Origin of the sequence: Aquabacterium sp. (assembly GCF_044226965.1) — a bacterium.
Classification (GTDB): Bacteria; Pseudomonadota; Gammaproteobacteria; order Burkholderiales; family Burkholderiaceae_C; genus Pseudaquabacterium.
Genome location: NZ_JBGAGA010000049.1, coordinates 1 through 44,509, shown reverse-complemented (window position 1 = coordinate 44,509; position 44,509 = coordinate 1). Strand labels below are relative to the sequence as shown.

Genomic DNA, 44,509 nt, shown 5'->3' with positions numbered 1-44,509 from the left:
GTCTGGCCGGCCAGTTCGGCGAGGTCGCCATCCACGTTCTCGTGGTAGTTCACCGGCACGGCCTGGGCCAGGCCGGCTGCGGCACACAGGGTCGCGGCCGCCAGCGTGCTGCGGGCCCAACGCGTCGTCGTCATCGAAGTGTTCATGTCTCGTTCTTTCAAGAGGGATCGGGGTTGAGGCGGGTTCGGCCTCACAGCCGCGACAGCAGCAGCTGGCGGATCTCGTTGTCGCCGTGCATGCCCTCGGTGCGCAGCGCGTAGGCGCAGGCCATCTCGAGCACGCCGCCTTCGAAGCGCATCGCCATGTCGGCCTTGGACTTGACGTTGCGCAGCTTCACCAGGGTGAGGCCTTCGCGCACGGCCTCCTTGCCCATGTCGTCGAGGCAGATCACCCGCAGCGCCATGTTCAGGCGATGGCACGACAGGTTGTCGACGAAGTTCAGCGCCTCCAGGTCGTCGGCGAAGCTGTCCCAGTCCACCTCGTAGCGGATGGCCTGGCCGCAGATCTCGGCGATCTCCTGCTCGCGCTGCGGAAAGCTCTGCTCCTGCAGTTCCTTGATCTTGCGTCGTTCCAGCAGTCCCATGCTCGGCTCCTTGGCGTGCTTGCGTTGTGCGGATGTCGGCATCGTCGGCGGGTGGCGTTTCAGGCCCGTATCAGGGGCGTTGACGCGTCGGCTTCAATTGCTCGGCCGGCAGCCCCCGACAGCGCCCGTCAAGAAATCCCGACGCGCAGCCCTCGAGCAGGCTTGACCGCGCGCCGAGATGCCGCGCAATGGCCGCTGAGTTCAGGTGTTTGGTCCGCACAGGGGCTTGGAACAATCGCGCCACCGACCCGCCGCGCATCTGTCGGACACGGCCGGGTTGACACAGGAAGATCACGATGAGACTCAAGGACCTGCGCGTGAAGACCAAGCTGCTGCTCGGCTTCGCATGCCTGGCGCTGGTGGTGGTGCTGGTGTCGGCCGCATCGCTGCGGTCGCTGGGCCGATCGAACGACCGCTTCACGCGCTACCTCGACGGCACGGCCGCCCGTGCGGACATGGCCACCGACCTTCGCGGCGCCGCCACGCGGCGCGCCATTGCGGCACGCAACCTCGTGCTGGTGACCGAGTCGCGCGACCGCGAGCTCGAGAAGACGGCCGTCACGCAGGCACACGAGGAGGTGGCTGCTGCGCTGGCCCGGCTGAAGGCGGCGCTGCAGGCAGGCAGCGACGTGACCGCCCAGCACCGTGCGCTGCTGGCCGAGATCGAAGCCGTGGAATCCCGCTACGGGCCGGTGGCGGAGGCCATCGCCCGCCTGGCACTGGACGGACAGCGCGACGAGGCGATCGCGAAGATGAACCGCGAGTGCCGCCCGCTGCTGGCCGCGTTGCTGCAGGCCACGCGCCGCTACATCGACTTCGAACAGGCGCAGGGCGCCGCCGCTGCCCGGCAGGCGGCCGCCGACTTCGGTGCCGACCGCAGCCTGCAGATCGGCATCAGCACGGTGGCCGTCGTCGCCGCGCTGGCGATGGGCTGGCTGCTCAGCCGCGCGGTGACGCAGCCGCTGACGCGCGCGGTGCAGCTCACCGAGCGGGTGGCCGCCGGCGACCTCAGTTCAAGCATTGAAGTGGACCGGCGCGACGAGACCGGCCAGCTGCTGGCTGCGCTGAAGACCATGAACCGGAACCTCGGCGCGATGGTGACCCGCGTGCGCCAGGCCGCCGATGGCATTGCCACCGCCACGGCCGAGATTGCCACCGGCAACCAGGACCTGAGCAACCGCACCGAGCACCAGGCCAGCGCCTTGCAGGAGACCGCCACCTCGATGCAGCAGATGACCGGCACCGTGCAGCAGAACGCCGACGCCTCGCGCCAGGCCCGCCAGCTGGCGCTGGCCACCGCCGATGTCGCCAGCCGCGGCGGCGAGGTGGTGTCGCGCGTGGTGTCGACGATGGGCGCGATCTCCGACAGCTCGAGGAGGATCGCCGACATCATCGGCGTGATCGACGGCATCGCCTTCCAGACCAACATCCTGGCGCTCAATGCGGCGGTGGAAGCCGCGCGGGCCGGCGAGCAGGGACGCGGCTTCGCGGTGGTGGCCGGCGAGGTGCGCAGCCTGGCCCAGCGCAGCGCGCAGGCGGCCCGGGAGATCAAGCAGCTGATCGACGACAGCGTCGGCAAGGTGCAGGCGGGCAGCCAGCTGGTCGGCGAAGCGGGCACGACGATGGACGAGATCGTCGCGCAGGTGCGCCGCATGACCGCCCTGATGGGCGAGATCAACGCCAGCACCGACGAGCAGAGCACCGGCATCGTGCAGGTGAATCAGGCCATCGCGTCGATCGACCAGGGCACGCAGCAGAACGCCGCGCTGGTGGAGCAGAGTGCGGCCGCCGCCGAGAGCCTGAAGCAGCAGGCCGCCGGCCTGCAGGGGCTGGTGGCGGCCTTCCGGACGGCCGCTCCGGCGTGACGCTAGGCGCGCGCGCCCTGCACGGGCCGCAGCACGCGGAAGCCGTGGGTGCCGTCGCGCGCCAGCTGCGCCACCAGGCCGAATTCCCAGTCGAGGTAGGCCTGCATCGCGGCCTGCGGGTTGTCGGTGCCCTCGTAGGGCCGGCGGTAGCGGCCGGCCTTGGACGGCGGCTGCAGTGAAGGCGGCCAGGGCCCGGTTTCGCTGAAGGCGGCGGCCGGCCACTCGGTGAGCCAGCCCACCTCCCAGCCCATCTGGGCCAGCCAGTGGGCCGTCATCGGCGCGCGCACGCCGTCGTCGTCCGCCAGCACGACGCGGGCGCCGCGCACCGCGCAGAACACGTCGGTCTCCTGCACCAGCTGGCCGCCGGGCGCGCTGCCGAAGCCGGGGCGGTGGCCGGCGGCGTACTCCTCCGGCGTGCGCACGTCCCAGCAATACAGCGTGCGTCCGGTGTCCGATTGCCAATGCGCGAAAGACGCGGCATCCAGTCGCAGCGCGCCGGCGCGGTCGGCCAGCGCCTGGGCCGCCTGGCGCGCGGATTCGCGCTGCGCCTCGGTGGCGGGGCCGAAGCGGCGCGTCTGGCCATGCTCGAGCGCGAAGCCGGCCAGGGTCCAGCCGATGGTGCCGTTGCGCAACGCCGCCACCGGGTTCGGGATGCCGGCATTGATCAGCGACTGCGCGCCGATCAGGCTGCGCGTGCGGCCGGCGCAGTTGACGATCACCCGCGTCTTCGGGTCCGGCGCCAGCGCACGCACCCGCAGCGCCAGCTCGGCGCCGGGCACGCTGGTGCCGCCCGGGATGCTCATCGTGTGGTACTCGTCGTAGCGCCGGGCATCGAGCACCACCATGTCGGTGCCGGCATCGAGCAGCGCCTTCACCTCCCCGGCCGGCAGCGAGGGCGTGCCGACTTCGTGCTCGACCAGTTCGCCGAAGGCCTTGCTCGGCACGTTGACGTCGCGGAACAGCTCGCCGCCACTGGCGCGCCAGCCGGCCAGGCCCCCTGCGAGCAGCTGCACGTGCCGGTAGCCCATCGCGACCAGCGCCTGTGCGGCGGGCTCGGCCAGCCCCTCGCCGTCGTCGTAGACCACGATGGGCACGTCGCGGCGCGGCAGGCGCCATGGCGCTTCCAGCGCGATGCGCGCGGCGGCCATCTGCACCGCGAACAGCGGATGGGCCTGCGCATAGGGGTCTTCGTCGCGCACGTCGACGAGCGCGATCTCGCGGCGCTCGCGCAGCATCGTGCGCACCTGGTCGGCCGGCATCACCGGCAGCGGGGTTTGGGCATTCATGGGGTGGGACGATGCCAGAGATTGGGCACCCAGTCGTTCGAGTAGCCCGAGACAAAGGGCTTGCGGCTGCCGTCTTCCGCATACACCCAGCGCTGCACCGCACCGATGTTGGCGCCGTAGACGTGGATGCTGATCGAGGTGCGGTCGCTGAAGGCATTGCGCACGCGGTGGATGTCACCCAGGCGGGGCGACACAGCCTCCACATCGCCCGGCCGCAGGTGCGCCGCCTGCCCTTGCGGCCGCAGCCGGCCCGTGGCATCGGGCGCATAGGGCTGGCTCAGCTCCTCGCCGCGCAGCATGCCGATCAGGCCCCACACGGTGTGGTCATGGATCGGCGTGGCCTGCCCGGGCCCCCAGACGAAGCTGACGACCGAGAAGCGCTGCAAGGCATCGGCATGCAGCAGGTACTGGCGGTAGTGCTGCGGGTCGGGCTGGGCCAGCGACTCGGGCAGCCAGTCGTCGTGGCTGACCAGGCGGGCCAGCGCGGGCTTCAGCGCCGCCAGCAGCGGGGCTTCTTCCTGCGGCCGGCCGACCAGCTCGGTGGTGAGCGCGACGAACTCGCGCAGGGCTTGCAGCGTGGAACTCATGCCGGCAGTGTGCCGCTGCCGGCCGGCCGGCTCAAGCCATGGCCTGCTGCACGGTGGCGCTGCACGCGCCGAAGCCGATGCGGCGCGCGCCCGGCCGCTCGCAGACGGCGCGCAGCGTGACCGTGTCGCCGTCTTCCAGGAAGGTGCGGGTCTCGCCGCTGGCCAGCGTGATCGGCTGCTTGCCACCGGCGGTCAGCTCCAGCAGCGAACCGGCCTGGTCCGGCTGCGGGCCGGACAAGGTGCCGGTGCCCAGCAGGTCGCCGCTTTGCAGGTTGCAGCCGTTCATCGTGTGGTGCGCCACCAGCTGCGCCAGCGTCCAGTACGCATCGCGGAAGTTCGAGCGGCTCAGGCGCTGCGGCGCCAGCCCTTGTGCGCGCATCGCGGCCGATTGCAGCCAGACCTCGAGCTGGATGTCGATCGCGCCCTGCGCGCGATTGGCCACGCTGTCCAGGTAGGGCAAGGGCTGCGGATCGCCCGCCGGCCGCTCGAAAGCCGCGCGGAACGGCGCCAGCGCTTCCAGCGTGACGATCCACGGCGAGACGGTGCTGGCAAAGCTCTTCGACAGGAAGGGCCCGAGCGGCTGGTACTCCCAGGCCTGCACGTCGCGCGCGCTCCAGTCGTTGAACAGGCCCAGGCCGAACACATGCGCCTCGGCCTCGGCCATGGTCACCGGTTCGCCCAGGGCATTGGCCTGCGCGACGAAGATGGCCAGCTCGAGCTCGTAGTCCAGCCGGCGCACCGGGCCGACCGTCGGCTCGCTCGCGCCGGGCGCCAGCGTCTGCCCGATCGGCCGCCGGAAGCCTTGCCCGCTCGGAATGATCGACGAAGCCCGGCCGTGGTAGCCGATGGGCACCCACTTGTAGTTCGGCAGCAGCGGGTTGTCCGGCCGGAACAGCTTGCCCACCGTGGTGGCGTGGTGGATGCCGGTGTAGAAATCGGTGTAGTCGCCGATGCGGCATGGCAGCGTCAATTCGGCGTTAGCCTGCGGCACCAGGCAGCCGGCCAGCTCGGGCGCTCGGTCATCGCCGGCGCTCAGCGCCTGCGACAGTGCCGCTCGCAGGCCATGGCGCTCGGCCGGCGGCCGGGCCATCAACGCGTTCAGGTCGCCCTGGGCCAGCGGCTGCAGCAGGGCCATCAGCTCCGCCGGCCAGGCCAGCGCATCCAGCGCCAGCCTCAGGTCCAGCACCTGGTCGCCGATGGCCACGCCAATGCGCCAGGGCTCGCCGCTGCCGCGCACGCGAAAGCGCCCGTAGGGCAGGTTCTGGATCGGGAAATCGGTGTCGGCCGTGTTGGCCGAGGCAACCCAGCTCTGCAGCGCGGGGTCGTGGGTGGCGTCGGTCAGGCTCATGGTTGGAAACGGTCCTTCAGGCCGGCCCAGCAGTCGGCATAGTCGGTGTCGAGGGCGCCACCGGTCATTGCGTAGGCCGTGGGCAGGAAGCGGTAGCGGCTTTCGAACATGAAGGCCAGCGTGTTGTCCAGCTTGTGCGGCTTCAGGTCCACGCTGCTGGCCTTGTCGAAGGCCTCCTCGTCCGGCCCGTGCGGCACCATGCAGTTGTGCAGCGACGCGCCACCGGGGCGGAAGCCCTGCGGCTTGGCGTCGTACTCGCCATACACCAGGCCCATGAACTCGCTCATCAGGTTGCGGTGGTACCAGGGCGGGCGGAAGGTGTCCTCGGCCACCATCCAGCGCGGAGGGAAGATCACGAAATCGCAGTTCGCGGTGCCCGGGGTGTCCGATGGCGAGGTCAGCACCGTGAAGATCGACGGGTCCGGATGGTCGAAGCTGATCGAGCCGATGGTCATGAAGTTCGCGGTGTCGTACTTCAGCGGCGCGAGGTTGCCGTGCCACGCGACGACATTGAACGGCGTGTGCGGCATCGTCGAACGCCAGAGCCGGCCACCGAACTTCTTGATCAGCTCGTACGCGACTGCCGCTTCCTCGAAGGCCGCCACGGGCGCCAGGAAGTCGCGCGCATTGGCCAGCCCGTTCGAGCCGATCGGGCCGAGTTCGGGCAGGCGGAACATCGCGCCGTAGTTCTCGCAGACGTAGCCGCGCGAGGGGCCGCCGAGCAGTTCGACGCTGAACGCGATGCCGCGCGGCAGCAGTGCGATCTCGCCGGGCTTGACCTCCAGCACCCCCAGCTCGGTGCGGATCGACAGGCTGCCCTGCTGCGGCACGACCAGCATCTCGCCATCGGCATTGACCAGCGCGCGCCGGTGCATCGAGCGATTGCACAGGTAGACATGCGCGGCGATGCCGGTCTGCGCATCGGCATCGCCATTGGCCGCCACGGTGCGCAGGCCATCGACGAAATCGAGGTCCTCGGCAGGCCATTCGAACGGATGCCAGCGCAGCGGCTCGGGCGGCAGCGCGGCGCCGCTGGCGCGCGCGCCTTCCGCACCGGTCAGCCATAGCGGTTGGGCATAGGCCTCGTAGCGCCCGGCCACCACCGAGGGCTGGCGCCGGTACAGCCAGCTGCGCCGGTTCTCGGCGCGCGGCGCGGTGAAGGCAGTGCCCGAGACCAGCTCGGCATACAGCGCCATCGGCGCGCGCTGCGGACTGTTGCGACCCTGCGGCAGCGCGCCGGGCAGCGCCTCGGTGGCGAATTCGTTGCCGAATCCGCTCAGATAACGCCTTCCATGTGCGTCCGTCATACCGTTCTCCCTGCCCCGCACTTCAATCGAGACGGATATTGTTGGCGGTGATCAGCTTGCCCCAGCGCTCACGCTCGGTCTTCGCGTACTCGGCCATGTGCTGCGGCGTGCCGCCCAGGGCCTCCAGCGCCAGCGACTGGAACTTCTCCTTCACCGGGGCCGAGTCCAGCGCCGCCAACAGCGCCTTGTTCCACTTGGCCACCACGTCCGGCGGCGTGCCGGCCGGGGCTACCAGGCCCTGCCAGGCATAGGCCTCGAAGCCGGAGAGGCCCTGCTCGGCGAGCGTCGGGATGTCCGGCATGGTCTTGAGCCGGGCCGGGCTGGCCACGCCGATCGCTCGCAGCTTGCCGCCGGCGATGTGGGCCTGGACGCTGGCGCTGTCCATCAGCGCGAACGGCACCTGGCCACCCAGCAGGTCCTGCACGGCCGGCGCGGCGCCCCGGTACGGCACGTGGGTGAACTTCAGTCCCGTGCGCTCGCGCAGCATCTCGGTGGCCAGGTGGTGCGGGCTGCCGGGACCGGCCGAGGCGTAGTTGACGCCGTTGGGCTGTGCCTTGGCCCAGGCCTGGAATTCCTTGAAGTCCTTCACCGGCACGTTGGTGGCCACCACCAGGATCAGCGGAAAGCGCGCCAGCAGGCCCACCGGCGCGAAGTCCTTCTCGGCGTTGTACGGCAGCTTCGCGAACAGGAAGGGGTTGGCCGCCAGCGTCGCGAAGTCGGCCGTCAGCATCACATGGCCGTAGTCCTTGGACTTGGCCACGTAGTCGGCCGCGATGTTGGTGGCCGCGCCGGGCTTGTTGTTGATGATGATCGTCGTGCCCAGCGTCTTGCTCATCTGCTCGGCCACCGTGCGGGCCACGACGTCGGAGCCGCCGCCGGCGGCGTAGCCGACGACCCATTCGATCGGCCTGTTGTCCTGCGCCAGCGCAAGGGTCGGGGCGATCGTCGTGAACGCGGCCAGTGCCAGCGCGCCGCGGCGGGAAAGTGCTTGTCTCTTCATGGGTGCCTTTCTGTGGGACATCAAACGCCAGGGGAAGTCGGGGCCGACTCGCGCGCCGCGGCCAGCGCCTGGCGCAGCACGTCGAGCGAGCCGATGTGGTTGGCCAGCAGCAGCACCAGGCGCGCGTTCAACGCATGGCTCTCGTCGGTGCTCAGGCCCTGGTGGGTGTTGATCAGCGCCTCGTAGAAATCGTCGGGCGCCTCGAGGTGCGGGGTGGTGATCAGCGTGCTCATCGGCAGGCGTCCTTTCAGGCCAGGGCCAGCGCGCGGCGCAACGCCTGGCGCAGTGCATCCGCATCCGGCGCGCGCCAGCGGGCGCAGACATGCTGGTCGGGCCGCAGCAGCACCGCATTGCCGGGCTGCAGGTCGTAGCGCTGCGCCAGCAGGCCTTGCACATCCACCAGCGCACCGGGCTGGTCGGCGTCGGGCGCGGCAAGGGTCAGCAGCTTCAGCGGCGCGACATCGGCCGCGGCGGCCTGAAGGCGCGCCGCCTGTTCGGCGTTGCCAGGCCCGGCCATCAGCAATAGCGTGAAATCGTCGCCCAGTTCCGACAGCAGCCAGGTGGCGCGGCCATCGGGTGCCTGCAGAGGCGCGTCCGCCGCCGGCGCGCCGGGCACCATGCGGCCGATGAAGACATCAACATCGGCGGTGCTCAGGGCCGAGCCGTGCAAGGTGGCCGGCATCGAGAGCCGGCAGCACGGCGTCGCGGAACAGCCGGCTGATCTCGCTCTTGGGCGTGATGAAGTCGGTGGCGCGGGTGGAGTTCAGGATGTTCTCGTCGGCCGCGTACTCGCGTTCCTGGCCGTAGCTGTCGAGCAGCCGCTCGGGTGCCCTGCCCTGCAGCACCGCGGCCAGTTTCCAGGCCAGGTTCTCGGCGTCCTGCACGCCGGAATTCGCGCCGCGCGCGCCGAAGGGCGACACGCCATGCGCCGAATCGCCGGCGAAGATCACCCGGCCGTGGCGGAAGTTCGCCATGCGCAGGCAGGCGAAGGTGTAGACGCTGGCCCATTCCAGCGTGAACGGCGCATCCTTCATCGCGGTGTGCGCCAGCAGCGCCTTGACGCGCGGGATGATGTGCTCGGGCTGCTTCTCGCGCTCGGGGTCGGCGTCCCAGCCGAGCTGGAAGTCGATGCGCCAGACGTCGTCCGGCTGGCGGTGCAGCAAGACGCTCTGGTTCGGGTGGAACGGCGGATCGAACCAGAACCAGCGCTCGCTGGGTTGCTGGTCCAGCTGCATCTTCACGTCGGCGATCAGGAAGCGGTCGCGGAAGATGCGGCCCTTGCTTTCCTGGCCGATCAGCTGGCGCACGGCCGAGCGCGAGCCGTCGCAGGCCGCCAGGTAGCCGGCTTCCAGCGTGTACGGGCCGTCCGGCGTCTCGATCGTCAGGCGCACATGGTCGGCCAGCGGCTCGACCGCCGTCACCTTGTTCTTCCAGCGTATTTGCAGGTTAGGCAGTTCGGCCGCGCGATCGGCCAGGTAGCCTTCGACGTAGTACTGCTGCAGGTTGATGAAGGCCGGGCGGTGGTGGCCGGACTCCGGCAGGAGGTTGAAGTCGTAGACCGGCTGGTCGCGGAAGAACACGCGGCCCAGGTTCCAGGACACGCCCTTGTCAACCATGCGCTGGCCGCAGCCGAGGCGGTCGAAGATTTCCAGCGTGCGCTTGGCAAAGCAGATGGCGCGCGAGCCGGTGGACAGCGTGTTGTCGTTGTCCAGCAGCAGCACCGGCACGCCGCGCTGCGCGAGGTCGATGGCCAGGCTCAGGCCCACCGGGCCGGCGCCGACCACCACCACCGGGTGGCGGGCGGGCATTGCGGCGTCCTGGTCGGGGCTGCGCCGGTAGTCGAAGCGCAGCTGCTGGTAGTCGGTGTCAGCGACCATCGCGGCGCTCACCCTTCCAACGTCTTCCACATCTCGATGTCACGCTCGGCGGTCCAGATGCGCGGGTCGGCGTACTGCGTGGCCTCGTCGTAGCAGCGGGTCACGTCGAAGGGCATGCAGTGGTCGAAGATGACCCAGTGGCCGTATTTCGGCTTGAGCTTCGCGTAGGTGGCCTTGTAGACCGCGTTCAGATCCTGGCCCGCGGCCACGCCGGTGCGCACGCTGTCGTACACGTCGCTGATGAAGGCGCGCGTGCCGGCCAGGCCTTGGGCCACCTGCTCGGGCGTGGTCAGCGCGGCGCCGCGGCCGGGCACCAGCGCGGCGGGCTTCAGCGCGGCGATGTTGTCCAGCGTCTGCGGCCAGTCCTTGAAGTAGGCATCGCCGGCATAGGGCGTGGCGTCGAACTCCACCAGGTCGCCGGAGAACAGGATCTTCTGCTCTGGCAGCCAGGCCACCGTGTCGCCCTTGGTGTGGCCGCGGCCGAGCTGGATCAGCTGCACCTCCAGCTGGCCCAGCCAGATCGACATGCGGCCTTCGAAGGTGATGGTCGGCCAGGTCAGGCCCGGCGGCACCGATTCGACGGCCTGGAACAGGCGCGGGAAGCGGCCGATCTCGCTGGCCTTGTCCTGTTCGCCGCGTTCGACGATCAGGTCGTAGGTGTCGCGGCTGGCAATGATGTGCTGCGGCTGGTAGCCCGAGGCGCCGAGCACGCGCACCGCGTGGTAGTGGCTGAGCACCACGTACTTGATCGGCTTGTCGGTCACTTCGCGGATGCGGCGGATCACGTCCTGCGCCATCACCGGCGTGGCCTGGGTGTCGATCACCATCACCGCGTCGTCGCCGATGATCACGCCGGTGTTGGGGTCGCCTTCGGCCGTGTAGGCATAGGCGTTGTCCGACAGCTTGGTGAAGGTGACCCGCTTGACGTCGAGGTCGGCTTGCGAGGCGAAGGCTTTGCTCATGACGAACGCGTTTGGCAATGTGAAAGTGGCTTGATCTTAGTCAACGTGTTTGATAATGTCTAATCAATTTTGTTAAGTGAAACTACGCATGGCCCGCTCCCCTGCCCCGCCCGCACCGCCGGAAGCCGACGCCGAGACCGAGGCGCGCAGCGCATCGCGGGGCATCCAGAGCATCGAGGTCGGCGCCCGGCTGCTGCTGGCGCTGGTGCACCTGGGCCAGCGCGCCCCGCTGAAGGACCTGGCGCGCGAGGCCGACATGTCGCCGGCCAAGGCCCACCCCTACCTGGTGAGCTTCGGCAAGGTGGGGCTCATTGCGCAGGACGAGGCCAGCGGGCACTACGGCCTGGGGCCGCTGGCGCTGCAGATGGGCTTGATCAGCTTGCAGCAGGTGGACCCGATCCGCCTGGCCAGCGCCGAGCTGCCCGCGCTGGCGCGCGAGATCGGCCAGACCGTGGGCATCGCGATCTGGGGCAACCGCGGGCCCACCTTCGTGCGGCTGGAGGAAGGGCCCACCGCGGTGCACGTGAACATGCGCCACGGCACCGTGGTGTCGGTGAAGGGCACAGCCTCGGGCCGGCTGTTCGCGGCCCACATGCCGCGCGAGCAGGTGCTGGCCGCGCTGAGCGCCGAGGCCGGCCACGCGGTGAAGCGGCTCGACCCCGCGCTGGAAGCCGCGCTGCCCGGCATCCGCGCACAGCACTTCGCCAGCATCGTCGACGGCACGGTGCGCGGCGTCACCGCCATCGCGGCGCCGGTGTTCGACGGCTTCGGCACGATGGTGGCCGCGCTCACGGCGATCGGGCCCAGCGCCACGCTGTCGCCGGACATCGCGGGCCCGGCAGCCCGCTGCCTGCGGGCCAGTGCCGAGGCGCTATCGGCCCGGCTGGGCGCCCGGCCCGACGGCCGGGCGCAGCCCGGCGCTTGAGGTGCGCGGTCCGCCGGCATCGCGCGCCAGCCGGAGCGCCTGGTCCAGCACCTGGCGGTCGCCCACCTGGTTGGCCAGGATCAGCAGCAGCCGGGCCTGGAACTCGCGCGCCTGGGTGTCGTCCAGGTCGCGCTGGTGCTCGATCAGCGATTCGTAGAAGCCGTCCGGGTCGGCAATGTTCGGTTCGTGCAGCAGCGGCATCTTGCTAACTCCTGAAAGGCGTGTCTAGCTGCCCGGTGGCGCGCAGCACCGCGCCACGCACGCGGTGGGCGTCGAAGCGGCGCCAGCGCGCAGCCACATGGTGGTCGGGCCGCAGCAGCACCACGGTGCCGGGCTGGCCGTCGAAGCGCTGCGTCGCCAGGCCCTCGGCATCGACCCAGCGGTCGCCCAGTTCGATGACGCGCTCGACCACGCCGCCGTCGCGCAAGGCGCGTGCGCCCGGGCACGGGCCGAAGCTCAGCAGCGTGAAGCCGGGGCCCAGCGCGTTCAACAGCCAGGCGGGAGATCCTTCGTGGCGCATCGGCGCGTCCGGGCACACGGTGCCGGGCGGCACGCCGCCGTCGAAGCGGTCTTCGTCGGGCGTGTTCAGCGCGCTCTGCGCGTACGGCGTCGGCGTTGACAGCCGGCCGCTGTTGACCAGCCGCCGCGCGAAGGGCTCGCTGCGCGCCAGCTGCAGCGTCGCATCGCGCAACGCGCGGCTGGCGGCGGACTTCGGCGTGATGAAGTCGGTCGAGCGCGTGGACTGGCGCAGGTTGTCGTCGGCCGCGAAGGCGCGCTCGTCGTGGTAGCTGTCGACCAGCGCCTCGGGCGCCTGGCCGCGCATCACGCGGGCCAGCTTCCACACCAGGTTGTCGACGTCCTGGATGCCGGTGTTCGCGCCGCGCGCGCCGAAGGGCGAGACCTGGTGCGCCGCGTCACCGGCGAACAGCACGCGGCCGTGGCGGAAGCGGTCGATGCGGCGGCAGGCGAACTGGTAGATCGAGACCCATTCGAGCTCGAACTCCGCCTCGGGCCCGAGCATCGCGCGGATGCGCGGCAGCACGTTCTCGGGCTTCTTCTCTTCCACCGGGTCGGCATCCCAGCCAAGCTGGAAGTCGATGCGCCAGACGTCGTCGCACTGCTTGTGCAGCAGCACGCTCTGGCCCCGGTGGAACGGCGGGTCGAACCAGAACCACCGCTCTGCAGGAAACTTCGCTTCCATCACGATGTCCGCGATCAGGAAGCGGTCGTGGAAGAACTGGCCGCTGAACTCGGCCCCGACCATGCGCCGGGTGTCGCTGTTCGCGCCGTCGCAGGCGATCACCCAGCTGGCCTCGGTCTGGAACAGGCCGTCGGGGGTCTCGATGGTCAGCGTCGCATGGTCGTCGGCCTGCGCCAGGCTGATCAGCTTGTGCTTCCAGCGCAGGTCCACCAGCGGCGCGGCCTCGCAGGCGGCCACCAGCCGCTCTTCCAGGTGGTACTGCTGCAGGTTGACCATCGCCGGCATCTTGTGGCCCGGCTCGGGCAGCAGGTCGAAGTCGTAGACCTCTTCGTCGCCGAAGAACACGCGACCCCGCTGCCACTGCACCCCCTGCGCAGCAAAGGCCTCGCCCACGCCGAGACGGTCCCAGATCTCCAGCGGACGCTTGGCGTAGCAGACGGCGCGCGAGCCCACGCTGACGGTGTTGTTGTCGTCGATCACCACCGCAGTCAGGCCATGGCGCGCGCATTCCAGCGCGGCGGTCAGGCCCACAGGGCCGGCGCCGACGATGAGCACCGGATGGCGCAGTCGCTCCCCGCTGCGCTGCTCTTCCGAGCAGCGGTAGGCGAACTCGGGGTACGTGTAGGTCTTCAGCATCGTCGCCCTCCCGGTCAGGCGGGCGTGCCGGCGCCGAGCTCGCGCTCGTGCAGCCAGGCGGCCTGGCGCGGGGCGCGCCTGGTGCGCGACCATTCCTCCAGCATCTCCCACTTCACCGCGTCGAGCTGGGCCATCTGCTCGGGCGTCGCGGTGTCGACCGCCAGCTCCAGCCGGTGGCCATTGGGGTCGAAGCAGTAGATGGACTTGAAGATCGCGTGGTCGGTCGGCCCCACCACCTCGATGCCGGCGGCCTGCAGCCGGTGCTTGGCGGCCAGCAGCTCGGCTTCGGACTCCACCTTGAAGGCGATGTGCTGCACCCACTCCGGCGTGTTCGGGTCGCGCCCCATCGGTGGCGAGTTCGGGATCTCGAAGAATGCCAGGATGTTGCCGCCGCCGGCATCCAGGAACAGGTGCATGTAGGGGTCGGGCGCCTTGGTCGAGGGCACGCGGTCTTCGGCGATCGCCAGCACGAAGTCCATGCCGAAATGCTTCTGGTACCACTCGACGGTCTCGCGGGCGTCGCGGCAACGGTAGGCGACGTGGTGGATGCGCTGCAGGCTCATGGCGGTGTCTCCGGGCCGGCCCGTTCGGCGCGGCTGTGTTAGTAACGTTGGTTACTATATGGCCCACCACTTGATCCAGGTCAGCTCACTGCACGGTGTTTGACCTGGATCAAACCGCCGGTCGGCGCCGACCACGATACCCTCTCAGCACCTACGATGACGCCATGGATCTGCAGACCTTCTTCCCCTACCGCCTGGCCCGCCTGGCCGAGGCGGTGAGCCAGGCCACGGCCCAGGTCTATGGCGAACGATTTCATCTCAGCCGTGACGAATGGCGGGTGCTGGCGGCACTGGCCGACCAGGGCGAGGTGAAGACCACGCAGCTGATCGCGACCACCACGCTGGACAAGATGCGCGCCAGCCGCGCGATCACCCGGCTCGAGGACGAAGGCCTGGTGGCGCGCAGCACCGACCCCGAAGACGGCCGCGGCCACCTGGTGAAGCTGAAGCCGGCCGGCCAGGCGCTGGTGCGCAAGATCGTGCCGATGGTGCGCGCCCGCGAAGCCTTCCTGCTGGAAGCGCTGAGCGCGCAGGAGCGCGACGTGCTGGACCGCGCGCTGGACCGCGTGCACGAGCGTGCGGCGCAACTCGTGCAGCAGGGGTGAAGGCTCAGGCCGGCAGCGGCACCGGCGTGTAGCCGGCCTCGCTGATGGCGGCCTGCAGCGCCGCGGCATCGGCCTGCCGGGGCTGCACCTCGACACGGTGGCTGGCCAGGTCGATCTTCACCTCGGCCTCGGCATCGACTTCCTTCACCGCGCGGGTGATGGCGCTGACGCAGTGGCCGCAGCTCATGTCTTGCACTTCGAATCGGATCGTCATGGTGAACTCCAGGAGGGGTTGTGGAAACGTGACGGCAGCACTGTCAGCCTTGCCATGATGGTAAGGTCAAGCCGGCACAGCGAATGCCCCTTTCGCCCTCGGGCTTGATCCAGCGCAGCCGCTTGACCTTGCCATGATGGGAAGCTTCAGCATCCATCCATGAACGCAACCCTCAACTCCTCTGCGGTGCAGCTGCAAGTCACCGGCATGACCTGTGCCTCCTGCGTGCTGCGTGTCGAGAAGGCCCTGCGCAAGGTGCCCGGCGTCACTGACGCCAGCGTGAACCTGGCCACCGAGCGTGCCAGCGTGCAGGCCCCCGGCGTGGCGCTCGAAGCCCTGACGGCGGCCATCGCCAAGGCCGGGTACGAGGCCAGCCCGGTCATCGAGGCGCCGGCCGCCGCCGCGGCGGCGCCGGTCCGGGCCCTGCCTGGCTGGTGGCCGGTGGCGCTGGCCATCGCGCTGAGCCTGCCGCTGGCCGCGCCGATGCTGCTGCAGCCCTTCGGCCTGCACGCCATGCTGCCGGCCTGGGCGCAATGGCTGCTGGCCACGCCGGTGCAGTTCGTGCTGGGCGGGCGCTTCTACAAGGCCGGCTGGAAGGCGGTGCGCGCCGGCGCGGGCAACATGGACCTGCTGGTGGCGCTGGGCACCTCGGCCGCCTACGGGCTGTCGCTGTGGACCTGGTGGCGCCACGCCGGGCATGAGGGCATGCCGCACCTGTACTTCGAAAGCTCGGCGGTCGTGATCACGCTGGTGCTGCTGGGCAAATGGCTCGAAGAGCGTGCCAAGCGCCAGACCACCGAGGCCCTGCGTGCGCTGAACGCGCTGCGCCCGGTGCGCGCCCGCGTGCTGCGCGAGGGCCGCGAGCAGGAGATCGCCATCGAGCAGGTGCGCGTGGAAGACCTGGTCATCGTGCGCCCCGGCGACCGCGTACCGGTCGATGGCGAGATCACGCAGGGCCGCAGCCACCTCGATGAATCGCTGCTCACCGGCGAGAGCCTGCCGGTGGCCAAGGGCGTGGGCGAGCGCGTCACTGGCGGCTCGGTGAATGGCGAGGGCCTGCTGCAGGTGCGCACGCGGGCGATCGGCGCCGAGACCACGCTGGCGCGCATCATCCGCATGGTCGAGTCGGCCCAGGCCGCGAAGGCGCCGATCCAGCGCATCGTCGACCGCGTCAGCGCGGTGTTCGTGCCGGTGGTGCTGGGCCTGGCGCTGCTCACGCTGCTGGGCTGGCTGGCCAGCGGCGCCGCGCTGGAGCAGGCGCTGGTCAACGCGGTGGCGGTGCTGGTGATCGCCTGCCCCTGCGCGCTGGGGCTGGCCACGCCCACGGCCATCATGGCCGGCACCGGTGTCGCGGCGCGACACGGCATCCTGATCAAGGACGCCGAGGCACTGGAGACAGCCCATGCGGTGACGCTGGTGGCCTTCGACAAGACCGGCACGCTGACCGAAGGCAAGCCGGTGCTGGTCGCTGCGCTGCCGGCCGACGGCTTCTCGCGCCAGGCGCTGCTACGCTGGAGCGCCGCCCTGCAGCAGGGGAGCGCGCACCCGCTGGCCCGCGCGGTAGCCGCCGCCTGGGCCCGGGAACACCAGGTCACGGCCGACGCGCCGCAGGCGCCGCCACCGCCGCCCTCGGCCCAGCAGGCCGAGGCCCTGCCGGGCCGCGGCGTGGCCGCGCAGATTGAAGGTTATCAGCTGGCGCTGGGCAGCCAACGCCTCGCGCAGGAGCTCGGTGCGCTGCCGGCCCCCGGCACCCCGCTGGCGGACGCCGCGCAGCGCTTCGAAGCCGAGGGCCGCAGCGTCTCCTGGCTGGTCGATCGCACCGATGCTGCCCGGCCGCGGTTGATCGGCCTGCTGGCCTTCGGCGACACGCCCAAGCCCGGCGCAGCCGAGGCCATCGCCCGGCTGCATGGCCAGGGCATCGCCACCACCATGCTCAGCGGCGACAACGCCGGCGCCGCCCAGGCCGTGGCCGACGCGCTGGGCATCCGCAGCGTGCAGGCCGGCGTGCTGCCCGGCGACAAGGCGGCGCGCGTGCAGCAGCTGCGCGCGCAGGGCCAGGTGGTAGCGATGGTGGGCGACGGCATCAACGACGCGCCCGCGCTGGCCGCCGCGCAGGTGGGCATCGCGATGTCCAGCGGCACCGACGTGGCGATGGAGACCGCCGGCGTCACGCTGATGCGCAGCGACCCGCGCCTGGTGGCCGACGCCATCGACATCTCGCGCCGCACCTACCGCAAGATCCAGCAGGGACTTTTCTGGGCCTTCGCGTACAACGTGCTGGGCATCCCGCTGGCCGCCTTCGGCCTGCTGAGCCCGGTGATCGCCGGCGCGGCCATGGCCTTCAGCAGCGTCAGCGTGGTCAGCAACGCGCTGCTGCTGCGGCGCTGGCACGCCGCGGAAGCACCGCCCGCAGCGCAGGAGGCCGCGCGATGAACATCGGCCAGGCCGCCAAGGCCACCGGCGTCTCGCCGAAGATGATCCGCCACTACGAAAGCGTGGGCCTGTTCCCGGAAGCCGCGCGCACCGAGGCGGGCTACCGCGTCTACGGCGAGAAGGAGCTGCACACGCTGCGCTTCATCCGCCATTCGCGCGACCTGGGCTTCTCGATCGAGCAGATCCGCGAGCTGCTGGGCCTGTGGCAGAACCGCCGCCGGCCCAGCCGCCAGGTGAAGGCGCTGGCGCAGGCGCACATCGACGAACTGCAGCGCAAGGTGCAGGAGCTGCAGGCGATGACCGCGACGCTGCAGCACCTGGTGCATTGCTGCCACGGTGACGAGCGGCCCGACTGCCCGATCATCGAGCGGCTGGCCGACGGCACTGCCTGATCGTCAATCGCCCCTGAAGCCCGAGGCCTTGACCACCGGCGCCCAGCGCTCCGCGTCGCGCTGGGCGATGGCCTGCAGGTCGGCCACGCTGCCGCCGGTGGGCTCGAGGCCGAGCTTGGCGAAGCGCTCGCGCAGTTCCGGCGCGGCGAGCGCCTTGTTCACCGCGGCATTGAGCTGCTGCACCGTGGCGGCCGGCGTGCGCGCCGGCGCGTAGATCGCGAACCAGCTGGTGCCGACGACGTTCGGCAGCCCGCTCTCGGCAAAGGTCGGCACCTCGGCCAGCAGCGGGCTGCGCTGCGCGCCCGAGGTGGCCAGGATGCGGGTCTTGCCGGCGCGGTGCATCTCGATCTGGTCGACCAATGTGTCGATGCCCGCGCTGACCTGGTTGCCCACCAGCGCGTTCATCAGCGGCCCGCCGCCGTTGAAGGGCACGTGCACCAGGTCCAGGCCGGCGCCGGTGGCGATCATCACGCCGAAGAAGTGCGGCAGGCTGCCGGGCGCCGGGCTGCCGAAGTTGGCTTCCTTCGGGTTGGCCTTGTACCAGGCGACCAGGTCCTTCACGTTCTTTGCCGGGTGACCGGCCGCCACCGACAGGCCGAACTGGAAATTGGCCACGTGGGCCACCGGCGCGAAATCGGTCGCCGGGTTGTAGTTCAGCTTGCCGAAGACCATGGGCGCCAGCACCGGCACGACGATGGGCGCCAACATCAGCGCCGAGCCGTCGGCCGGCGCGGCCTTCAGCGCCTCGGCGGCGATGCGGCCGCCGGCGCCGGGGCGGTTCTCCACCACCACGGGCTGCTTCAGCTCGACTGCCATGCGCTCGGCCAGCAGGCGCGCCGCGGTGTCGGCCGAGCCGCCGGGCGCGAAGCCCACGCTCAGCTTCACGGGCTTGTCCACTTGCGCCGCGGCCCCGCCGGCCAGCGTGGCCAGCGCCAGCGCGGCGCCCAGGTGGCGGATGAACTGTCTTCTCATGGGGTGCTCCTCATTGCGGCTGGCCGCTTGCTTCAATCGCTATCACCATTGTCCGAAGTAGACGCCGGCGCGCTTGTGCGCCGCCGTGCCCTTCTCCACTGCCGCGTCGCTGACGGTGCGCCGGTGCTTGCGCCGCGCCAGGAAGTCGAGCAGCTGCTCTCGCAGCCCGGCCCGCAGCGCGGCGGTGCCGGCCTCGCGGCCCAGGTCCTCGAACTGCTGCGGGTCGGCCTGCAGGTCGAACAGCTGGTCGGGCTCGTCCAGCCAGTGCACGTAGCGCCAGCGCTCGGTGCGCAGGCTGAAGGCGCGGCATTGCTGCACGTGCTTGCCCAGGATCTGCCGCGCCTGGCGGTAGCTGTAGTCGAGTTCGCTGTAGGTGAACGCGCGCCAGTCCGTCGCTGTCTCGCCGCGCAGCAGCGGCATCAGGCTGCGGCCCTCGATCCACTGCGTCGGCGCGGCGATGCCCAGCGCGTCCAGCACCGTCGGCACCAGGTCCACCGATTCGACGAAGCGCTGTTCCACGGTGCCGCGCGTGGCATCGGCCTGTGGCCGCGGGTCGGCGACGATGAACGGCACCTTCTGCACCGTGTCGTAGAACAGTTCCTTCTCGCCCAGCCAGTGGTCGCCGAGGAAATCGCCATGGTCGGCGGTGAAGATCACCAGCGTGTCGGCGAGCTGGCCGGTCGCGTCCAGGTGCTCGAACAGCCGGCCCAGGTGGTGGTCGAGCTGGCTGATCAGGCCCTGGTAGGCCGGGCGCACGGTGCGGATGCAGTCGTCCTGCTGGAAGCTGAGGCACTCTTCCTGCTGGCGATAGGCGGCCAGCACGGGATGCTGGTTGTCCAGCTCGCGCGCGCTGCGAACCACCGGCAGGCATTCGTCGGCCGTGTACATCGCGTGATAGGGCGCCGGCGCCATGTAGGGCCAGTGCGGCTTCACGTAGCTCAGGTGCAGCACCCAGGGCCGGCCGGCCATGCGCCGCGTGTAGGCGATGGCCTGGTCGGTCATGTAGGCGGTCTCGGAATGCTCCTCGCGCACGCGCGCGGGCAGGTGCACGTGGCGCATGTGCCAGCCGCTCGCCGGCCGGCCCTGCGCGTCGAGGCCGCTGATGACGTAGTCGCTCCAGGGGTCGGCGCTGTCGTAGCCCCGGGCGCGCAGGAAGGCCGGGTAGCCCGTTTCGGCGCCCGGTGTGTGGTGGCCGTCGTAGCGGTCGATCTCTTCGAAGCCGCCGCGCGCGAGCAGCGTGGCGAGCTCGCTGCCGCCTTCGAGCCGCAGGCGCTGCAGGCCCTCGTGGTCGGGCATCACGTGGCTCTTGCCGGCCAGGGCCAGCGACAGGCCGGCGCCGCGCAGCATCTCGCCCAGCGTGAGTTCGCCCACCGACAGCGGCACGCGGTTCCAGGTGGCGCCGTGGGTGATGGGGTAGCGGCCGGTGTAGTAGCTCATGCGGCTGGGGCCGCACACGCCGCTGTTGACGAAGGCATTGGCAAAACGCACGCCGCGGCGCGCCAGGGCATCGATGTGCGGCGTCTTCAGCCAGGGGTGGCCGGTGCAGCCGAGGTGGTCCCAGCGCAGCTGGTCGGCCATGATGAACAGCACATTCACGGGTCGCGGACTCGGGGCAGCGGCGATGCAGGTAATCTAAGACGCCACACGACGGTTGTTCAAAACAATCCGCCCCCGCGATGACCCTGAGCCTGCGATCGCCCCAGCACATCGACCAGCTGCTGAACTACCGCCTGCTGCGCCTGTATGCGGTGAGCGGCGCGCCGGTGATCCGGCTGCTGGAGGGGCGCTACGGCATCTCGCGGCGCGAATGGCGGCTGCTGGCACTGCTGGCGATGCACGGCGAACTCTCGCCCTCGGGCCTGGCCGCGCTGGGCCACCTGGACCGGCCACGCGCCACCCGCGGCGTGCAGGCGCTGGAAGCCAAGCAGCTGGTGCAGCGCTGCGCCGAGCCCGGCCATGCCGGCCGGCAACGGCTGTCGCTCACGCCCGCGGGCCAAGGCCTGTATGACGAGCTGTTCCCGCAGATCGCCGCGATCAACCGCCGCGTGATGGCGGTGCTGGACGAGCCGCTGAGTCACGCACTGGACGAGGCACTGACCCGGCTGACCGCCGAGGCCGAGCGCCTGAATGGCGAAGTGCTGCGCGAGCTGCGCGCCGATCGCCGCGCCGGCCAGGCGCAGCGGCCGCGCGGCTGGGCGCGCGAGCCGGGCTGAGGTTTCAGGCCTCGATGCGGAAGCGCTGAACCACGCCGGCCAAGCGATGGGCCTGGTCGCGCAGGCTCTCGGCCGCGGCGGCGGACTCTTCCACCAGCGCGGCGTTCTGCTGCGTCATGCGGTCGAGCTCGGTGACCGCCACGTTGACCTGGCCGATGCCCTCGCTCTGCTCGCCGGCGGCATGACTGATCTCGCCGATGATCGTGCTGACGCGCTGCACGCTGGCCACGATGTCCTGCATCGTCGAACCGGCCTGGCTGACCAGCTGGGTACCCGATTCCACGCGCTCGACCGAGGCGCTGATCAGGCTCTTGATCTCCTTGGCCGCCTGCGCCGAGCGCTGGGCCAGGTTGCGCACCTCGCCGGCCACCACCGCGAAGCCGCGGCCCTGCTCACCGGCGCGCGCGGCTTCCACCGCAGCGTTCAGCGCCAGGATGTTGGTCTGGAACGCGATGCCGTCGATCACACCGATGATGTCGGCAATCTGCTTGGAGCTCTGGTTGATCTCGCCCATGGTCGCGACAACCTGCTCCACCACCTGGCCGCCCTGCCCGGCGGCCTGCGACGCTGAGCCGGCCATCTGGTCGGCCTTGCGCGCGGCATCGGTGGTCTGGTTCACGGTGCCGGTCAGCTCTTCCATCGAGGCGGCCGTCTGCTGCAGGTTCGACGCAGTCTGCTCGGTGCGGCTGGACAGGTCGTGGTTGCCGGCGGCGATCTGGCCCGACGCAGTGGCGATGCTGTCCGTGGCCTGGCGCACCTGCGCGATGGTGTCGCGCAGCGACTCGATCATCGCCGCCAGGCCGGCCATCAGGCTGCCCGGTGCTGCTGGCCCCAGGCGTACCGCCAGGTTGCCGTCGGCCACCTGGGCCATCGCGGCGCCGGCCTCGGCGGGGTCGCCGCCGATCTGGCGCAGCACGCTGCGGGCGACGGCGCGGCCGATCAGCCCGATCACGACCAGCAGGCTGCCGCTGACCGCCAGCACCAGCAGCAGGGCCTTGCGCACCTCGGCACCGACGTCGTCCATGTACAGGCCCGAGCCGACCAGCCAATTCCAGCCGGGCACGGTGCCCACGTACTGCAGCTTGGCCACCGGCTCTTCACTGCCCGGGCGCGGGAAGAAGGTGTCGACGAAGGCCCAGCCGTCGGCACTGGCCTTGGCACCGCCGATGATGGCCGTCAGCACGTCGTTGCCACGGCCGTCCTTGACCTTGCCGAGCATGTCCTGCCCGGCCCATTCGGGCTTGATCGGGTGCATCACGCCCTTGCCGTCCAGGGACCAGATGTAGAAGTAGTTCGGCTTGCCATCGGGTCCCGCGAAGCGCGCGCCCTTCAACGCCAGTGCGGCAGCCTGCTGGGCCTGTTCGACCGGCATGGCGCCGGACTCCGCCGCCTTGCGATACGCCTCGACCGTGCTGTGGGCCACCTGCACCAGCGCCACCAGTTCGGACTTGCGGCGCTCCACCGCACGCGATTGCACCTGGCTGGCCACCACCGCGGTCAACACCAGCACGCCGGCGATCGCCACGCCGACGAGCGCGCCGATCTTCCGCTTGAACGACAACTGCTGAATCATGTACTGCTCATTCCCGAAAGGCGTGCAGCGCGGACCATCCGCGTGCAACAGGCCCCTGTTTCGGGCGCCGGCAGGCCCGTCTTGAACGGGCACCGCGCGCAGCCGGGTACAAATACACAAAACAAACGCGCAGCGCGCCAGCTGCGCCCACCGCAGGTCCGGTTGAGCCTGCGCACGACCCCGCCCGGCCGCGTGCCTAGAGTCGCCGTCATGAAGACAAGCAGGCTGTTCGCGGTGGCGCTGTGCGCGATGGTGCTGGCCCTGGAACCCGTCGGCGCGGCCACCGGCACCGCGGTGCCGCAGCTGGCCGCCTTCGACACCGAGATGAACGCATTCATGCAGCGCTGGCAGGTGCCGGGTGCGTCGCTGGCGGTCGTGCGCCAGGGCCGGTTGGTGTTCGCGCGCGGCTACGGCGTGGCCGACCGGTCGACGGGCGAGCTGGTCCAGCCCGACGCGCTGTTCCGCATCGCCAGCCTGACCAAGCCGATCACGGCCACCGCGGTGATGCAGCTCGTCGAGCGCGGACTGTTGTCACTGGACACCGCGGTGTTCCCCTACCTGGCCCGGGGCACGCCGGCCGACCCGCGGCTGAACCGCATCACCGTCCGCCACCTGCTGCAGCACAGCGGCGGCTGGGACAACGGCGAGGGCGCCGACCCGGCGTTCCAGCCCCAGCAGGTGGTGCGCGAGATGGGTGTCGATTCACCGCCCGACGCGGACACGCTGGTGCGCTGGCTGCTGAAGCAGCCCCTGCAGTTCGATCCCGGCACGCGCGAGGGCGAGACCAATGTGGACTATGTGCTGTTGGGCGAGGTCCTGGCCAAGGCGACCGGCCAGCGCTACGAGGACGCGGTGCGCACGATGCTGCTGGCCAGCGGGACGACACGCATTCGGCTCGGTGCCTCGCTGCCGCAGGGCCGCCTGGCGGGAGAGGTGGTCTACCACATGCCGGCCGGCTCGCCGCTGGTGCCTTCGGCCTTCTCCAGCCTGCCGGGGCCGGTGCCGGCGCCGTACGGCGGGTTCACGCTCGAACTCGGCGCCGCGGCCGGCGGCTGGGTCGGCTCGGCGATCGATCTCGTCGCGTTCGGCGCGGCGCTGGACGGCGCCCCCGGACGCAGCGACCTGCTGGGTGCGCCCGCGCTGGCGGAGATGATGCGCAAGCCGGCCTTCGCGCCGGCCGGGGCTACCGAGTGGTATGGCCTGGGCTGGAACATCGTCGGCGGCGTGCACCGGCGCGCCGTGGGTGACGCGCCGGGCATGGGCGCCGTGCTCGTCATCGCCGCCGACGGCACGATCTGGGCCGCCTTGCTGAACCTCGGGGCACTGGACGACACCACGATGGTGGACGAGCTCGACCAGGCCCTGGTCCGGGCCTACCTGGCCACCAGCAGCTGGCCCGCAACGGACGCCTTCGCCGACCTGCACGACCAGGGGCCGATCGCGGGCTGCTACGGGCGGCCCACGCTGCTCGGCACGCAACTGTGCCTGCCGGCGGTCGACGTCCCCGGCAGCGGCCGCTACACGGCGGTACTGCAATTGACCGACGCCGCGCGCTACACCTTCGAGCTCACCGGCGCCCTGCCCGCGCTGGGAGACTCCGATACCACGGCCACCTTCGACCCCAGCCTGGGCAGCCTGCGCCTGCCCCGGGTGCTGCTGCCGATGCCGGGCGCGGCGCCGGCGGCCTACCAGGCGACGCTGGACCAGGTGCCCGGCGTCCCGACGCTGCAGTTCCGGCTGCGGGATGCGGTGCCGCTGGTGGCCGGCAGGCTCGGCGCCGACCTGCCACGCGCCGGCGCGCAGTCGTCGCGACCAGCGCCGCCAGTGCGCTGAGGGCGAATCCGGCACCGGCCAGGCCGCTGACGAGGTTGAACCCGCCGAACGCAGTACCGCGCAGGTCTGTCGGCGCCGCATCGGCCACCATCGCCGCGAGCGGGCCTTGCGTCATGCCCATCGGCGGGCCCCACAGCGCGACACCGACCGGCAGCAGCGGCCAGCCCGAGGCGCAGGGCAGTATCAGATCGGCCGCCACCAGCACCACCAGGCCGCCGGCGAGCAGCGTGCCATGGCTCGTCGCATCGGCCGGCCTGCCGAACGGATGGGCGCCGAGGACGTAGACCAGGTTCATCGCCACCATCACCCACGGCACGAAGCTGCCCGCCACACCCGGTACGACCGCCCCTGCCCCCGCAGCGCACCGGCCAGCAGCGGGCCGGTGAAGGCCTCGGCCGTGTCCAGCGACTGGCGCAGCCCCTAGGCGGCCCCGCGCTGCTCGGCGCCCACCAGGTCGACCACCAGCGCATCGCGCGGGGCACCGCGAATGCCCTTGCCGACGCGGTCGAAGAAGCGGACCGCGACGACCAGCCCGGCCGCCTGGGCCAGCGCAAAGGCGGGCTTGGTGAGCGCGCCCAGCGCGTAGCCGGCCAGCGCCAGCCACTTGCGGTGCCGAAAATGGTCGCTCAAGTTGCCCGAAAAGAACTTGGCAACCAGCGCGGTCGACTCGGCCACGCCCTCGACGAGTCCGACCACCCGCAGGCTCACGCCCAGCGAGCCGACCAGCAACAGAGGCAGCAGGCGGTGGATCCGCTCCGACGAGATGTCCATCAGCATGCTGACGAAGCCCTGCACCCAGATCGCACGCGGCAGCGCGGGCCGGGCGGTCATGCCGTCAAGGGGAGCCGGCGGGCGCATGGCAGCGGGCACTCCGTTCGGCCAAAGACAAAGGGCTTGGCGAAACCGCCAAGCCCTCGAACAAACTACCGAAATTGGTAGGCGCGATTGGACTCGAACCAACGACCCCCACCATGTCAAGGTGGTGCTCTAACCAGCTGAGCTACGCGCCTGCGAAGCCTTGCACTATAGCATCATTTTTTCGAGGCTCGCGATCGCGGCATGCTCAGCGGCGCCGCGCGCGCCGCACGCCGGGCACCTGGGCCAGCACGCGCAGCACCGCGGCCAGGCGGTTGGCGTCGGTCACCTCCACCGTGAAGGTCATGAACGCCGTGCCGCCACCGACGTCCTTCACCGTCTGCGTGTGCACGCCGATGACGTTGAGCTTGTCCTTGCTGAAAGCCTCGGAGATGTCCCGCAAGAGACCCGGCCGATCGGCGGCTTCCACCACCACGTCCACCGGGTAGGCGGCATCGCGGTCCTTCGGTGCATCGCCCCAGGCCACCGGGATCACCCGGTCCGGCTGCTGCTCGGCCATGTGGCGGAAGTTGCTGCAATTGCTGCGATGGATGGCCACGCCCTTGCCACGGGTGACGTAGCCGCAGATCGCATCCGGCGGCGCCGGACGGCAGCAGCGCGCCAATTGGGTCAGCAGCGATTCGACGCCGACCACCAGCACGCCGCCCTCGCCGCCGCCGCGCGCCCGCTTCAGCGCGATGCCCTCGGCCTCGGGGGCCGGCGGCTCGCTCGGGCGCAGCAGGTTCTCGATGTGGCGCAGCGAATACTCGTCCTTGCCCACCACCTCGAACAAGGCTTCGGCGCCCTTGAAGCCAAGCTGCGCAGCCAGGTCGTCCAGCTTCAGCGCGGTACGGCCCTCGCGCTGCAGCAGCTTCTCCACCAGCTCGCGGCCGCGGGCCACCGTGGCGCTCAAGGCCTGCGCGTTGAACCAGGCGCGCACCTTGGCACGCGCGCGCTGGCCCTTGATGTAGCCGAGCTCGGCATTGAGCCAGTCCAGCGAGGGCCCGCCCTCCTTGGTGGCGATGACCTCGACGGTCTGGCCATTGGCCAGCGGCGTGTTCAGCGGCACCATCACGCCGTCGACCCGCGCGCCGCGGCAGCGGTGGCCCAGGTCGGTGTGCAGCGCATAGGCGAAGTCGACCGGCGTGGCACCCGCGGTCAGCTCGATCACGGTGGCCTGCGGCGTGAACACGTAGATGCGGTCGTCGAAGGCCGCTTCGCTGCCGGCCTGCGCACCGGCGCCGCCCTGGGCGGCCTGGCCGGCGTAGTCGCGTTCCCAGGCCAGCAGCTGGCGCAGCACGGCCTTGCGCGCCTCGGCCACGCGTTCCTCGAAATCGCCCGCGGCGCTGACGCCGGCATAGCCCTTGGTGCCGGCCTCCTTGTAGGCCCAGTGCGCGGCCACGCCATGCTCGGCATGCTCGTGCATCGCCTGGGTGCGGATCTGCACTTCCACCGGCCGGTGGTCGTCGCCCAGCACCACGGTGTGCAGCGACTGGTAGCCGTTGGCCTTGGGCCGCGCGATGTAGTCGTCGTACTCGCCCGGCACCGGGTGGAACAGCTCGTGCACCCGCGACAGCGCCGCATAGCAGGCCGGCACGTCGGCGACGATAACGCGCAAAGCACGCGCATCGAAGATCTGCTCGATGCTCAGGGCCTTGCCCTGCATCTTCTTCCAGATGCTGTACAGGTGCTTGGGTCGGCCCTGCACCTCGGCCTTCAGGCCGACCGCGGCCAGCGCCTCGACCAGCTGGCGCCGCACATGCTCGACGCTGCGCTCGCGCTCCACCCGTGTCTGCGCCAGCTGCTGCGCCACCTGCCGGTAGGTTTCGGGCTGCAGGAATCGGAAGGCCAGGTCCTCGAGCTCCCACTTGATCTGCCAGATCCCCAGCCGGTTGGCCAGCGGCGCGAAGACCTGCTGCGTCTCCAGCGCCAGCGCGGCAGGGCAGGCATGGCGCGAACTGGCGTACCAGCGCAGCGTTTGCAGCCGCGAGGCCAGGCGCAGCAGCACCACGCGCAGGTCGCGCGAGAAGGCCAGCAGCATCTTGCGCACGCGCTCGGTCTGGTGCGCATGCTGCTCGTGCCCGGCCTGGGCCTCGCGCGCGGCGCGCTGGATCTGCACCAGCTTGCGGGTGTGCACCACCAGGCTGGCGTAGCTCTCGCCGAAGGCCTTGGCCACCATCTCCTCGGGTCGCTGAAGATAGTCGCCGGCATAGACCAGGTAGGCCGCCGCGCGCATCGACGGCGCGGCGCCGATGCCCTGCAGGATGGCCGCCACGCCGTCGGCATGGGCCAGCGCGTCCTCGCCGGTGTCCAGGCGCTGGCCGGCCAGCAGGGGCTCGGCGAACGCGCGGGCGCGCGCCAGCGCCGAGCGGCCGTTGTCGTCGGCCTCGGCCGCCTGGCTGCTGTCGGGGGCCGCCAGCTCGGCGCCCGACAGTTGAACAATCGCTGCGGGCCCCTGCGGCGCCGTGATGGCGCCGCTCTTCATGCGGCCAGCAGGAAGTCGCGCACCACCTGCAGCTGGTCGTCCTGCTGCAGCGTGGGGGCGTGGCCCACGCCGGCAAACTCGACCAGGCGTGCGCGCGGGCCACGCTGCGTCATGGCCTGCGCCGTGTCGTGCGACAGCAGGTCGGAATCGGCACCGCGCAGCAGCAGGGTCGGCAGCTGGAGCCGATCGTAGGCCTGCCACAGCATCGCCTCGCCGGCCGCGGCCAGCTCGGGCGTGACCATGCGGAAGGGCACGGCAATCGCCGGGTCGTAGTGGGGCTTGAAGCCAGCCCCGTCGGGCTTGAGCTGCGGCCGCGTCATCGCCAGCCACTGTTCGCGGGTGTGCGGGCCGAAGCTCTTCGAGATGGCCCACAGCGCATCGGCAGCCTCTTCCAGCGTGGCCCAGTGGGCCGGCTGGCCCAGGTAGCCGCCAATGCGCTGCAGCGCCGCGAACTGGATCGCCGGACCGACGTCGTTCAGCACCAGCCTGCGCAGCGGCGATCCCGGCAGCGCGGCCAGGCCCAGACCGATCAGCCCGCCCATCGAGGTGCCGACCCAGTCCACCGCGTCGACGTCCAGCCGCGCCAGCAGGGTCACCATGTCGGCCACGTAGGCGGGAATCGCATAGCCGGCGGGGTCCTGGAGCCAGTCCGACTGGCCGCGGCCGACGACGTCGGGGCACACCACGCGATAGGTTCCGCAGAGCTCGCGCGCCAGCGCGTCGAAATCGCGGCCTTGCCGCGACAGGCCGTGCACGCAGACCACCACGCGGCGGTTGGCCGGATCGCCCCACTCCCAGTACGCCATGCGATGCAGGCCCAGGCTGTCGAGGCACTGCACTTGCTTCAAGCGGGGTTCAGTCACGGTTCAGGCTCCTTGCCGATAATCATCGCAGCAACTCGATGGAGATTCTCTGATGCTCACTGGAAAAACCGCATTGGTCACCGGCTCGACCAGCGGCATTGGCCTGGGCCTGGCCGTGGCGCTGGCCAAGGCGGGCGCGAACGTGATGCTCAATGGCTTCGGCGAAGTCGAGAGCGCGAAGGCCGAGGTCGCCCGCCATGGCGGCAAGGTGTCGTACCACGGCGCCGACATGAGCAAGCCGGCCGAGATCGAAGCGATGGTGCGGGCCTGCGAAGCCGAGTTCGGCACGCTGGACATCCTGGTCAACAACGCCGGCATCCAGCATGTGGCGAACATCGAGGACTTCCCGGTCGAGCGCTGGGACGCGATCATCGCCATCAACCTCAGCTCGGCCTTCCACACCACGCGCCTTGCGCTGCCGGGCATGAAGCAGCGCAACTGGGGCCGCGTCATCAACGTGGCCTCGGTGCACGGTCTGGTGGCCTCGGCGCAGAAGTCGGCCTACGTCGCGGCCAAGCACGGCATCGTCGGCTTCACCAAGACGGCAGCGCTCGAATGCGCCACCACCGGCATCACGCACAACGCCATCTGCCCGGGCTGGGTGCTGACGCCGCTGGTGCAGAAGCAGATCGATGCCCGTGCCGCGCAGGCCAACATAAGCAAGGAACAGGCGCAGAAGGACCTTCTGGCCGAAAAGCAGCCCTCGCTGCAGTTCACGACGCCGGAGCAGTTGGCCGAGCTGGCCCTGTTCATGTGCTCGCCCGCCGGCGACAACATCCGCGGCGTGGCCTGGAACGTCGACGGCGGATGGGTCGCGCAGTAAGACCTACCGCGGGCTCATCTGGATGCTGCCGTTGACCGTGACGGTCACGCTGGCCTTGCCGGGCTGAACCGGCACGGCTTCGTCGCTCACAGCAGCGGCCATCGTCGCGCGGCGGAATGCGGGCTGTTGCGGCGGCGGCGTCGCTTCAGCCTGGCCGACCGTGACCTCGCGCAGGCTGTAGCCGGCAAAACCGAAGTGGCGTGCGTAGTCTTCGGCGCGCGCCTTGAAGCGCTGGATCGCCTGCGCCGCGACATCGGCCTCGACCTTCTCGCGCACCTCGCGCGACAGGCCGTAGCCGACGCGCGCCACCGCCATGCTGTTGATGCGGCCGGCGAGCTGGCTGATGGCCGGCATGTCGCGGCCCTCCAGCACCAGTTCCGCACTGCCTTGCCAGCCGTTGATGCCGCCCTTGGGCGCATAGCGCGGGTACAGCGAGAACTGACCCGTGCGCGCTTCCAGCTGCCCCGGCCGGACCGCCTTGCGCGCCTCGGCCAGCGCCGCGTCCAGCACCTGCTTCAGCTGCGCCTGCACGGCGGCCGCGTCGCTGCCCTCGCGGGTGATCGACAGCGTGATCATCAGCAGGTCCTGCGGCACCTCGACGGTCGATTCGGCCGCCAGGCTCAGCACGTTCTGCGGCGGCGGCAGTACCTGACCCAGGGCGGGCCCGGCGGCCAGAAACAGGCTGGCGACAGGAAGGACGACAGGTAGAGCGAAGCGGCGCATGGGCAACTCGTCGAAGGTCGATGACCCGCGATGGTACGGGCCGCTCTTCAAGGGCTGTAGACCCCACTTGACGCAAACCTGCGGAGCCGCAAGAGTTGTAACAGAGGGTCTGGACACCCCCGGACCCCCGCGAAAACCCCCGTACCATGCCTCTGTTACAAATTCGGAGTTCTGCATGAATGCGCCCGCCAACAACCGCGCCGACCGCATCGTCGTCGTCGATGACGATGCCCGCATCCGCGACCTGCTGCGCCGCTACCTGACGCAGGAAGGCTTCGAGGTGCTGCTGGCGGAGGACGCGAAAGCGCTGAACCGGCTGATGACGCGCGAGACCATCGACCTGATCGTGCTCGACCTGATGCTGCCGGGCGAAGACGGCCTGTCGATCTGCCGCCGCCTGCGCGCGGCCAACGACACCACGCCGATCATCATGCTGACCGCCAAGGTCGAGGACGTCGACCGCATCGTCGGCCTGGAAGTCGGCGCCGACGACTACCTGCCCAAGCCCTTCAACCCGCGCGAACTGCTGGCCCGCATCCATGCGGTGTTGCGCCGCCGGCCGGCGCCGGAAGCCCCCGGGGCGCCCTCCAAGGAAGCCCAGGTCGTCACCTTCGGCCCGTTCGAGTTCGACCTCTCGCTGCGCCGGCTGACCAAGAGCGGCGAGCAGATCGCGCTGACCACTGGCGAGTTCTCGATGCTGAAGGCGCTGGTGCGCCACCCGCGCCAGCCGCTGTCGCGCGACAAGCTGGCGCAGTTGGCGCGCGGCCGCGAGTTCGAGCCCTTCGACCGCAGCCTGGACGTGCAGGTCTCGCGCCTGCGCAAGATGATCGAGCCCGACCCTTCGCAGCCGCGCTACATCCAGACGGTATGGGGCGTCGGCTACGTGTTCGTGCCGGACGGCACGGCCTGACGGGCGCTGCATGTCGCGCAAGAAAGTCGGCCTCAGTCTCTTCTGGCGAACCTTCTTCCTCCTGGCATTGCTGCTGGGCGGCGGCATCTTCGCGTGGGTGCAGACCCTGCGCGCGCTGGAATCCGAGCCGCGCGTGGTGCTCGCGGCGCAGCAGATCGCCAGCCTGGTGAACCTGTCGCGCGAAGGCCTGCGCTACGCCGACCGCATCAACCGCGTCGCGCTGGTCAAGGCGATGAAGGCGAGCGAGGCGATCCGCGTGGCACCGCGCGAGCCGGGCGACAAGTGGGAACCGTTCGAAGAAGACCGTTTCACCCGCAAGGTGGGCGGGGAGATCCGCTCGCGCCTGGGGCCGGACACCATCGTCGCGCGCAGCGTCAACGGCGTGCCAGGGCTTTGGGTCGGCTTCTCGATCGAGAGCGACCCCTGGTGGCTGCAGGCCGAAGCGGCGCGCATCCACCCGCTGACGCGCGACACCTGGGTGGTGTGGGTCGGCATCGCGGTGCTGGCCACGGTGATCGGCTCGGTGGCGATCGCCCGCGCGATCAACCGGCCCTTGCGCGACCTGTCCTTCGCGGCCAGCCGCATCCGCGGCGGCGAGTACGACTCCCGCCTCGACGAGAACACGCTCACCAGCGAGATCCGCGAGGTCAACATGGGCTTCAACCGCATGGCGCGCGAGCTGGCCAAGGTGGAGGAAGACCGTGCGGTGATGCTGGCCGGCATCAGCCACGACCTGCGCACGCCGCTGGCGCGACTGCGCCTGGAAGCCGAAATGAGCGTCAGCGACGAGGAAGCGCGACGCAACATGGCGTCCGACATCGACCAGCTCGATGCCATCATCGACAAGTTCATGGACTATGCGCGGCCGGGCGAAACCCATCTGCGACCGGTGCACCTGTCGCAGCTGATCGACAAGGAGGCGGCGGCCTTCCGCGACCCCTCGGAGATCCAGATCACTTCGAAGGTGGCGATCGACCTGGTGGTGATGGCCGACGACATCGAACTCGGCCGCGTGTTCCAGAACCTGTTCGAGAACGCGCGCCGCTATGGCCGCACCACCGACACCGGCATCGCGGTGGTCACGGTGAGCTACGTGCGCTCGGGGCCGTGGATCATCGTCACGGTGCGCGACCGCGGGCCCGGCGTCGCGCCCGAGAAGCTTTCGCAGCTGACGACGCCCTTCTTCCGAGGCGACGCGGCGCGCACCGCGGCCACCGGCGCCGGCCTGGGCCTGGCCATCGTCGAGAAGGCGATGCAGCGCATGGGCGGCTCGGTGGAGGTGGCCAATGCCCAGGACGGCGGGCTGATGCTGCACATCCGCCTGAAGCGGGCACCGACCGGCTGAGGGCTGGGCTTCAGCCGCCTGCGGCGCGCCACAGCAGGCACACGGCCCGCGTCTCGATCGCGCGGCCCTCGCCGACCGGCCCCATGCGCTCGGCCGTCTTGGCCTTGACGTTGACGGCCGAGCGCTCCAGCCCGAGCAACTGCGCAATGCGCTCGCACATCGCCCCGATGTGCGGCGCCATCTTCGGCGCCTGCGCGACGATGGTGCTGTCCACATTGCCGATCGACCACCCGGCCTCGCGCACCCGGCGCGCGGCCTCGGCCAGCAGGGCGCCGGAATCGGCGCCGCGGAAGGCCGGATCGGTGTCCGGGAAATGGCGGCCGATGTCGCCCAGCGCGGCGGCGCCAAACAATGCGTCGATGATCGCGTGCAGCAGCGCATCGGCGTCCGAATGGCCGAGCAACCCGTGCGTGTGGGGAATCGTGATACCACCCAGGATGAGCGGCCTGCCCGTCACCAGCGCGTGCGTGTCCCAGCCTTCGCCGACCCGCATCATGAAGCCCGGCATCGTCGACTCGCTCATCGCATCGCCTCCTCGTCGCGGCTGGCCAGCAGCCGCTCGGCCAGCGCGAAGTCGCCCGGCCAGGTGATCTTGAAGTTCTCGGCCTCGCCAGGCACCAGCTTCGGGGCATGGCCCAAGGCCTCGACCGCACTGGCCTCGTCGGTGATGCCGCTGCCGCCCGCGGCCAGCGCGGGGCGCAGCAGGCCCAGGCGGAACATCTGCGGTGTCTGCGCGGCCCACTTGTCGCTGCGGTCCAGCGTGGCGGCACTGCGGCCCAGGCGCGCCTGCTTCAGCGTGTCGGCCAGCGGCAGCGCCAGCAGGCCGCCCACTTCATCGTCGGCGCAGGCCTCGATCAGGCGCCGCACCCAGGCCGGGCGCAGCAGGCAGCGGGCGGCATCGTGCACCAGCACCCAGTCGTGCGGCTGTGCGCCGCGGGCCAGCAGTTCGTCGAGACCGTTGGCCACCGTCTGCGCGCGCGTCTCGCCGCCGATGCGGGCTGTCCATTGGCTGTCGGCGCTGCCGAAGCCAGGCACCGCGGCTTCGAACTGCGTGTCCTCGGGCGCCAGCACCACCAGGGTCGCGCTCAGTTCGCTCACACCCGCCAACGCGGCCAGCGTGTGCGCCACCAGCGGGCGGCCGCCGAGCAGGGCGTACTGCTTCGGCCCCCCTGCCCCGGCCCGCAGGCCGACACCGGCACAGGGCACCAGCGCAAAGCAACGCGGCGCAACGCCGATGGCATATGAGGGCATGCGCGGGATTCTAGAATCCGGCCTCAGCAGCCGCCCCGTTGCCTGTCGCACGGGGCGTTGTGCTTTTGACCCGCCATGCGACGTCCTGCCATCGCGCCCGGAAAGCGCTACACCCTGCCCCGCCCGATCGGCTCGGCCGACGCCCTGCTGCTGGCCCGCATCGCGCAGGACTGCGTGGCCGAGAAGCGCCTGCTGGCCATCGTCACCGCCGAGCCGGCCGATGCACAGCGGCTGGCCGACGAACTGCCCTTCTTCGCGCCCGGCCTGCGCACGACGATCTTCCCGGACTGGGAGACGCTGCCCTACGACACCTTCTCACCGCACCAGGACCTGATCTCCGAGCGCCTGGCCACCTTGTGGCGCATCCACCAGCGCGAGGCGGACGTGGTGCTGCTGCCCGCCACCACCGCGTTGACGCGACTGGCCCCGCCCAGTTTCCTGGCCGGCACCACCTTCCAGTTCAAGCAGAAGGCCAAGCTGGACGAGGCTTCGCTGCGCGCGCAGCTGACGCTGGCCGGCTACAACCACGTCAGCCAGGTCGTCTCGCCTGGCGAATACGCGGTGCGCGGCGGCCTGATCGACCTGTACCCGATGGGCTCGCAGGTGCCCTACCGCGTCGACCTGTTCGACAACGAGGTCGACTCGATCCGCACCTTCGACCCCGACACGCAACGCAGCCTGTACCCGGTGCCCGAGGTCAGGCTCTTGCCCGGCCGAGAGTTCCCGATGGACGAGGCGGCGCGCACCACCTTCCGCCAACGCTGGCGCGAGAAGCTCGACGGCGACCCGACCAAGAGCCGCATCTACAAGGACATCGCGCAGGGCATCGCCACCGCCGGCATCGAATACTACCTGCCGCTGTTCTTCGCGCAGACCGCGACGATCTTCGACTACATCGGCAGCCAATCAATGCTGGTGCTGCACGGCGAGGTCGATGCAGCGCTGGAGCAGTTCTGGAGCGACACGCGCGAGCGGCATCGCTTCCTCAGCGCCGACCCCGACCGGCCGATCCTGCCGCCGGAGGAGATCTTCCAGCGCAGCGACGAATTCTTTGCCAACGCCAACACGCTGGCCACGCTCTCTTTGCGCGGTAGCGAACCGGTCGACTGGGCCCGACCCTTGCCCGACATCGCGGTGGACCGCGGCGCCACCGAGCCGCTGCAGCTGCTGGGCAAGCACCTCGACACCACGGCGCACCGCGTGCTGATCGTCGCCGAAAGCGAAGGCCGGCGCGAGAGCCTGCTGGAGCTGCTGCGCGACCACAAGATCGATCCGCCCAGTGTCGGCACGCTGGCCGAGTTTGAAGCCAGCGACGAGAAGGTCGCGATCACCGCCGCGCCGTTGGCCGCGGGCTTCTTCTGGCACGAACCCGAAGAGCAACGCGCGATCCAGTTCATCACCGAGACCGAGCTTTTCGCCAGCACGCCGCAGGCGCGGCGCCGGCGCAAGCAGGAGCAGGTGTCCAGCGTCGACGCGCTGATCAAGGACCTGTCCGAACTGAAGATCGGCGACCCGGTGGTGCATGCCAACCACGGCATCGGCCGCTACCAGGGCCTGATCAACATCGACCTCGGCGACGGTGCTTCGGAGTTCCTGCACCTGGAGTACGCCGACAAGGCCACGCTGTACGTGCCGGTGGCGCAGCTGCACCTGATCAGCCGCTACACCGGTGTCAGCCCCGATGAAGCGCCGCTGCACAAGCTGGGCTCCGGCGCGTGGGACAAGGCCAAGCGCAAGGCCGCCGAGCAGGTGCGCGACACCGCCGCCGAACTGCTGAACCTGTACGCCCGCCGCGCCGCACGCGAAGGCCATGCGCACCGCTTCACGCCGCACGATTACGAGGCCTTCGCCGCCAGCTTTGGCTTTGAAGAGACCCCCGACCAGCGCGCGGCCATCCATGCCGTCATTCAGGACCTGGTCAGCCCGAAGCCGATGGACCGGCTGGTCTGCGGCGACGTCGGTTTCGGCAAGACCGAGGTCGCCCTGCGCGCCGCCTTCGTAGCGGTGCATGGCGGCAAGCAGGTGGCGCTGCTGGCCCCCACCACGCTGCTGGCCGAGCAGCATTACCAGACGCTGGTCGACCGCTTCGGCAAGTGGCCGGTGAAGGTGGCCGAGCTCTCCCGCTTCCGCTCTCCCAAGGAGGTGAAGGCCGCGCTCGAAGGCCTGGAGAACGGCACGGTGGACATCGTCGTCGGCACCCACAAGCTGCTGAGCGCGGACGTGAAGTACAAGCGGCTGGGCCTGCTGATCATCGACGAGGAACACCGCTTCGGCGTGCGCCACAAGGAAGCGATCAAGGCCATGCGCGCCGAGGTCGATGTGCTCACGCTCACCGCCACGCCGATCCCGCGCACGCTGGGCATGGCGCTCGAGGGCCTGCGCGACCTGTCGGTCATCGCCACCGCGCCGCAGCGCCGCCTGGCGATCAAGACCTTCGTGCGCAACGAAGGCAACAGCGTGATCCGCGAGGCCGTGCTGCGCGAGCTGAAGCGCGGCGGCCAGGTCTACTTCCTGCACAACGAGGTCGAGACCATCGAGCCGCGCCGCAACCGCCTGGCCGAGCTGCTGCCCGAGGCACGCATCGGGGTGGCCCACGGCCAGATGCCCGAGCGAGAGCTCGAGGCGGTGATGCGCGACTTCATCGCGCAGCGCTACAACGTGCTGCTGTGCTCGACCATCATCGAGACCGGCATCGACGTGCCGAGCGCCAACACCATCGTCATCAGCCGTGCCGACAAGTTCGGCCTGGCGCAGCTGCACCAGTTGCGCGGCCGTGTCGGCCGCAGCCACCACCAGGCCTATGCCTACCTGCTGGTGCCCGACACCGAGACGCTGAGCAAGCAGGCACAGATGCGGCTGGACGCGATCCAGAGCATGGAAGAGCTCGGCTCGGGCTTCTACCTGGCGATGCACGACCTGGAGATCCGCGGAGTCGGCGAGGTGCTGGGCGAGCACCAGAGCGGCAACATGCAGGAAGTCGGCTTCCAGATGTACAACGACATGCTCAGCGAAGCCGTCAGCGCACTGAAGGCCGGCCGCGAGCCCGACCTGCTGTCGCCCACCGGCGTGTTCGGCGGCACGACCGAGATCAACCTGCATGCACCGGCGCTGCTGCCCGACGCCTACTGCGGCGACGTGCACACGCGCCTGAACCTGTACAAGCGCCTGGCCACCGCCAGCAAGCCCGAGCAGCTGGAGACGATGCTCGAGGAGATCACCGACCGCTTCGGCAAGCTGCCGCCGCAGGGCCAGACCCTGTTCGACACGCACCGGCTGCGCGTGCTGGCCAAGCCGTATGGCGTGCTGAAGATCGACGCGAATCCGAAGCTGATGTCCATCACGTTCCGGCCCAATCCGCCGATCGATGCGATGCGCATCATTGAATTGGTGCAGAAGCACCGCCACATCAAGCTCGCCGGCAACGACAAGCTGCGCATCGAGCGCGAGATCGCCGACCCGAAAGACCGTGCCCAGTTCATCCGCGACGTGCTGCGGCAGCTGGGCCAGCCGCAGGCCCTGAAGGCTTGAGCGGGCTTGAACCGGCCTGCACGGAGACCCTGATGTCCGATACCCAAGAATTCCAGGTGGCCATGGGCCCCGCATCCACCCCGCCGCCCGACAAACCGCCCAAGCGCCGCGGCTGGCTGCGGCGCAGCTTCGGCGCGCTGTGGTGGCTGGTGGACGGCAGCCGGCGGCTGGTGCTGAACCTGCTGTTCCTGTTGATCGTCGGCGTGCTGCTGGTCGGCTGGCTGCGCAGCGGCGCGCCCAAGCTGCAGGACAAGACCGTGCTGGTGCTGCGGCTGGCCGGCCCGCTGGTGGAGCAGTACGCCGGCAGCGCGCGCGAGCGGGCGCTGAAGCAGGTGCGCGGCGAGCCCGATGCGCAGGTCCAGCTGCGCGATGTGCTGCGCGTGCTGGACGCCGCGGCCACCGACCCCCAGGTCAGCAGCGTGCTGCTGGTGCTGGACGATTTCGCCGGCGGCGGGCTGCCGAACCTGCGTGAGTTCAATGCCGCGTTGCAGCGCTTCAAGCAGGCCAGCGGCGGCAAGAAGGTCGTGGCCTGGGGTGCGGGCTACAACCAGCGCCAGTACTTCGTCGCAGCCCAGGCCGACGAGGTGTACATGCACCCGATGGGGGCCGTGTACCTGGAAGGTTATGGCAACCTGCGCAACTACTACCGCGAAGCCTTCGACCGGCTCGGTGTCAGCGCCAACGTCATCCGCGCCGGCAAGTACAAGAACTTCGGCGAGCCGTATTTCGCCAATGCCCCGTCCAAGGAGACGCTGGAGTCCGACGCCTTCCTGTACGACGCGCTGTGGGCGATCTACACCGAGTCGGTGGAAACCGCGCGCAAGCTGCCCAAGGGCAGCCTGGGCCAGGGCATCGAGAACGTTGCCACGCTGCTGCAACAGGCCGGCGGCGACACCGGCAAGCTGGCGCTGCAGATGAAGCTGGTCGATGGCCTGAAGACCCAGGACGAGCTGCGCGCGATGATGATCGCGCGCGGCGCGAAGGACCCCGCGATCAAGACCTTCCGCCAGGTGCAGTTCAACGAGTACCTGGCCCGCCTGCCGCAGCCCATGCCGGGCCAGCAGGCGGTGGGGATCGTGGTGGCCGAAGGCTCGATCAGCGATGGCGAGGCGGGCCCCGGCGCGATCGGCGGCCGCTCCACCGCCGACCTGATCCGGCAGGCGCGCGAGGACCAGCAGATCAAGGCCATCGTGTTGCGCGTGCGCTCACCGGGCGGCAGCGTGTTCGGCTCCGAGCTGGTGCGGCGCGAGCTCGAGCTCACGCGCGCGGCCGGCAAGCCGGTGGTGGTATCGATGGGCGACGTGGCGGCCTCGGGCGGCTACTGGATCTCGACGGCGTCGGACGAGGTCATCGCCGACCCGGCGACGATCACCGGCTCGATCGGCGTGTTCGCGATGTTCCCCACCGCCGACGGGCTGGTGTCCAAACTCTCGGTGCACACCGGTGGCTATGCCACCACGTGGCTGGCCAATGCCTACGACATCCGCAAGCCGATGGACCCGCGCTTCGCGGCGCTGGTGCAGGGCAGTGTGGGCCACATCTACAGCGACTTCACCAACCGGGTCGCGCAGGCGCGCAAGAGCACGCCCGAGAAGATCGACGAGATCGCGCAGGGCCGCGTCTGGACCGGCGCGCAGGCCAAGGAGCGCGGCTTGGTCGACCGGCTCGGCAGCTTCGGCGACGCCATCGACGCGGCCGCGGGCCGTGCGAAGCTGGCCAAGGGCAGCTACCGGAGCGTCTACATCGAACGCGACCAGGGCCGGCTGTCGCGCCTGATCAGCCTGTTCGGCAGCCAGGCCCTGCAGGCGCTGCAACCGGCCATCGCCCAGTGGACGCAGCAGCTGCAGGGTCCGGCAGCCGCGCTGCCGGCGCCCATGCGCGAGCTGCAAGGCCAGCTGCAGGGCGAGATGGCCTGGTTGAACGACCTGATGGAACAGCGCCATCCCTTCGCGGCGGTGGTGCATTGCCTGTGCACGCCCCCATGAGCGCACCCTTGCATGCCGTCGAATTCGCGCCCGGCCTGTTCGTGCGCGGCATCGAGCCACCGCTGCGCTTGTCGGACTACCGGCTGGTGGCCTTCGACATGGACTCGACGCTGATCAACATCGAGTGCGTCGACGAGATTGCCGCGGCGGCCGGCCGCAAGGCCGAGGTGGCCGCCATCACCGAGGCCGCGATGCGCGGCGAGATTGCCGACTACAAGGAGAGCCTGCGCCGCCGCGTCGCGCTGCTGCGGGGCGTGCCGGAAAGCGCGCTCGCCACCGTCTACGACCGCCTGCTGCAGCTGAACCCCGGCGTCGAGCGCTTCGTGCGGGCGCTGCAGGCGGCTGGGCTGAAGACGCTGCTGGTCTCCGGCGGCTTCACCTACTTCAGCGAACGCGTGCGCCACCGCCTCGGCCTTGATTTCGCGCGCGCCAACATGCTGGAGATCGAGCAGGGTGCCCTCACCGGCCGCATGGTCGACCGCCCCTGGGGCGACATCTGCGACGGCGCCGAGAAGCGCCGCGTGCTGCTGGAGGTGTGCGAGCTGATGGGCATCGGCACCGAGCAGGCCATCGCTGTCGGCGACGGGGCGAACGACCTGCCGATGATGTCGGTGGCCGGCCTGTCGATCGGCTACCACGGCAAGCCCGCGGTGCGCGAGCGGGCGATGATCTCGATCGAGGAAGGCGGGATGGACCGCGCGCTGGAGTTGTTCGCCTAGTTGTCCAGGTTGAACACCAGTTGCACCGCGTGGATGCGGGCTTCTGAGATCGGCTCGTAGCGCCACTGCTTCACCGCTTCGATCACGATCGGATCGAGCGCGTGGTTGCTGCTGTTGCGCACGTCGGGGTCGCTGACGCTGCCATCGGCGTTCACGCGGAAGGTGACCGTGACCTCGGTGGCGGCCTTGAGCCGGTTGCGCAGGCGTTGCGGCAGCTCAGGCTCGACATACTTGGCCAGCTTCAACGGGACCTCGGCGGCACGCGCGGCGGCCGTCGGCGTGCTGCGGGTCGAGGCACTGGCCAGCTGCGGGTCGGCCGCAGGTTTGGGCGCCGGGCTGGCCGCGGCCGGCGTGGCGGCCGCCACCGACGAGCCGACAGGCCCCGTGGCCGCGCTGCCGTTCGCCGATGGCATCGCCCCGGTGACGGCCACCGTGGCCGGCATCGCCGCGGGCTGGGCCGCGGCGGTCTGTGTCAGCGGGGCCGGGCTGGACGCGGCCGCGCTGGCCGCTGCGACGGGAACCGGCGTCGGCGCCAGCGCAGTATTGGGCAGCGGCTGCACGCGCTCGGTGATGCCGGTGTTCGGCGGCACCGCGGCGGCACTGCGGGTTGGCGCGGCGGGCTCGGCGCTGGCCGGCTCGGGGCGGGCGGCGGCGGGCCTCGGCGCCGGCCGGGCCGCAGCCACCGCCGCGCTGGCCGGGGCGGCCGTCGCTGCCGGGCTGGGCGTGGGCGCAGGCGCCGCTGGCTCGCTGGCCTTGCCACGCTTGACCTGGCTGGCTTCGATGATCATGCGCAGCGGATTGGCCGCGTCCCGCTTGGCGCGCTCCATGCGCTCGGCATTGGCGTTGTTGTTGCTGGTGCTGTCAGCGGCGGATTGCGCCGAGGCCCAGGCGACCATGCAGCATCCCGCTGCGAGCAGTACAACTCTCTTCAACAACGCCTCCCGAACGACGCTTGTGGCGCCGAAGCAGGGCCCGCAGGCCCCAGCTTTGCAGCGGGTCGCATTTTAGGAACCCGCCACCTGCAGTGCGCGGCGCGCCGGCGCCCGGCGCGCGCATTCCAGCGGCAAATGCCTCAGCTGCCGCCACTTTCTCCACCGGCGCGCTTGAGCATGCCGACGACCACCAGCAGCACGATGGCGCCCACCACCGAGCCGATGAACCCCGCCCCCTGGCCGGCCGAGTACCAGCCCAGCGCCTGGCCGATGAAGCCGGCGACATACGAGCCGGCGATGCCCAGCACCGCGGTCAGGATCAGGCCCAGGCTCTGCGTGCCCGGCAGGACTGCGCGGGCGATCAGGCCCACCACGAAGCCGACGATCGCCATCCAGACGTAGTGCATATGCTCTCCTCGCCCAGGCCGCTTCCCGGACGCGGCATTGTGGAAACTCGGCCGCGCCGGGCGCAGCGGTGAAACCCTAGGCGCGAGGAACAAGCCGGTTTCAGCGGCTGCTCAACTGCTCAGCTGCTGCCAGGCCTTGTCCAGGCGTTTCACGCTCACCGGCTGGGGCGTACGCAATTCCTGTGCAAACAGGCTGACGCGCAGTTCCTCCAGCAGCCAGCGGTACTCCTCCACTCGGGCGTCGGCGGTGCCGCGCAGGTCAGCCACGCGGCGCAGCCAGCGCTGCTCCAGGGGCCTCAGCTCGCCCAGGCGCTGGGCATCGCGCGCCGGGTCGGTGCGCAGCTTGTCCAGCCGCAGCGTGATGGCCTTCAGGTAGCGCGGCAGGTGCTGCAGCTGGGCCCAGGGCGTCTGCAGCAGGAACTGCTTCGGCACCAGCCTTTGCAGCTGGGCCGTGATGTCCTCTGCCACCTCACGCGGGGGCTTGCCGTCCTTGAGCTTACGCTGTGCCAGGGCCCATTCGGCCAGCACCACGCCGGCCTGGCGCGCGACTTCCTGCGCAATCAGGTTCAGCCGGGCCCGGCCTTCGTCGACGCGCCGGCCAAAGGCCGCGGCATCGGCGGGCATGGGCTCGGCCAGGAAGGCGCGGTCGATCGCCACGTCGACGACCTGCTGGCGCAGTTCCTCGGCCGTGCCCAGCGCCATGTAGGCCACGGCCATGCGCTGCAGGTCCGGGATGTTCTTCTCCAGGTACTTCAGCGGCTCCTTGATCTGCAGGGCCACCAGGCGGCGCAGGCCGGCGCGGTGCCGGGCCGCCGCGGCATCGGGCTCGTCGAAGACTTCGATCTCGACATGCGTGCCCCGGTCGATCAGCGCCGGGAAGCCGACCAGCGACTGCGCGCCCTTGCGGATCTCCATCAGCTCGGGCAGTTCGCCGAAGGTCCAGGCGGTGTACTGCGGTGCGGCGGCCGGTGGCGGCGCCGGCGCCTGCTCGGGCGCCCCGACGCGCGTGGGCGCCTTGCCCGCTGCGGCCGCCGGCGTCACCGGTGCTGCCGGCGCACTGGCGGCCGCGGCCGGCGCCAGCTTCAGCGCCGCCAGGGCCTGGAAGGCCGAGCGCGCCTGGCCCCCGAGATCGGCCTTCAGCGTCGGCAGGTGCCGGCCCATGCCGAGCTGGCGGCCGTGCTCGTCGACCACGCGGAAGTTCATGAACAGGTGCGGCTGCAGCATGTCGAGCTTGAAGTCGTTGCGCTGCACCGGCAGCTGCGTTCGTTCCCGCACGGCCTTGAGCAGCACCTCCATCAGCGCGCCCTGGCCAAACGGCGTGCTCGCGACAAAGCTCTCCACGTACTCCGGTAGCGGCACCAGCCGCGCGCGCGGCTTCTGGTGCAGGCTCTTCAGCAGGGCGCTCACTTTGGCCGCCAGCATGCCGGGCACCAGCCACTCGCAGCGCTCTTCGCTGACCTGGTTCAGCGCGTAGATCGGCACCGTCACCGTCACGCCGTCCTTCGGGTCGCCGGGCTCGTGCAGGTAGCTGGCGGCGCAATCGACACCGCCCAGGCGAATGGTCTTCGGGAATGCCGCGGTGGTGATGCCGGCGGCTTCGTGCCGCATCAGCTCGTCGCGCGTCAAGTGCAGCAGCTTTGGCTGGCGCTGGCTCTCGGCGCGGTACCAGCGCTCCAGGCTCGCGCCGGAGCACACGTCGGCCGGCAACTGCTGGTCGTAGAACGCGAAGATCAGCTCGTCGTCGACCAGCACGTCCTGCCGGCGCGACTTGTGTTCCAGTTCCTGCACCTGCGCCACCAGGCGCTGGTTGTGCGCCAGGAAGGGCAGCTTGGTGTCCCATTCGCCCTCGACCAGCGCGGCGCGGATGAACATCTCGCGCGCCGCCTTCGGGTCGAGCCTGCCGAAATTCACGCGCCGGTTGCTGTAGACGACGATGCCGTACAGCGTGGCCCGCTCCAGCGCCACCACTTCGGCCGCCTTCTTCTCCCAGTGCGGGTCGAGCAGCTGCGTCTTCAGCAGGTGACCGGCGATGCCGGGAATCCATTGCGGCTCGATCTGCGCCAGGCCGCGGCCATAGAGCCGCGTGGTCTCCACCAGTTCGGCCGCCATCAGCCAGCGGCCGGGCTTCTTGCTCAGGTGCGCGCCGGGATGGCGCCAGAACTTGATGCCGCGCGCGCCGAGGTACCACTCCTCGTCATCGCTCTTGCAGCCGATGTTGCCCAGCAAGCCGGCCATCAGCGACAGGTGCAGCTGCTCGTAGGTGGCTGGTGATGCGTTCAGCCGCCAGCCATGCTCGGCCACCACGGTGTGCAGCTGGGTGTGGATGTCGCGCCATTCGCGCACGCGGCGCGGGCTGACGAAGTGCTCGCGCAGCAGCTGCTCCTGCTTGCGGTGACTGAGCCGATGCTCACCATGGCCACCCTTCGCGTCCTCCAGCCATTGCCACAGCTTCAGGTAGCCGCTGAACTCGCTCTTCTCGTCGTCGAACTTCCTGTGCTTCTCGTCGGCGGCCTGGGCCTGCTCCATCGGCCGGTCGCGCACATCCTGGACGCTCATCGCCGACGCTATCACCAGCACCTCGCTCAGCGCGTGGCGGTCGCGCGCCTCCAGGATCATGCGGCCGACGCGCGGGTCCAGCGGCAGCTTGGCGAGCTCGCGGCCGATCGGCGTGAGCTCGTTGTCGTCGTCCACCGCGTTCAGCTCGCCGAGCAGCGCGTAGCCGTCGGCGATCGCCTTCGCGCGGGGCGGCTCGAGGAAGGGGAACTGTTCGACCGAGCCCAGGTGCAGGCTCTTCATGCGCAGGATCACGCCGGCCAGCGAGGAGCGCAGGATCTCGGGGTCGGTGAACGGCGTGCGGCCGGCGAAGTCCTTCTCGTCGTAGAGCCGGATGCAGATGCCGTTGGCCACGCGGCCGCAGCGGCCGGCGCGCTGGTTGGCCGCGGCCTGGCTGATGGGCTCGACCTGCAGCTGCTCGACCTTGTTGCGGTAGCTGTAGCGCTTGACCCGCGCGAGCCCCGAGTCGATGACGTAGCGGATGCCCGGCACCGTCAGCGAGGTCTCGGCCACGTTGGTGGCCAGCACGATGCGGCGGCCGTTGCCAGCCTCGAACACGCGGTCCTGCTCGGCCTGCGACAACCGCGCGAACAGCGGCAGGATGTCCGGCTGCGGCCCGCCCCGGTGCTGCTGCGCGAGGTGCTTGCGCAGGTGGTCGGCCGCCTCGCGGATCTCGCGCTCGCCGGGCAGGAACACGAGGATGTCGCCCGAGCCTTCGCGCCAGAGTTCGTCCACCGCATCGGCAATCGCTTCGT

At 70.4% G+C, this 44,509-nt stretch carries 36 protein-coding genes, 1 tRNA gene and 2 pseudogenes; 13 read left to right on the top strand and 26 right to left on the bottom strand.

Annotated features, from left to right (window positions below; genetic code table 11):
• Window positions 1-190 precede the first annotated feature (190 nt).
• On the bottom strand, window positions 191-583 hold the full coding sequence (locus ACILR4_RS19870) for a hypothetical protein (protein ID WP_395702607.1): 393 nt from the start codon (window positions 581-583) through the stop codon (window positions 191-193).
• A gap of 296 nt (window positions 584-879) precedes the next feature.
• On the opposite strand from ACILR4_RS19870, the gene ACILR4_RS19865 reads away from it, so the two are divergent.
• Window positions 880-2,448: a methyl-accepting chemotaxis protein gene (locus tag ACILR4_RS19865; protein ID WP_395702606.1), complete on the top strand. Its 1,569-nt coding sequence runs from the start codon at window positions 880-882 to the stop codon at window positions 2,446-2,448.
• Window positions 2,449-2,450: 2 nt separating this feature from the next.
• On the opposite strand, the gene ACILR4_RS19860 is transcribed toward ACILR4_RS19865, so the two are convergent.
• The 8 genes and pseudogenes from ACILR4_RS19860 to ACILR4_RS19825 all read right to left on the bottom strand — a co-directional run bounded on the left by ACILR4_RS19860 (window position 2,451) and on the right by ACILR4_RS19825 (window position 10,815).
• Window positions 2,451-3,734: a rhodanese-like domain-containing protein gene (locus ACILR4_RS19860; protein ID WP_395702605.1), complete on the bottom strand. Its 1,284-nt coding sequence runs from the start codon at window positions 3,732-3,734 to the stop codon at window positions 2,451-2,453.
• Window positions 3,731-4,321 (bottom strand): cysteine dioxygenase, encoded by a 591-nt coding sequence (locus tag ACILR4_RS19855; RefSeq protein WP_395702604.1) that lies wholly within the window; start codon window positions 4,319-4,321, stop codon window positions 3,731-3,733. Before ACILR4_RS19855 ends, ACILR4_RS19860 begins: the two co-directional genes overlap by 4 nt.
• 31 nt (window positions 4,322-4,352) lie before the next feature.
• Complete coding sequence (gene fahA, locus ACILR4_RS19850) at window positions 4,353-5,669, bottom strand: fumarylacetoacetase (RefSeq protein ID WP_395702603.1); 1,317 nt, start codon at window positions 5,667-5,669, stop codon at window positions 4,353-4,355.
• The gene (hmgA, locus tag ACILR4_RS19845) at window positions 5,666-6,976 is read right to left on the bottom strand and encodes a homogentisate 1,2-dioxygenase (RefSeq protein ID WP_395702602.1); all 1,311 of its coding nucleotides are present in this window, start codon (window positions 6,974-6,976) and stop codon (window positions 5,666-5,668) included. The genes fahA and hmgA overlap by 4 nt, the downstream gene beginning before the upstream one ends.
• 22 nt (window positions 6,977-6,998) lie before the next feature.
• Window positions 6,999-7,976 (bottom strand): Bug family tripartite tricarboxylate transporter substrate binding protein, encoded by a 978-nt coding sequence (locus ACILR4_RS19840; protein ID WP_395702601.1) that lies wholly within the window; start codon window positions 7,974-7,976, stop codon window positions 6,999-7,001.
• Window positions 7,977-7,996: 20 nt separating this feature from the next.
• A complete protein-coding gene (locus ACILR4_RS19835) occupies window positions 7,997-8,209 on the bottom strand; it encodes a DUF2783 domain-containing protein (RefSeq protein WP_395702600.1) in 213 nt (70 codons plus the stop codon).
• 14 nt (window positions 8,210-8,223) lie between these two features.
• A pseudogene (locus ACILR4_RS19830) lies at window positions 8,224-9,853 on the bottom strand (FAD-dependent oxidoreductase).
• An 8-nt stretch (window positions 9,854-9,861) separates the two neighbouring features.
• Window positions 9,862-10,815, bottom strand: coding sequence for an MBL fold metallo-hydrolase (locus tag ACILR4_RS19825; RefSeq protein WP_395702599.1), 954 nt, complete (start codon window positions 10,813-10,815; stop codon window positions 9,862-9,864).
• An 88-nt stretch (window positions 10,816-10,903) separates the two neighbouring features.
• On the opposite strand from ACILR4_RS19825, the gene ACILR4_RS19820 reads away from it, so the two are divergent.
• Window positions 10,904-11,740: an IclR family transcriptional regulator gene (locus ACILR4_RS19820; protein WP_395702598.1), complete on the top strand. Its 837-nt coding sequence runs from the start codon at window positions 10,904-10,906 to the stop codon at window positions 11,738-11,740.
• On the opposite strand, the gene ACILR4_RS19815 is transcribed toward ACILR4_RS19820, so the two are convergent.
• From ACILR4_RS19815 to ACILR4_RS19805, 3 genes are read right to left on the bottom strand one after another with little or no spacing between them, the layout of a single operon-like run.
• Window positions 11,687-11,941: a DUF2783 domain-containing protein gene (locus ACILR4_RS19815; RefSeq protein ID WP_395702597.1), complete on the bottom strand. Its 255-nt coding sequence runs from the start codon at window positions 11,939-11,941 to the stop codon at window positions 11,687-11,689. The genes ACILR4_RS19820 and ACILR4_RS19815 overlap by 54 nt on opposite strands.
• 4 nt (window positions 11,942-11,945) lie before the next feature.
• Window positions 11,946-13,577, bottom strand: coding sequence for an FAD-dependent oxidoreductase (locus ACILR4_RS19810; RefSeq protein WP_395702596.1), 1,632 nt, complete (start codon window positions 13,575-13,577; stop codon window positions 11,946-11,948).
• 14 nt (window positions 13,578-13,591) lie between these two features.
• Window positions 13,592-14,140 carry a VOC family protein gene (locus ACILR4_RS19805; RefSeq protein ID WP_395702595.1) on the bottom strand — a complete coding sequence of 183 codons (549 nt, stop codon included), beginning with the start codon at window positions 14,138-14,140 and terminating at the stop codon, window positions 13,592-13,594.
• Between the two features lie 164 nt (window positions 14,141-14,304).
• On the opposite strand from ACILR4_RS19805, the gene ACILR4_RS19800 reads away from it, so the two are divergent.
• Window positions 14,305-14,745 carry a MarR family winged helix-turn-helix transcriptional regulator gene (locus tag ACILR4_RS19800; protein ID WP_395702594.1) on the top strand — a complete coding sequence of 147 codons (441 nt, stop codon included), beginning with the start codon at window positions 14,305-14,307 and terminating at the stop codon, window positions 14,743-14,745.
• Between the two features lie 4 nt (window positions 14,746-14,749).
• On the opposite strand, the gene ACILR4_RS19795 is transcribed toward ACILR4_RS19800, so the two are convergent.
• Window positions 14,750-14,959 (bottom strand): heavy-metal-associated domain-containing protein, encoded by a 210-nt coding sequence (locus tag ACILR4_RS19795; RefSeq protein WP_395702593.1) that lies wholly within the window; start codon window positions 14,957-14,959, stop codon window positions 14,750-14,752.
• A 159-nt stretch (window positions 14,960-15,118) separates the two neighbouring features.
• On the opposite strand from ACILR4_RS19795, the gene ACILR4_RS19790 reads away from it, so the two are divergent.
• Together ACILR4_RS19790 and cueR are read left to right on the top strand one after the other, a co-directional pair.
• Window positions 15,119-17,392 carry a heavy metal translocating P-type ATPase gene (locus tag ACILR4_RS19790; RefSeq protein WP_395702592.1) on the top strand — a complete coding sequence of 758 codons (2,274 nt, stop codon included), beginning with the start codon at window positions 15,119-15,121 and terminating at the stop codon, window positions 17,390-17,392.
• A complete protein-coding gene (gene cueR / locus ACILR4_RS19785) occupies window positions 17,389-17,784 on the top strand; it encodes a Cu(I)-responsive transcriptional regulator (protein WP_395702591.1) in 396 nt (131 codons plus the stop codon). The genes ACILR4_RS19790 and cueR overlap by 4 nt, the downstream gene beginning before the upstream one ends.
• A 3-nt stretch (window positions 17,785-17,787) precedes the next feature.
• Here the strand turns inward: cueR and ACILR4_RS19780 are convergent, their stop codons facing one another.
• Together ACILR4_RS19780 and ACILR4_RS19775 are read right to left on the bottom strand one after the other, a co-directional pair.
• Entirely contained in the window at window positions 17,788-18,756 is a 969-nt protein-coding gene (locus ACILR4_RS19780) for a Bug family tripartite tricarboxylate transporter substrate binding protein (RefSeq protein WP_395702590.1), read from the bottom strand.
• A gap of 42 nt (window positions 18,757-18,798) precedes the next feature.
• Window positions 18,799-20,352 carry a sulfatase-like hydrolase/transferase gene (locus ACILR4_RS19775; protein ID WP_395702589.1) on the bottom strand — a complete coding sequence of 518 codons (1,554 nt, stop codon included), beginning with the start codon at window positions 20,350-20,352 and terminating at the stop codon, window positions 18,799-18,801.
• Between the two features lie 80 nt (window positions 20,353-20,432).
• Between ACILR4_RS19775 and ACILR4_RS19770 the strand changes: the two genes are divergently transcribed.
• Window positions 20,433-20,969: a MarR family winged helix-turn-helix transcriptional regulator gene (locus ACILR4_RS19770; protein ID WP_395702588.1), complete on the top strand. Its 537-nt coding sequence runs from the start codon at window positions 20,433-20,435 to the stop codon at window positions 20,967-20,969.
• A 4-nt stretch (window positions 20,970-20,973) separates the two neighbouring features.
• Here ACILR4_RS19770 and ACILR4_RS19765 read toward each other — a convergent pair whose 3' ends face one another.
• The gene (locus ACILR4_RS19765; protein ID WP_395702587.1) at window positions 20,974-22,542 is read right to left on the bottom strand and encodes a methyl-accepting chemotaxis protein; all 1,569 of its coding nucleotides are present in this window, start codon (window positions 22,540-22,542) and stop codon (window positions 20,974-20,976) included.
• A gap of 210 nt (window positions 22,543-22,752) precedes the next feature.
• On the opposite strand from ACILR4_RS19765, the gene ACILR4_RS19760 reads away from it, so the two are divergent.
• Entirely contained in the window at window positions 22,753-24,375 is a 1,623-nt protein-coding gene (locus ACILR4_RS19760; RefSeq protein WP_395702586.1) for a serine hydrolase domain-containing protein, read from the top strand.
• A gap of 16 nt (window positions 24,376-24,391) precedes the next feature.
• On the opposite strand, the pseudogene ACILR4_RS19755 reads toward ACILR4_RS19760, so the two are convergent.
• The 4 genes and pseudogenes from ACILR4_RS19755 to ACILR4_RS19740 form a co-directional block, all read right to left on the bottom strand.
• A pseudogene (locus tag ACILR4_RS19755) lies at window positions 24,392-25,206 on the bottom strand (MFS transporter); the annotation flags it as partial.
• 102 nt (window positions 25,207-25,308) lie between these two features.
• Window positions 25,309-25,385, bottom strand: a tRNA-Val gene (locus ACILR4_RS19750).
• Between the two features lie 53 nt (window positions 25,386-25,438).
• The gene (locus ACILR4_RS19745; RefSeq protein ID WP_395702585.1) at window positions 25,439-27,715 is read right to left on the bottom strand and encodes a RelA/SpoT family protein; all 2,277 of its coding nucleotides are present in this window, start codon (window positions 27,713-27,715) and stop codon (window positions 25,439-25,441) included.
• Window positions 27,712-28,578 (bottom strand): alpha/beta fold hydrolase, encoded by an 867-nt coding sequence (locus tag ACILR4_RS19740; RefSeq protein WP_395702584.1) that lies wholly within the window; start codon window positions 28,576-28,578, stop codon window positions 27,712-27,714. The genes ACILR4_RS19745 and ACILR4_RS19740 overlap by 4 nt, the downstream gene beginning before the upstream one ends.
• Before the next feature lie 52 nt (window positions 28,579-28,630).
• Between ACILR4_RS19740 and ACILR4_RS19735 the strand changes: the two genes are divergently transcribed.
• Window positions 28,631-29,401 (top strand): 3-hydroxybutyrate dehydrogenase, encoded by a 771-nt coding sequence (locus ACILR4_RS19735; RefSeq protein ID WP_395702583.1) that lies wholly within the window; start codon window positions 28,631-28,633, stop codon window positions 29,399-29,401.
• Window positions 29,402-29,404: 3 nt separating this feature from the next.
• On the opposite strand, the gene ACILR4_RS19730 is transcribed toward ACILR4_RS19735, so the two are convergent.
• Window positions 29,405-30,124, bottom strand: coding sequence for an SIMPL domain-containing protein (locus tag ACILR4_RS19730; protein WP_395702582.1), 720 nt, complete (start codon window positions 30,122-30,124; stop codon window positions 29,405-29,407).
• 175 nt (window positions 30,125-30,299) lie between these two features.
• On the opposite strand from ACILR4_RS19730, the gene ompR reads away from it, so the two are divergent.
• Both ompR and ACILR4_RS19720 read left to right on the top strand, forming a co-directional pair.
• Window positions 30,300-31,034, top strand: coding sequence for a two-component system response regulator OmpR (gene ompR, locus ACILR4_RS19725; protein ID WP_395702581.1), 735 nt, complete (start codon window positions 30,300-30,302; stop codon window positions 31,032-31,034).
• A gap of 10 nt (window positions 31,035-31,044) precedes the next feature.
• Complete coding sequence (locus ACILR4_RS19720) at window positions 31,045-32,379, top strand: ATP-binding protein (RefSeq protein ID WP_395702580.1); 1,335 nt, start codon at window positions 31,045-31,047, stop codon at window positions 32,377-32,379.
• A gap of 10 nt (window positions 32,380-32,389) precedes the next feature.
• Here ACILR4_RS19720 and ispF read toward each other — a convergent pair whose 3' ends face one another.
• Entirely contained in the window at window positions 32,390-32,902 is a 513-nt protein-coding gene (ispF, locus tag ACILR4_RS19715) for a 2-C-methyl-D-erythritol 2,4-cyclodiphosphate synthase (protein ID WP_395702579.1), read from the bottom strand.
• Window positions 32,899-33,630, bottom strand: coding sequence for a 2-C-methyl-D-erythritol 4-phosphate cytidylyltransferase (gene ispD, locus ACILR4_RS19710; protein ID WP_395702578.1), 732 nt, complete (start codon window positions 33,628-33,630; stop codon window positions 32,899-32,901). Before ispD ends, ispF begins: the two co-directional genes overlap by 4 nt.
• Window positions 33,631-33,705: 75 nt before the next feature.
• On the opposite strand from ispD, the gene mfd reads away from it, so the two are divergent.
• The 3 genes from mfd to serB are packed head-to-tail and all read left to right on the top strand — an operon-like array spanning window position 33,706 to window position 39,862.
• The gene (gene mfd, locus ACILR4_RS19705; RefSeq protein ID WP_395702577.1) at window positions 33,706-37,158 is read left to right on the top strand and encodes a transcription-repair coupling factor; all 3,453 of its coding nucleotides are present in this window, start codon (window positions 33,706-33,708) and stop codon (window positions 37,156-37,158) included.
• A gap of 32 nt (window positions 37,159-37,190) precedes the next feature.
• On the top strand, window positions 37,191-39,143 hold the full coding sequence (sppA, locus tag ACILR4_RS19700) for a signal peptide peptidase SppA (protein WP_395702576.1): 1,953 nt from the start codon (window positions 37,191-37,193) through the stop codon (window positions 39,141-39,143).
• On the top strand, window positions 39,140-39,862 hold the full coding sequence (serB, locus tag ACILR4_RS19695) for a phosphoserine phosphatase SerB (RefSeq protein WP_395702575.1): 723 nt from the start codon (window positions 39,140-39,142) through the stop codon (window positions 39,860-39,862). The genes sppA and serB overlap by 4 nt, the downstream gene beginning before the upstream one ends.
• Here the strand turns inward: serB and ACILR4_RS19690 are convergent.
• The 3 genes from ACILR4_RS19690 to hrpA form a co-directional block, all read right to left on the bottom strand.
• Window positions 39,859-40,758, bottom strand: coding sequence for a TonB family protein (locus tag ACILR4_RS19690; protein WP_395702574.1), 900 nt, complete (start codon window positions 40,756-40,758; stop codon window positions 39,859-39,861). The genes serB and ACILR4_RS19690 overlap by 4 nt on opposite strands.
• A 176-nt stretch (window positions 40,759-40,934) precedes the next feature.
• Window positions 40,935-41,201 carry a GlsB/YeaQ/YmgE family stress response membrane protein gene (locus ACILR4_RS19685; protein WP_395702573.1) on the bottom strand — a complete coding sequence of 89 codons (267 nt, stop codon included), beginning with the start codon at window positions 41,199-41,201 and terminating at the stop codon, window positions 40,935-40,937.
• Between the two features lie 111 nt (window positions 41,202-41,312).
• Window positions 41,313-44,509 (bottom strand): ATP-dependent RNA helicase HrpA (hrpA, locus tag ACILR4_RS19680; RefSeq protein WP_395702572.1); only part of this gene is annotated, 3,197 nt, incomplete at its 5' end.

What these genes read in the sequence shown, in the direction of transcription:
- sppA (WP_395702576.1), top strand. Translation starts at nt 37,191, where the DNA reads ATGTCCGATACCCAAGAATTCCAGGTGGCCATGGGCCCCGCATCCACC.
- ACILR4_RS19720 (WP_395702580.1), top strand. Translation starts at nt 31,045, where the DNA reads ATGTCGCGCAAGAAAGTCGGCCTCAGTCTCTTCTGGCGAACCTTCTTC.
- ACILR4_RS19685 (WP_395702573.1), bottom strand. Translation starts at nt 41,201, where the DNA reads ATGCACTACGTCTGGATGGCGATCGTCGGCTTCGTGGTGGGCCTGATC.
- ispF (WP_395702579.1), bottom strand. Translation starts at nt 32,902, where the DNA reads ATGAGCGAGTCGACGATGCCGGGCTTCATGATGCGGGTCGGCGAAGGC.
- ACILR4_RS19760 (WP_395702586.1), top strand. Translation starts at nt 22,753, where the DNA reads ATGAAGACAAGCAGGCTGTTCGCGGTGGCGCTGTGCGCGATGGTGCTG.
- ACILR4_RS19860 (WP_395702605.1), bottom strand. Translation starts at nt 3,734, where the DNA reads ATGAATGCCCAAACCCCGCTGCCGGTGATGCCGGCCGACCAGGTGCGC.
- mfd (WP_395702577.1), top strand. Translation starts at nt 33,706, where the DNA reads ATGCGACGTCCTGCCATCGCGCCCGGAAAGCGCTACACCCTGCCCCGC.
- fahA (WP_395702603.1), bottom strand. Translation starts at nt 5,669, where the DNA reads ATGAGCCTGACCGACGCCACCCACGACCCCGCGCTGCAGAGCTGGGTT.
- ACILR4_RS19810 (WP_395702596.1), bottom strand. Translation starts at nt 13,577, where the DNA reads ATGCTGAAGACCTACACGTACCCCGAGTTCGCCTACCGCTGCTCGGAA.
- ACILR4_RS19745 (WP_395702585.1), bottom strand. Translation starts at nt 27,715, where the DNA reads ATGAAGAGCGGCGCCATCACGGCGCCGCAGGGGCCCGCAGCGATTGTT.
- cueR (WP_395702591.1), top strand. Translation starts at nt 17,389, where the DNA reads ATGAACATCGGCCAGGCCGCCAAGGCCACCGGCGTCTCGCCGAAGATG.
- ACILR4_RS19730 (WP_395702582.1), bottom strand. Translation starts at nt 30,124, where the DNA reads ATGCGCCGCTTCGCTCTACCTGTCGTCCTTCCTGTCGCCAGCCTGTTT.
- ACILR4_RS19815 (WP_395702597.1), bottom strand. Translation starts at nt 11,941, where the DNA reads ATGCCGCTGCTGCACGAACCGAACATTGCCGACCCGGACGGCTTCTAC.
- ACILR4_RS19800 (WP_395702594.1), top strand. Translation starts at nt 14,305, where the DNA reads ATGGATCTGCAGACCTTCTTCCCCTACCGCCTGGCCCGCCTGGCCGAG.
- ispD (WP_395702578.1), bottom strand. Translation starts at nt 33,630, where the DNA reads ATGCCCTCATATGCCATCGGCGTTGCGCCGCGTTGCTTTGCGCTGGTG.
- ACILR4_RS19795 (WP_395702593.1), bottom strand. Translation starts at nt 14,959, where the DNA reads ATGACGATCCGATTCGAAGTGCAAGACATGAGCTGCGGCCACTGCGTC.
- ACILR4_RS19780 (WP_395702590.1), bottom strand. Translation starts at nt 18,756, where the DNA reads ATGAGAAGACAGTTCATCCGCCACCTGGGCGCCGCGCTGGCGCTGGCC.
- ACILR4_RS19820 (WP_395702598.1), top strand. Translation starts at nt 10,904, where the DNA reads ATGGCCCGCTCCCCTGCCCCGCCCGCACCGCCGGAAGCCGACGCCGAG.
- ACILR4_RS19765 (WP_395702587.1), bottom strand. Translation starts at nt 22,542, where the DNA reads ATGATTCAGCAGTTGTCGTTCAAGCGGAAGATCGGCGCGCTCGTCGGC.
- ACILR4_RS19840 (WP_395702601.1), bottom strand. Translation starts at nt 7,976, where the DNA reads ATGAAGAGACAAGCACTTTCCCGCCGCGGCGCGCTGGCACTGGCCGCG.
- ACILR4_RS19870 (WP_395702607.1), bottom strand. Translation starts at nt 583, where the DNA reads ATGGGACTGCTGGAACGACGCAAGATCAAGGAACTGCAGGAGCAGAGC.
- ACILR4_RS19690 (WP_395702574.1), bottom strand. Translation starts at nt 40,758, where the DNA reads ATGGTCGCCTGGGCCTCGGCGCAATCCGCCGCTGACAGCACCAGCAAC.
- ACILR4_RS19805 (WP_395702595.1), bottom strand. Translation starts at nt 14,140, where the DNA reads ATGAGCCTGCAGCGCATCCACCACGTCGCCTACCGTTGCCGCGACGCC.
- ACILR4_RS19790 (WP_395702592.1), top strand. Translation starts at nt 15,119, where the DNA reads ATGAACGCAACCCTCAACTCCTCTGCGGTGCAGCTGCAAGTCACCGGC.
- ompR (WP_395702581.1), top strand. Translation starts at nt 30,300, where the DNA reads ATGAATGCGCCCGCCAACAACCGCGCCGACCGCATCGTCGTCGTCGAT.
- hmgA (WP_395702602.1), bottom strand. Translation starts at nt 6,976, where the DNA reads ATGACGGACGCACATGGAAGGCGTTATCTGAGCGGATTCGGCAACGAA.
- ACILR4_RS19825 (WP_395702599.1), bottom strand. Translation starts at nt 10,815, where the DNA reads ATGAGCAAAGCCTTCGCCTCGCAAGCCGACCTCGACGTCAAGCGGGTC.
- ACILR4_RS19855 (WP_395702604.1), bottom strand. Translation starts at nt 4,321, where the DNA reads ATGAGTTCCACGCTGCAAGCCCTGCGCGAGTTCGTCGCGCTCACCACC.
- ACILR4_RS19865 (WP_395702606.1), top strand. Translation starts at nt 880, where the DNA reads ATGAGACTCAAGGACCTGCGCGTGAAGACCAAGCTGCTGCTCGGCTTC.
- ACILR4_RS19735 (WP_395702583.1), top strand. Translation starts at nt 28,631, where the DNA reads ATGCTCACTGGAAAAACCGCATTGGTCACCGGCTCGACCAGCGGCATT.
- ACILR4_RS19835 (WP_395702600.1), bottom strand. Translation starts at nt 8,209, where the DNA reads ATGAGCACGCTGATCACCACCCCGCACCTCGAGGCGCCCGACGATTTC.
- ACILR4_RS19770 (WP_395702588.1), top strand. Translation starts at nt 20,433, where the DNA reads ATGACCCTGAGCCTGCGATCGCCCCAGCACATCGACCAGCTGCTGAAC.
- serB (WP_395702575.1), top strand. Translation starts at nt 39,140, where the DNA reads ATGAGCGCACCCTTGCATGCCGTCGAATTCGCGCCCGGCCTGTTCGTG.